The sequence below is a fragment of the Bradyrhizobium sp. genome (assembly GCF_030697065.1).
Lineage (GTDB): Bacteria > Pseudomonadota > Alphaproteobacteria > Rhizobiales > Xanthobacteraceae > Bradyrhizobium.
The window spans coordinates 1-49929 of sequence record NZ_JAUYQU010000325.1 but is presented as its reverse complement, the minus strand read 5'-3'; the positions used below and the strand labels follow the sequence as shown (position 1 = coordinate 49929).

52 protein-coding genes and 1 pseudogene are annotated in these 49929 nt (G+C 62.7%); 28 read left to right on the top strand and 25 right to left on the bottom strand.

All coding sequences use genetic code 11. The annotated features are described in order from the left end of the window. On the top strand, positions 1 to 323 hold a 323-nt coding region (locus tag Q8R73_RS25860), incomplete at its 5' end, for an ABC transporter permease (protein ID WP_305722380.1). Then, positions 323 to 1180, top strand: a complete 858-nt coding sequence (gene phnE, locus Q8R73_RS25855) for a phosphonate ABC transporter, permease protein PhnE (RefSeq protein ID WP_305722379.1) — start codon at positions 323 to 325, stop codon at positions 1178 to 1180. The genes Q8R73_RS25860 and phnE, both read left to right, overlap by 1 nt. A 6-nt stretch (positions 1181 to 1186) precedes the next feature. Here the strand turns inward: phnE and phnF are convergent, their stop codons facing one another. Beyond that, positions 1187 to 1915, bottom strand: a complete 729-nt coding sequence (gene phnF, locus Q8R73_RS25850) for a phosphonate metabolism transcriptional regulator PhnF (RefSeq protein ID WP_305722378.1) — start codon at positions 1913 to 1915, stop codon at positions 1187 to 1189. A gap of 118 nt (positions 1916 to 2033) precedes the next feature. Between phnF and phnG the strand changes: the two genes are divergently transcribed. The 9 genes from phnG (at position 2034) to Q8R73_RS25805 (ending at position 9577) form a co-directional block, all read left to right on the top strand. After that, the gene (gene phnG / locus Q8R73_RS25845) at positions 2034 to 2495 is read left to right on the top strand and encodes a phosphonate C-P lyase system protein PhnG (RefSeq protein WP_305722377.1); all 462 of its coding nucleotides are present in this window, start codon (positions 2034 to 2036) and stop codon (positions 2493 to 2495) included. Between the two features lie 3 nt (positions 2496 to 2498). Further along, positions 2499 to 3107 (top strand): phosphonate C-P lyase system protein PhnH, encoded by a 609-nt coding sequence (gene phnH, locus Q8R73_RS25840; protein ID WP_305722376.1) that lies wholly within the window; start codon positions 2499 to 2501, stop codon positions 3105 to 3107. Between the two features lie 3 nt (positions 3108 to 3110). After that, positions 3111 to 4220, top strand: coding sequence for a carbon-phosphorus lyase complex subunit PhnI (locus Q8R73_RS25835; RefSeq protein ID WP_305722375.1), 1110 nt, complete (start codon positions 3111 to 3113; stop codon positions 4218 to 4220). Then, positions 4217 to 5101, top strand: a complete 885-nt coding sequence (locus Q8R73_RS25830; RefSeq protein ID WP_305722374.1) for an alpha-D-ribose 1-methylphosphonate 5-phosphate C-P-lyase PhnJ — start codon at positions 4217 to 4219, stop codon at positions 5099 to 5101. The genes Q8R73_RS25835 and Q8R73_RS25830 overlap by 4 nt, the downstream gene beginning before the upstream one ends. After that, complete coding sequence (phnK, locus tag Q8R73_RS25825; RefSeq protein WP_305722373.1) at positions 5094 to 5897, top strand: phosphonate C-P lyase system protein PhnK; 804 nt, start codon at positions 5094 to 5096, stop codon at positions 5895 to 5897. The genes Q8R73_RS25830 and phnK overlap by 8 nt, the downstream gene beginning before the upstream one ends. A gap of 10 nt (positions 5898 to 5907) precedes the next feature. After that, entirely contained in the window at positions 5908 to 6606 is a 699-nt protein-coding gene (phnL, locus tag Q8R73_RS25820; protein WP_305722372.1) for a phosphonate C-P lyase system protein PhnL, read from the top strand. 13 nt (positions 6607 to 6619) lie between these two features. Further along, a complete protein-coding gene (locus Q8R73_RS25815; protein ID WP_305722371.1) occupies positions 6620 to 7777 on the top strand; it encodes an alpha-D-ribose 1-methylphosphonate 5-triphosphate diphosphatase in 1158 nt (385 codons plus the stop codon). Then, positions 7774 to 8403, top strand: coding sequence for a phosphonate metabolism protein/1,5-bisphosphokinase (PRPP-forming) PhnN (gene phnN / locus Q8R73_RS25810; protein ID WP_305722370.1), 630 nt, complete (start codon positions 7774 to 7776; stop codon positions 8401 to 8403). The genes Q8R73_RS25815 and phnN overlap by 4 nt, the downstream gene beginning before the upstream one ends. 259 nt (positions 8404 to 8662) lie before the next feature. After that, on the top strand, positions 8663 to 9577 hold the full coding sequence (locus tag Q8R73_RS25805) for a YbhN family protein (protein WP_305722369.1): 915 nt from the start codon (positions 8663 to 8665) through the stop codon (positions 9575 to 9577). Positions 9578 to 9592: 15 nt separating this feature from the next. Here the strand turns inward: Q8R73_RS25805 and Q8R73_RS25800 are convergent, their stop codons facing one another. After that, on the bottom strand, positions 9593 to 9916 hold the full coding sequence (locus Q8R73_RS25800; RefSeq protein ID WP_305722368.1) for a multidrug efflux SMR transporter: 324 nt from the start codon (positions 9914 to 9916) through the stop codon (positions 9593 to 9595). Beyond that, a complete protein-coding gene (locus tag Q8R73_RS25795) occupies positions 9913 to 10611 on the bottom strand; it encodes a class I SAM-dependent methyltransferase (RefSeq protein WP_305722367.1) in 699 nt (232 codons plus the stop codon). Before Q8R73_RS25795 ends, Q8R73_RS25800 begins: the two co-directional genes overlap by 4 nt. Positions 10612 to 10770: 159 nt before the next feature. Between Q8R73_RS25795 and Q8R73_RS25790 the strand changes: the two genes are divergently transcribed. Beyond that, complete coding sequence (locus tag Q8R73_RS25790; protein WP_305722366.1) at positions 10771 to 11976, top strand: DUF3419 family protein; 1206 nt, start codon at positions 10771 to 10773, stop codon at positions 11974 to 11976. A gap of 72 nt (positions 11977 to 12048) precedes the next feature. On the opposite strand, the gene Q8R73_RS25785 is transcribed toward Q8R73_RS25790, so the two are convergent. Continuing rightward, a complete protein-coding gene (locus tag Q8R73_RS25785; RefSeq protein WP_305722365.1) occupies positions 12049 to 12303 on the bottom strand; it encodes a hypothetical protein in 255 nt (84 codons plus the stop codon). 54 nt (positions 12304 to 12357) lie between these two features. After that, a complete protein-coding gene (locus tag Q8R73_RS25780) occupies positions 12358 to 13212 on the bottom strand; it encodes an SDR family oxidoreductase (RefSeq protein WP_305722364.1) in 855 nt (284 codons plus the stop codon). A 219-nt stretch (positions 13213 to 13431) separates the two neighbouring features. Between Q8R73_RS25780 and Q8R73_RS25775 the strand changes: the two genes are divergently transcribed. Further along, positions 13432 to 15198 carry an NAD(P)/FAD-dependent oxidoreductase gene (locus tag Q8R73_RS25775; RefSeq protein WP_305722363.1) on the top strand — a complete coding sequence of 589 codons (1767 nt, stop codon included), beginning with the start codon at positions 13432 to 13434 and terminating at the stop codon, positions 15196 to 15198. Between the two features lie 39 nt (positions 15199 to 15237). On the opposite strand, the gene Q8R73_RS25770 is transcribed toward Q8R73_RS25775, so the two are convergent. Both Q8R73_RS25770 and Q8R73_RS25765 read right to left on the bottom strand, forming a co-directional pair. Continuing rightward, positions 15238 to 15915, bottom strand: a complete 678-nt coding sequence (locus tag Q8R73_RS25770; RefSeq protein WP_305722362.1) for an NrsF family protein — start codon at positions 15913 to 15915, stop codon at positions 15238 to 15240. A 5-nt stretch (positions 15916 to 15920) separates the two neighbouring features. Continuing rightward, positions 15921 to 16445 (bottom strand): sigma-70 family RNA polymerase sigma factor, encoded by a 525-nt coding sequence (locus Q8R73_RS25765; RefSeq protein ID WP_305722361.1) that lies wholly within the window; start codon positions 16443 to 16445, stop codon positions 15921 to 15923. Between the two features lie 280 nt (positions 16446 to 16725). Between Q8R73_RS25765 and Q8R73_RS25760 the strand changes: the two genes are divergently transcribed. From Q8R73_RS25760 to Q8R73_RS25730, 7 genes are all read left to right on the top strand, one after another. Further along, on the top strand, positions 16726 to 17106 hold the full coding sequence (locus Q8R73_RS25760) for a thioredoxin family protein (protein ID WP_305722360.1): 381 nt from the start codon (positions 16726 to 16728) through the stop codon (positions 17104 to 17106). After that, complete coding sequence (locus Q8R73_RS25755) at positions 17103 to 17834, top strand: cytochrome c biogenesis CcdA family protein (RefSeq protein WP_305722359.1); 732 nt, start codon at positions 17103 to 17105, stop codon at positions 17832 to 17834. Before Q8R73_RS25760 ends, Q8R73_RS25755 begins: the two co-directional genes overlap by 4 nt. A 67-nt stretch (positions 17835 to 17901) precedes the next feature. Further along, positions 17902 to 18381 (top strand): DUF302 domain-containing protein, encoded by a 480-nt coding sequence (locus tag Q8R73_RS25750; protein ID WP_305722358.1) that lies wholly within the window; start codon positions 17902 to 17904, stop codon positions 18379 to 18381. 47 nt (positions 18382 to 18428) lie between these two features. Next, positions 18429 to 18896 carry a DoxX family protein gene (locus Q8R73_RS25745; protein WP_305722357.1) on the top strand — a complete coding sequence of 156 codons (468 nt, stop codon included), beginning with the start codon at positions 18429 to 18431 and terminating at the stop codon, positions 18894 to 18896. A 272-nt stretch (positions 18897 to 19168) separates the two neighbouring features. After that, positions 19169 to 19426 (top strand): hypothetical protein, encoded by a 258-nt coding sequence (locus Q8R73_RS25740; RefSeq protein WP_305722356.1) that lies wholly within the window; start codon positions 19169 to 19171, stop codon positions 19424 to 19426. Between the two features lie 132 nt (positions 19427 to 19558). Next, positions 19559 to 20464 (top strand): DUF692 domain-containing protein, encoded by a 906-nt coding sequence (locus Q8R73_RS25735; RefSeq protein ID WP_305722355.1) that lies wholly within the window; start codon positions 19559 to 19561, stop codon positions 20462 to 20464. Continuing rightward, the gene (locus Q8R73_RS25730) at positions 20461 to 21246 is read left to right on the top strand and encodes a DUF2063 domain-containing protein (protein ID WP_305722354.1); all 786 of its coding nucleotides are present in this window, start codon (positions 20461 to 20463) and stop codon (positions 21244 to 21246) included. The genes Q8R73_RS25735 and Q8R73_RS25730 overlap by 4 nt, the downstream gene beginning before the upstream one ends. A 51-nt stretch (positions 21247 to 21297) precedes the next feature. Here the strand turns inward: Q8R73_RS25730 and Q8R73_RS25725 are convergent, their stop codons facing one another. The 4 genes from Q8R73_RS25725 to Q8R73_RS25710 all read right to left on the bottom strand — a co-directional run bounded on the left by Q8R73_RS25725 (position 21298) and on the right by Q8R73_RS25710 (position 25592). Beyond that, on the bottom strand, positions 21298 to 22095 hold the full coding sequence (locus Q8R73_RS25725; protein ID WP_305722353.1) for an SDR family NAD(P)-dependent oxidoreductase: 798 nt from the start codon (positions 22093 to 22095) through the stop codon (positions 21298 to 21300). A gap of 84 nt (positions 22096 to 22179) precedes the next feature. Further along, a complete protein-coding gene (locus Q8R73_RS25720) occupies positions 22180 to 23268 on the bottom strand; it encodes an SbmA/BacA-like family transporter (protein WP_305722352.1) in 1089 nt (362 codons plus the stop codon). Next, on the bottom strand, positions 23261 to 24247 hold the full coding sequence (locus Q8R73_RS25715; RefSeq protein ID WP_305722351.1) for a 1-phosphofructokinase family hexose kinase: 987 nt from the start codon (positions 24245 to 24247) through the stop codon (positions 23261 to 23263). The genes Q8R73_RS25720 and Q8R73_RS25715 overlap by 8 nt, the downstream gene beginning before the upstream one ends. Next, complete coding sequence (locus tag Q8R73_RS25710; protein ID WP_305722382.1) at positions 24240 to 25592, bottom strand: GH1 family beta-glucosidase; 1353 nt, start codon at positions 25590 to 25592, stop codon at positions 24240 to 24242. Before Q8R73_RS25710 ends, Q8R73_RS25715 begins: the two co-directional genes overlap by 8 nt. 241 nt (positions 25593 to 25833) lie before the next feature. Between Q8R73_RS25710 and Q8R73_RS25705 the strand changes: the two genes are divergently transcribed. Then, the gene (locus Q8R73_RS25705) at positions 25834 to 27090 is read left to right on the top strand and encodes an agarase (protein ID WP_371126177.1); all 1257 of its coding nucleotides are present in this window, start codon (positions 25834 to 25836) and stop codon (positions 27088 to 27090) included. 42 nt (positions 27091 to 27132) lie between these two features. Here the strand turns inward: Q8R73_RS25705 and Q8R73_RS25700 are convergent, their stop codons facing one another. Beyond that, complete coding sequence (locus tag Q8R73_RS25700; RefSeq protein ID WP_305722349.1) at positions 27133 to 29220, bottom strand: ABC transporter permease; 2088 nt, start codon at positions 29218 to 29220, stop codon at positions 27133 to 27135. A gap of 62 nt (positions 29221 to 29282) precedes the next feature. Next, positions 29283 to 30677: an efflux RND transporter periplasmic adaptor subunit gene (locus Q8R73_RS25695; RefSeq protein WP_305722348.1), complete on the bottom strand. Its 1395-nt coding sequence runs from the start codon at positions 30675 to 30677 to the stop codon at positions 29283 to 29285. Between the two features lie 57 nt (positions 30678 to 30734). Here Q8R73_RS25695 and Q8R73_RS25690 point away from each other — a divergent pair. The 7 genes and pseudogenes from Q8R73_RS25690 (at position 30735) to Q8R73_RS26105 (ending at position 36455) form a co-directional block, all read left to right on the top strand. Next, positions 30735 to 31936, top strand: a pseudogene (locus Q8R73_RS25690) (CaiB/BaiF CoA transferase family protein). 70 nt (positions 31937 to 32006) lie between these two features. After that, a complete protein-coding gene (locus Q8R73_RS25685) occupies positions 32007 to 32468 on the top strand; it encodes a MaoC family dehydratase (RefSeq protein WP_305722347.1) in 462 nt (153 codons plus the stop codon). Between the two features lie 4 nt (positions 32469 to 32472). Next, entirely contained in the window at positions 32473 to 33336 is an 864-nt protein-coding gene (locus Q8R73_RS25680; protein ID WP_305722346.1) for a CoA ester lyase, read from the top strand. A gap of 425 nt (positions 33337 to 33761) precedes the next feature. Beyond that, positions 33762 to 34493 carry an outer membrane protein gene (locus Q8R73_RS25675; RefSeq protein WP_305722345.1) on the top strand — a complete coding sequence of 244 codons (732 nt, stop codon included), beginning with the start codon at positions 33762 to 33764 and terminating at the stop codon, positions 34491 to 34493. 52 nt (positions 34494 to 34545) lie between these two features. Continuing rightward, positions 34546 to 35073, top strand: a complete 528-nt coding sequence (locus tag Q8R73_RS25670; RefSeq protein WP_305722344.1) for a porin — start codon at positions 34546 to 34548, stop codon at positions 35071 to 35073. 57 nt (positions 35074 to 35130) lie between these two features. Continuing rightward, positions 35131 to 35886, top strand: coding sequence for an outer membrane protein (locus tag Q8R73_RS25665; RefSeq protein ID WP_305722343.1), 756 nt, complete (start codon positions 35131 to 35133; stop codon positions 35884 to 35886). A 35-nt stretch (positions 35887 to 35921) separates the two neighbouring features. Next, the gene (locus tag Q8R73_RS26105) at positions 35922 to 36455 is read left to right on the top strand and encodes a porin (protein WP_371126176.1); all 534 of its coding nucleotides are present in this window, start codon (positions 35922 to 35924) and stop codon (positions 36453 to 36455) included. Positions 36456 to 36643: 188 nt separating this feature from the next. On the opposite strand, the gene hemE is transcribed toward Q8R73_RS26105, so the two are convergent. From hemE to Q8R73_RS25600, 12 genes are all read right to left on the bottom strand, one after another. Further along, positions 36644 to 37720: a uroporphyrinogen decarboxylase gene (gene hemE, locus Q8R73_RS25655; RefSeq protein WP_305722342.1), complete on the bottom strand. Its 1077-nt coding sequence runs from the start codon at positions 37718 to 37720 to the stop codon at positions 36644 to 36646. A 58-nt stretch (positions 37721 to 37778) separates the two neighbouring features. Then, positions 37779 to 39596: an alpha/beta hydrolase gene (locus tag Q8R73_RS25650; RefSeq protein WP_305722341.1), complete on the bottom strand. Its 1818-nt coding sequence runs from the start codon at positions 39594 to 39596 to the stop codon at positions 37779 to 37781. A 69-nt stretch (positions 39597 to 39665) separates the two neighbouring features. Then, positions 39666 to 39848: a hypothetical protein gene (locus tag Q8R73_RS25645; RefSeq protein ID WP_305722340.1), complete on the bottom strand. Its 183-nt coding sequence runs from the start codon at positions 39846 to 39848 to the stop codon at positions 39666 to 39668. Between the two features lie 69 nt (positions 39849 to 39917). After that, positions 39918 to 40979 (bottom strand): ketopantoate reductase family protein, encoded by a 1062-nt coding sequence (locus tag Q8R73_RS25640; RefSeq protein ID WP_305722339.1) that lies wholly within the window; start codon positions 40977 to 40979, stop codon positions 39918 to 39920. An 87-nt stretch (positions 40980 to 41066) separates the two neighbouring features. Further along, positions 41067 to 41882, bottom strand: a complete 816-nt coding sequence (locus tag Q8R73_RS25635; RefSeq protein ID WP_305722381.1) for a formylglycine-generating enzyme family protein — start codon at positions 41880 to 41882, stop codon at positions 41067 to 41069. Between the two features lie 240 nt (positions 41883 to 42122). Further along, the gene (locus tag Q8R73_RS25630) at positions 42123 to 43766 is read right to left on the bottom strand and encodes an arylsulfatase (protein ID WP_305722338.1); all 1644 of its coding nucleotides are present in this window, start codon (positions 43764 to 43766) and stop codon (positions 42123 to 42125) included. 211 nt (positions 43767 to 43977) lie between these two features. After that, complete coding sequence (locus Q8R73_RS25625; protein WP_305722337.1) at positions 43978 to 44724, bottom strand: GntR family transcriptional regulator; 747 nt, start codon at positions 44722 to 44724, stop codon at positions 43978 to 43980. Positions 44725 to 44771: 47 nt separating this feature from the next. Beyond that, positions 44772 to 45824: an ABC transporter ATP-binding protein gene (locus tag Q8R73_RS25620; RefSeq protein ID WP_305722336.1), complete on the bottom strand. Its 1053-nt coding sequence runs from the start codon at positions 45822 to 45824 to the stop codon at positions 44772 to 44774. Continuing rightward, positions 45821 to 46660, bottom strand: coding sequence for a carbohydrate ABC transporter permease (locus tag Q8R73_RS25615; RefSeq protein WP_305722335.1), 840 nt, complete (start codon positions 46658 to 46660; stop codon positions 45821 to 45823). The genes Q8R73_RS25620 and Q8R73_RS25615 overlap by 4 nt, the downstream gene beginning before the upstream one ends. Beyond that, the gene (locus tag Q8R73_RS25610; protein WP_305722334.1) at positions 46657 to 47574 is read right to left on the bottom strand and encodes a carbohydrate ABC transporter permease; all 918 of its coding nucleotides are present in this window, start codon (positions 47572 to 47574) and stop codon (positions 46657 to 46659) included. The genes Q8R73_RS25615 and Q8R73_RS25610 overlap by 4 nt, the downstream gene beginning before the upstream one ends. A gap of 25 nt (positions 47575 to 47599) precedes the next feature. Further along, positions 47600 to 48994 (bottom strand): sugar ABC transporter substrate-binding protein, encoded by a 1395-nt coding sequence (locus Q8R73_RS25605; RefSeq protein ID WP_305722333.1) that lies wholly within the window; start codon positions 48992 to 48994, stop codon positions 47600 to 47602. Positions 48995 to 49166: 172 nt separating this feature from the next. Further along, positions 49167 to 49388, bottom strand: coding sequence for a hypothetical protein (locus Q8R73_RS25600; protein WP_305722332.1), 222 nt, complete (start codon positions 49386 to 49388; stop codon positions 49167 to 49169). Positions 49389 to 49929: the final 541 nt, after the last annotated feature.

Here is a 49929-nt window from a genome sequence, read left to right as displayed (position 1 = left end):
ATATCGACATGAATCCCGTTGAGGGCGTTCGCGCAACGGGTGGCAACTGGGTGGAGCAAATCCGGTTCGCGGTCGTACCACAAGTGCTCTCAAACGTCGTAAGCTACACGCTTCTGCGCTTCGAAATAAATGTGCGGGGTGCCTCAGTGATGGGTTTTGTCGGTGCAGGGGGAATCGGCAAGGAGTTGCTGGGTTCGATCCGGCAATTCTACTACTCGGACGTCAGTGCCATCCTCCTGATGATCATTGCGACCGTGGTCCTTATCGATTTGCTCACGGAACGCCTGCGCCATCGTCTTCTCGGCATTGAAGGACGCCGTTGATGTCGCAATCGTCACCCCTTGCCGGCGTTGACAGGGCCCGGCTCGAGCAGGCCTATCCCGGCATTTTCAGGCCGTCACCCCTGAGGCGAATGCAGGCAATTGCTATTGTTGCGGCCCTGTTCGGGGTGTTCCTTTTCGGCATGATTTGGCTGGGATTTTCGTTCGAAAAGCTGGCAACCGGAATAAGCCGTCTTGGCGTCATCATCGGCCTGATGTTTCCGCCGACCCCCGGACACCTGCTTCCGCTTTATCTGAAGGGCCTCGCCGAGACCCTGGCGATCGCTCTTCTCGGAACCATGCTGGCAGCCGTGATCGCATTTCCGCTGGCCTTCATTGCCGCCAAGAATGTTGTCGCGCAACGAGCCATTCATTTCCTGTCGCGCCGGTTTCTGGATACGATACGCGGCGTCGACACGTTGATCTGGGCGCTGATCTTCATCAATGTGGTCGGGCTTGGACCCTTCGCTGGAATTCTGGCGGTCGCGATGTCGGACATTGGTTCGTTCGGCAAGCTGTTCTCGGAAGCCATCGAGACGGCCGACACCAAGCCGATTGACGGCGTGACATCGACCGGAGGTTCGACGCTGCATCAGATACGGTTTGGCATCGTTCCTCAGGTGCTGCCGGTGATTCTCAGTCAGGTGCTCTATTATTTCGAATCGAACACGCGTTCCGCGACCGTCATTGGGATTGTCGGGGCAGGGGGAATTGGCCTCTACCTTTCGAACGAGATCAGTCAGCAGAATTGGGACCGCGTCGCGTTCCTGATCATCATGATACTGATCACGGTTGCGATCATCGACTGGTGTTCATCGAGATTGCGTTTTGCAATCATCGGGCGGCGCGCCACCGTCTAGGCGCGGCTAGCCGTTCTCGACCAGAAACTCGACCCGTTCGGCGGCAAAGCGTGCGCGGGTGGTCAGCAGCGGTGCTCCGTCGGCATCGACATCGGTGCTGTCGACCACCAGAACCGGGCGTCCGAGCGCAAGGTCGAGCCTGATCGCATCGGTGGCATCGACAATGGCGGCGGTGACGCGGGTCGAGGCCCGGCGGTAGTCGCGGACGCCGTAATGCGCCAGCAGCTTTGTCGTCGATCGGGCGCGCTCGTAGACCCGCCCCGCGTCGGGGAAGCGCTCCGCTGCGAGCCACGTGGTGCCGATGCAGATCGGCGTGCGGTCGGCCAGCCGCAGCGCTTCGATCCGCACCAGCGGCGTTCCGGCCTTGAGGCCGAGCTGCCGCGCCAGTTCACGGGTCGCCGGCTCTTCGGATGCGCCGATCAGCTGGCCGCGCGGCTCGCGGCCGCCGGCGCCGACGATCTCGGAAAACCGCGTGCGCGAACGCAGGGGATAGGCAAGTCGCGGTGCTTCCACATAGGTGCCGCTGCCGCGCTCGGCGCGCACCAGTCCGCGTTCGGCCAGCGTCGCCAGCGCGCGCCTTACGGTGTGGCGGTTGACCCGATAGGTCTCGGCGATTTCGGTCTCGCCTGGCAGGCGCTCGCCTGCGGCAAAACGGCCGTCCGCGATGCCGCGCTCGATGCCGTCGGCGACCTGCCGCCACAACGCCACGCCGGAGGCCGCGTCTTGCATGCTCATGGCGTGAGAACGCCGGGGAGGGGCATTGGAAAAATCATCCTGATGTCACGAAACATTCATGGCGCTTCGCTATCAAGTTGTCTATTAACATAGACAACTTGATTCCGGCAAGGCTGATATGAACGTCGCGAACGAAAACGGCAAGCAGGCGCAACGCAAGGCGGCCATGACGGTGCTAGCGCATTCCGAGGCGGCGGAGATTGCTCGTCGTCTCGACTCGATCGTGGTTCCGGCTTACGAGATTCTGCGGGAACCGGAGAACGGCCTGGTGATGCTGCGCGGCCGCATCGGCGGCGACGGTGCGCCATTCAATCTCGGCGAGGCCACGGTATCGCGCGCCGCGGTGCGGCTTGCTACCGGCGAGGTCGGCTTCGGCTATGTGCTCGGCCGCGACCGACGGAAGGCGCAGATGATCGCGCTGTGCGACGCATTGGTACAGTCGCATGAGTTCGCGGAGGCGGTTGAAGAGAACGTGCTGACGCCGCTCCGTGCCACAATGGTCTCCGAACAGGACCGCAGAGCTGCGGAGACCGCGGCGACCCGGGTCGATTTCTACACGATGGTGCGTGGTGAGGGCTGAACGATGACGACGGTTGCCGAGCTGCCTGCCGGGTTCGCGGACAAGGTTCTGTCCGCGCAGACGACCTTCCGTTCGGTCATGGACGCAATGGCGCGCCCGGGCAGCGTCCAGCGTGTTACGGCGGAATCCGGCGCACCCGCCGCCCTGATGCGCGGAACCGCCGCCATTGCCCTGACACTGTTCGACCATGACACGCCGGTCTGGCTCGATCCGCTGATGTCCGAAACGCCCGATGTGGGAAAGTGGCTCAAGTTCCACACCAGCGCGCCGGTCATCGCGGATTCATCGGTATGCAGTTTTGCGCTCATCGGCGACCCGCGCGCCCTCCCGGCGCTCGACCGATTTGCGTTCGGCACCAGCGAGTACCCCGATCGGTCGACGACGGTCATTCTGCAGGTGGAAAGTCTGGCGCAAGGTTCGGCTTTCGAACTGAGCGGCCCCGGAATCGACGGCACAGCCGTGTTGCGCGCCACGCTCCAGCCCGCCGACCTGTTCGAGCGGCTGGCCATTAACGCCACGTTGTTCCCCCGTGGCATCGACGTGGTGCTGGTGGCCGACGATGCCGTTGTCGCGATACCCAGAACCACGCGGCTCGCCGCGAAGGGAGACTGAAGCATGTATGTCGCCGTCAAGGGAGGCGAGCGCGCCATCGAGAACGCCCATCGCCTGCTGGCGCATGAGCGGCGCGGCGATCGCGACGTTCCCGAACTCTCGCTCGCCCAGATATCCGGACAGCTTAGCCTCGGCGTCGATCGCGTGATGACCGAGGGCTCGCTGTATGACCGGGAACTGGCGGCTCTCGCGCTGAAGCAGGCGCGCGGTGACATGATCGAGGCGATCTTCCTGGTCCGAGCTTTCCGCGCGACCTTGCCGCGTTTCGGCGCCACCGAGCCGGTCGATACCGGCCAGATGCAGGTGCGCCGCCGGATCTCCTCGACTTTCAAGGATGTTCCGGGCGGCCAAATTCTCGGGCCGACTTTCGATTACACCCACCGACTGCTGGATCCGCAATTGGCAGAGACGTCGTTGCCCGAACCGCCTGCGGCCGCGGAAGCATCAAACGCGACCATGCCGCGCGTTACCGACATTCTCGGCCGCGACGGACTGATCGAGCCTTCGCCTCGGGCAGACGCCGGTTCACCGGTGGGCGACCTCACGCGTGAGCCGCTCGGCTTTCCGGCCGACCGCGATCTGCGGCTGCAGAATCTGGCGCGCGCCGACGAAGGCTTCCTGCTGGCGCTCGGCTATTCGACGCAGCGCGGTTACGGCCGCAGCCATCCCTTTGCCGGCGAAATTCGGCTCGGCGAGGTCGAAGTGGAGTTCATGGCCGAAGACGTCGGTTTCGCCGTGCCGCTCGGCGCGGTGACGCTGACCGAGTGCCAGATGATCAACCAGTTCAAGGGCTCGGCGACGGAAGCTCCGTGCTTTACGCGAGGCTACGGTCTCGCCTTCGGGCACTCGGAGCGCAAGACCATGTCGATGGCGCTGGTGGACCGCAGCCTGCGCGCCCGCGAACTCGACGAGGAGATCGTCGCTCCGGCACAGGATGAGGAGTTCGTGATGTCGCATTCCGACAACGTGCAGGCGACCGGCTTCGTCGAGCATCTCAAACTGCCGCATTATGTCGACTTCCAGTCCGAACTCGGCCTGCTGCGGAAGCTGCGAAAGGAATTCCTGGACGCGGCGGCGGACACTTCAGAGCCGATGCAGGAGGCCGCGGAATGAACGCGCCGGTCTACAATTTTGCCTATCTGGATGAACAAACGAAGCGGATGATCCGGCGCGCCATCCTGAAGGCGATCGCGATCCCCGGCTATCAGGTGCCTTTCGCCAGCCGCGAAATGCCGATGCCCTATGGGTGGGGCACCGGCGGCGTGCAGGTCACTGCGGCGATCCTCGGGCCGTCCGATGTGCTGAAAGTGATCGATCAGGGCTCGGACGATACAACCAATGCGATCTCGATCCGAAAATTCTTCGCCCGGACCGCCGGCGTCGCGACCACCACCGCCACGGCGGATGCTACCGTGATCCAGACCCGGCACCGCATTCCGGAGGCGCCGCTGCATGGCGGGCAGGTGCTGGTCTACCAGGTACCGATTCCGGAGCCGCTGCGCTTCCTCGAGCCGCGCGAGACCGAGACCCGGCGCATGCATGCGCTCGCTGAGTATGGACTGATGCACGTCAAGCTCTACGAGGACATCGCCCGTTTCGGCCACATTGCCACCTCCTATGCCTATCCGGTCAAGGTCAACGCCCGCTACGTGATGGACCCATCACCGACACCGAAATTCGACAATCCGAAGATGGACAATTGCCCGGCGCTGCAGCTGTTCGGCGCCGGCCGCGAGAAGCGCATCTATGCAATCCCGCCCTACACCTCGGTGGTGTCGCTCGATTTCGAGGATCACCCGTTCACACGCTACCGCTTCGACGCGCCCTGCGCGCTGTGTGGCGCCGATGATTCCTATCTCGATGAAATTGTCACCGACGACCAGGGCAGCCGGATGTTCGTCTGCTCCGACACCGATTATTGCGAGAACCGGCAGGCGCAAGGTCATCGCGGCAGCGAAAGCGCGGCCCCGCACAAGGAGAGGTCGCATGGCTGACAGCAACACCGCCATGCAGGACTACGACCGGCCTCTGCTGATGGCCGGGGGCCTCGGCAAGACCTATGGCCGGCTCAATGCCTGCCAGGACGTGTCCTTTTCGCTTTACCCCGGCGAAGTGCTGGCGATCGTCGGCGAATCCGGATCGGGAAAATCCACCTTGCTGCAACTGTTGTCGGCGCAGTTGGCTCCGAGCTCCGGTAAAGTATCGTATCGGATGCGCGACGGGGTCATGCGCGACCTGGCTGCTCTCGGCGAAGCCGAGCGCCGGTTTCTGTTCCGCACCGACTGGGGCTATGTGCATCAGGACCCCGTGCTGGGACTGCGGATGGCGGTGTCGGCCGGCGCCAATGTCGGCGAGCGGCTGATGGCGGTCGGCTGGAATCACTATGGTCACATCCGCGACACTGCGACATCATGGCTGGAACGCGTCGAGATCGATATCGGGCGCATCGACGATGCGCCTCGGACCTATTCCGGCGGCATGCGACAGCGGTTGCAGATCGCGCGCAATCTGGTGACTGAACCGCGTTTGGTGTTCATGGATGAGCCGACCGGCGGGCTCGACGTGTCGGTGCAGGCGCGGCTGCTCGATCTGATGCGCAACCTCGTCAGCGAACTCGGCCTTGCCGCCATCGTCGTCACCCACGATCTCGCGGTGGCGCGGTTGTTGTCGCACCGGGTGATGGTGATGAAGGGCGGCCGGGTCATCGAGACCGGATTGACCGACCAGGTGCTGGACGATCCCCGCGAGCCCTACACCCAGTTGCTCGTTTCCTCGATTCTGCCAGCGTGAGCCCATGCCTATGACCGCGATGATCGATATCCGCCACGCGCAAAAAACCTTCACCATGCATCTGCAGGGCGGCATAGAGTTGCCGGTGGTAAGCGGCGTCACCTTTCAGGTCGAGCCCGGCGAGTGCGTGGTGCTGTCCGGTCCGTCGGGCGCCGGTAAATCCTCGATCCTGAAGATGATCTTCGGCAATTATCGCTGCGATGGCGGCCGCATCGGGATACGCCACCAGGGCACGCTGGTCGATCTCGCCAGCGCCGAACCGCGGCAGATCCTCAGCGTGCGCCGTGCCACCATTGGCTATGTCAGCCAGTTTCTGCGGGCGGTGCCGCGGGTGGCCACGCTCGACGTGGTGGCCGAACCGTTGATCGCCAACGGAATGGCGCGTCCGCAGGCGCAGGAGCGGGCAGGGCAGTTGCTGCGTCGCCTCAACATCCCGGAGCGGCTGTGGCCGCTGCCGCCCTCGACCTTCTCCGGCGGCGAGCAGCAGCGCGTCAACATCGCGCGCGGCTTCATCTCCGATCTGCCGATCCTGCTGCTGGACGAGCCGACCGCATCGCTCGATGCGGCGAACCGTGCTGTCGTGGTCGAATTGATCGAGCAAAAGAAACGTGCGGACGTTGCCATGGTCGCCATTGTCCATGACGACGAGATCCGCCATCTGATCGCCGACCGCATCGTCGACGTGACGTCGTTTGCATTAGCGGCTTAGAGAAAGAACCGACATGACTTCGACCGGCTCCGACACCGTCATTGGCAACGCCAGGATCGTTCTCGCCGACCGCGTGATCGAGCGCGGCTGGATTGCCTTTGCCAACGGCCGAATCGCGGAATGTGGCGAGGGGAGCGCCCCCGCCGGCAGCGTGGACGCGACCGGCGACATGATTATGCCCGGTCTGATCGAGCTGCACACCGATCATCTGGAAGCGCATTACGTGCCCCGCCCAAAGGTGTTCTGGGATCCGATCGCCGCCGTGGTCTCCTATGACGCGCAGCTGGCGACATCGGGCATCACCACGGTGCTGGATTCGCTGCGGGTCTGGCGCGAAGACGGCGCCGAGGACGTCGATGGCAGGGCCGGTGTGCTAGCCGAGGCGATCTCGGCGGCCCGCGACGCCGATCTGCTGCGATCGGATCATTTCCTGCATCTGCGCTGCGAAATCCCCATGCCAAGCGTGGTCGAGGAAGCCAGGGAACTGATCGGCCGGCCGGACGTCCGTCTGATGTCCTTAATGGACCACACACCGGGACAACGGCAGTTTCGCGACGAAGGCAAGCTGCGCGACTACTACCGCGGCAAGGGCGCCGGCATGACCGACGCCGAACTCGACGTGCTGTTTGAACGCCGCTTTGCCTATCAGAAGGCCTATGCCGCGACCAATATGCGCGAGATCGTGGCGCTGGCCCACCAGTACAACATTCCGCTCGCCAGCCACGACGACACCACGGACGAAAACGTGACCGATGCCATCAAGGACCGGATTTCGGTAGCGGAATTCCCGACCACGATGGAAGCCGCCCGTGGATTGCACGAGGCGGGCATCGGCATCCTGATGGGAGCGCCGAACGTGGTGCGCGGCGGTTCGCATTCCGGCAACATCGCCGCGATCGACCTCGCGTGCGAGGGACTGCTGGACATCCTGTCCTCCGATTATATTCCTTCCAGCCTGCTGATGGCCGCATTGCAGTTGCCGCAGCGCGTACCGGCCATTGACCTTGCGTCCGCCGTCCGCACCGTCACCAAGACGCCCGCCGAAGCGGTCGGGCTCGATGATCGCGGCGAGATTGCAGCAGGCAAGCGTGCCGATCTGATCCGCGTGCACGTGGCCCGCGATATTCCGGTGGTGCGCAGCGTCTGGCGTGAAGGGCATCGCGTAGCGTGACGGAGGCGACGACGATATGCGGCGATCCGGCCGCGACGGGGATCGGTCCGGGCCGGCTGGTTCTGGTGGTCGGTCCGAGCGGCGCCGGCAAGGACACGCTGATCGGTCTGGTCCGCGCCGTCTGCGCCGGCGGCGGCGACATCGTCTTTCCGCGCCGCGTCGTGACGCGTGAAGCGTCATCCTCGGAAGAAAATGAACATCTGAGACCTGCGGAATTTCGTCAGGCGCAAGTCCGTGGCGAGTTTTCCGTGCATTGGGAGGCTCATGGTCATTGCTATGGGCTGCGTCGTGCCATCGATGACGAAATCCGCGCCGGGCGGACGGTAGTTGCCAATGCGTCACGTACCGTCGTGGGTGAGTTACGCCGCGCCTATGCCGACGTCATGGTGGTCTCGATCACGGCGCCGGCTGAGATCCTCGCCGAGCGGCTTGCCGCGCGGGCGCGCGGCAGCGACGGCCGGGTCGCCGACCGGCTGAGCCGCGCTGTCGAGGCGGATGCCGCCCCGCCTGATGTCGTCATCATGAATGTCGGCAATGCCGAGGATCATGCTTTGGAATTGCTGCGGATCATCAGCGACGCTTGTTCGCCTTCGACGACAAAGCCCCGCGCGTCGCCATCGTCATGATGGTTAACCAGATCAATTTTCAGTGCGCAGGGGGCGGCGAGGTTTATGACGGAGGCATGGCCGGAGCAGGCGCGGCAGTCGCCGGGGAGCCCCGATACGGCGCGTAACGCTCTCGTCACATCGGCATGCCATTGGGGGAGATCGATCACCCGAATCAGCCGGCGCAGCCATCGGTACCGCGCCCGGACGGATGCACCCCCTGAAGGCCATTGTACTGCCAAAGACACCCCGTAGCCACGCCCGACTGAAGGGCCTGGGCGTGGTCGTCAGCCTTGCCATCGCGGGGGCAGCTATCTTCGCGTTGATGCATGCGCTCAAGAACGTCGACTACGGCGAGGTATTCTCGGTCGTTCGACACACGAGCCCAGGCGTGATTGTCATGGCCCTGGTGCTGGTGGCGGTCTCCTATGCCAGCCTGACCCTCTACGACTTGTTGGCACTGCGCACGATCACGCGGGCCGACATCCCGTACCGGATTGCAGCGCTGGCGAGTTTCACCAGCTACCCGATCGCGCATGGCGTCGGAGCGGTGGCGTTGATCGCGCCTGTGATCCGCTACCGGGTCTATTCGCGCCATGGCCTCGGGGTTTTCGACGTGGCGAATATCAGCTTCCTGACCGGGTTGACGTTCTGGCTTGGGAACCTGACGGCGCTGGCGCTCAGCCTGCTCTGCGCACCCGATGCTATCAGCCTGATCAATTATCTGCCGCCGGCTGCCAATCGCTGGCTCGCAGTGGCGCTGATTGTCGGCGTGCTCGCCTTCCTGCTCTGGACCTGGATCGCGCCCAGGAGTTTCGGAACCCGGCGCTGGCCGGTGCGGCTTCCGTCAGGGCCGATGGTCCTGCTGCAGATCGCGATCGGAATTTTCGATCTCGGCGCCGCGGCGCTGGCGATGTATGTGCTGTTGCCGGCCGGGCTGGATATCGGGGTGTTTCGCGTGGTCGCCGTGTTCATCGCCGCGACGTTGCTGGGTTTTGCCAGCCACACGCCCGCGGGAATTGGCGTGTTCGACGCGGCGATACTGATCGGCCTGGCCGGCGACGAGAAGGAGCCGGTCATTGCGGCGCTGCTCATGTTCCGGTTCCTGTACCATTTCCTTCCGTTCGTGCTGGCGCTGGCGCTGTTCGGTGGCCTCGAGGGCTGGAGGAGCTTGCGCGCTAGGAGAAGGCCGTGAAGCCATTTTGGCAGTTCATACCGGCGAGTTGAGCTTGAGCCCCACGATTCCCGCCACGATCAGCGTCAGGCACAGGACCCGGACCGGATCGGCCGGCTCGCTGTAGATCAGCATTCCCAGAATGATGGTGCCGGTGGCGCCGATGCCGGTCCACACGGCATAGGCCGTGCCAAACGGCAGCGACTTCAGCGCGATCGCCATCAGCCCGAAGCTGAGCGCGATTGCCACGAGGGTTGCAACGGTCGGCCAGAACCGGGTGAGGCCATCGGAATATTTCAACCCGAATGCCCAGGCGATCTCAAGCAGTCCCGCCGCCAACAATGCAAGCCAACCGGTCACGCGGCCTTCGGCGGAAGGGTCAGTACGGCATATTGCGCATAGCCGCGGAATGGTCGATCGAACTTCAGATCGGCGTTCGTCCTCTTGACCATCGCCAACAACTCGCGTTCGAGCTCGTCACGAGGGGTGACATCGAACAGCGCCAGCCACCCCTTGAGCAGCGTTCGGGCGAATCCCGGCAGGCGCTCCTGATTGCCAAAATCGACAATGTGCAGACGCCCGCCGGGCTTGAGGCCGCTTGCGGCTGCCTGCAGCACGCGGCGCCAGTCAGGGATCATCGACAGACTGTAAGAGACCATCACGTGGTCGAATTGTGCGATACCGAACAGGGCCTGCGGATTGAAGGAAGTCCCGTCGCCATGCGCGACGCGAATTCGCTTGGTCAGGCCGCGACGCGAAATGACCGAGATCGCCGACGTCAGCATCTCCGTGGAAATATCGATGCCGAAGAACCGCACGTCAGGATGCAGCCGGGCGGCGAGCACCAGGTTCCTGCCGGTTCCGCAGCCGATCTCCAGCACATCCGCGCCAGCGTTGGCGCCGAGATTGGCGATCATGCGGTCCCGGCCGAACAGGTAATATCGCCGGGTACCGTCGTAAATGTGGCGCTGTCGACGGTACATCCGGTTCATGCGGCGCGTGGCCTCGACTGGCCACGACGAATTTGTGCTGATCTCCTCGGAATAAATCGACATCCAAGCACCTCGTATCGCCTGTGATCGCCTGATCCTTGCGATGTTCGCGCGACAGGGATGTGACAGCGTGCCCCTTGTGTCTGGGTTTCGTCTTCGCCGCCGTCGCAAAACTGCAGCGTGTCCGCGATAGCCTCGTGAGATTGTTGATTCGGGGGATGGATGAATACGCAACTCATCGCAGACGCGGTCCGCAACAGCCGGGGGAAGGCCGAGGAAACCGTGTGGGACCGGCTTTTCGCGTTCTGGTTTCGCCGGCTGGTCTACACCCAGATCTGGGAGGATCCGGAAGCGGATCTCGCGGCCCTTCGATTGCCGGTCGGATCCACCATCGTCACGATCTCCTCCGGCGGATGCAACGCGCTGTCCTATCTCGCGGCGCGACCGGCGCAGGTCTATGCGGTCGACCTCAACGAGGCGCACCTGTCGCTGCTCCAGCTCAAACTCGCGGGGCTTCGTGCGTTCTCCAGCTACGCCGAATTCTGGCAGTTCTTCGGAGAAGGCGCCTCGGTCGACAATTCAGCGCTATATCGCGAGCGGCTGCGGCCGGTGCTGGATGCAGAGATCCGCGCCTACTGGGACCGGCTCAACTTCATAGGTCGTCCGCGGCACGCCTATTTCAACGACGGTTTCTACCGCCACGGCATGCTCGGTCGCTTCATCGGCCTCGCGCATGTGGCAGCGAAACTGGCGCGCGTCGACCTTCCGGCACTGCTGAACGGGGAGAAGAATTCTACCGAACGAATCCGGGCGCTGTATCGTCTTCATCGCCTGTTTCATTCACCGCTGGCGCGGCTGATCACCGGAACGCCCGCGCTGCTGTTCAGCCTCGGCATTCCGCCGCAGCAGCGGGCGCTGCTCGGCGCCGACGCGCCGCTCAACCAGGTGCTTCACGAGCGGTTGCTGCGGCTGATCAACGGTCATCCCAATGAGACCAACTATTTCGCATGGCAGGCGCTGCATCGCAGTTATCGCGGTCCCGGCGATGTCTGCCTGCCGCCCTATCTGCAGCGCAGCCAGTTCGAACGCATGCGCGACGGCGCCGGATTGATCATTCCGGTGCACGCCAATCTGCGGCAGTTTCTGGAAGGCCTTCCGGCGCGCGAGGTCGATGCCGTGGTGCTGCTGGACTCGCAGGACTGGATGGCCTCCGAAGAGATCCGCGCGCTCTGGACTGCAATTGACCGCACCGGCAGCGACGACGTCCGGGTGATTTTCCGCACTGCCGGCAGGGAGTCTCCGCTGGAAAATGAAGAACTGGCGCCGCTGCGGAAAATCTGGCGCCGCGACGAGGAGCGGAGCGCGGTCGGTTTTGAGCGGGACCGTTCGGGGATTTACGGCGGGTTCCACTGCTACGCGCGGCGTTGATTGGCGCAACCTTTCGACGGATGCTGGCCGTCAGGTGTCGGCCACACGTTCAAAGCCGTGCGGGCTCCTGAGCTACGGCTTCCACCGTTCGAGCTTCCGGATGAACTCGCGCAGGAAATGCGCGCCCCGCCCCTCGGCTTCCAGGACTTTCAAGCTCAATTTCAGCCGCGCCATAATTTGGTGTTTCCGGCGATCGGTTTTGAACTGGACGCGATATATTTCGAGCAGAGCGGCCTCCATCCCGGAAACCGCCTCCCTGTGCTCTTCCATGACGCGGAGCAGGCTCCGCGCCGTGTTCTCCAGCAGATGACGCTCCTCATCGGTCATCCCGCGATAACGTTGAAAATCGAATCTCGTTTCATCGGTGAGATCTGTGGCCGCTCACAGGAATGGCCTGCCGCCAGTGACCGCAATCGTCGCGCCGGACACATAGCTGGAGAGCGGGTCGGCCAGCATCACGTAGGCTGTCGCCAGTTCGACCGGCTGACCAGGCCGTTTCATGGGAACCTGCTCACCGAATTTCGTGACGGCGTCCCGAGGCAGGGTGGCCGGAATGAGTGGTGTCCAGATCGGCCCGGGTGCGACTGCGTTGGCGCGAATTTCCTTGGCCGCCAGCATCTGCGCCAGTCCGGCCGTGAAATTATGAATGGCGCCCTTGGTTGTGGCGTAGGCGAGCAGCGTCGGATTGGGAGAGTCGGAATTGACCGAGGCCGTATTGATGATGCAGCTTCCAGGCTTCATGTGGGGAACCGCGGCCTTGGTCAGATAGAACATCGCATGGATATTGACTTTGAAGGTCAAATCCCATTCCTCGTCCGGGATCTCCTCGATCGACTTGAATGATGCCTGGTGCGCGGCATTGTTGACGAGGATGTCGATACCGCCGAACTCGGATACCGCCTTGGCGATCACCGCGCGGCAATGGTCCGCAGCCTGCAGGTCGCCCGCAACGAGAACGGCCTTGCGGCCGGCCTTTTCGACGTAACGTGCGGTCTCTCGGGCGTCGCCGTCCTCGTCGAGATACGAGATCAGGACATCGGCGCCTTCCCGCGCGTAGGCAATCGCGACGGCCCGTCCAATGCCACTGTCGCCGCCGGTGATGACGGCCTTCTTGCCTGCGAGGCGGCCGCTGCCCTTGTAGGACGTCTCGCCATGATCTGGCACGGGGGTCATGGCGTCCGTCATGCCCGGCATCGGCTGTTGCTGATCTGGAAAAGGCGGCTTGGGATAATTCATGGTTCGCTCCGGGGCTCGAACTCCAAACCCGACAAAGCAGTGTTCGTTCCATGAGGGGAGAGGGTCCTGTCAGCAGCATTGCGCTGCGGGCTGGTCAGTCCAGCGTCCGGGGATTTTACCCGAGGCCCATCCTTCGATAGCTTGCCGTGCGAGCGGCGATAAGGCCGCTTTTGATCAAACGCAGGCGCAAGTCCGGCGGAGCGAGGGCAGGGAACGGGCATGCTGGAACGAATCAAGACTTCCGCCGAAGCCGAGGCAAGATCGTGGATCGCCGATTTCGGCTGTTCGCTGGCGAGCGGGGACGCGGCGGCGGTTGCTGCGCTCTTCGTGCCGGACTGCCACTGGCGAAACCTGTGCGGCATTTCCTGGGAGATCGCGACCTTCAGCGGCGCCGGCAAATTGGCGGATGAATTATGCCAACGTGCGCGCAAAGTGGGTGCCAGCGGTCTTGATGTCGATACCGAGTTGCTGGTGCCGCGTCGCGCTGTGCTCGCCGGCCAGGAGGTGATCGAGGCTATTTTCCGGTTCGAAACGGCGAACGGTCCAGCCATCGGCGTTGTCAGGCTATTGCCTTCGTCCGACGCGGCGCCGAAGGCGTGGACGCTTTCGACATTGCTTGACGTGGACAGGATCAGCGCCACGAAGTCCGGCAATATCGAGCCTGCCACGCACAATCGCGATTTTGCCAAACAGAACTGGCTCGAACAACGTCGGACCGAAACTGCCTTCGAAGGCCGCGAACCGGACGTTCTGGTGGTGGGCGGCGGACACGCCGGGATTTCCGCTGCGGTGGAGTTGAAGCGGCTCGGGCTCGATACGCTCGTGATCGACAGGCAGCAACGCGTCGGCGACAACTGGCGGCTGCGCTACCACGGTCTCAAGCTCCACAACAAGACGCCGGTCAATCACCTGCGCTACATGCCTTTCCCGCCGAACTGGCCGGATTACATCCCGAAGGACAAGATCGCGAACTGGCTCGAAGCCTATGTCGAGAGCATGGAAGTCAATTTCTGGACGGACACCGTTTTCGAGGGCGCCGAATACAACGGCTCGACGCAGACCTGGATGGCGCGAATCCAGCGTGGCAACGGCAGCGTTCGCCTGCTGTACCCGAAGCACATCGTGATGGCGACCAGCGTCAGCGGCACGCCCAATATTCCAACGATCCCAACCATCGAGAAGTTTGTCGGCAAGGTGCTGCATTCCAGCCAGTTTGCCGCCGGCGCACAGTGGCGCGGTAAGTCCGTCGTGGTGATGGGGACCGGCACCAGCGCGCATGACATTTGCCAGGAGCTGCAGGCCAACGGCGCCGATGTCACCATGGTTCAGCGCAGCCCGACCCTGGTGGTCAATGTCGACCCCAGCGCGCAACTTTACGACAAGACCTATCTCGGCAACGGACCGCCCGTCGAAGTCAGGGACCTGCTGAATGCGTCGGTGCCGCTCGAAGTGGTGAAGGCCTCGCACAGACTGATCACCAGGGAAGTCCGCGAACTCGACGCGCCGCTGTTGTCGCGGCTGGAGCGGGCGGGCTTTCGGCTCGAATTCGGCGAAGACGGCACCGGTTGGCCGCTCAAGTTTCGCACCCGCGGCGGCGGCTATTATTTCAATGTCGGTTGCTCCGAACTGATCGCGGATGGCAAAATCCGGCTGATCCAGGCCAGCGATATCAGGCAGTTCGTCGGCGATGGATTGTTGCTTGGCGACGGTTCGACATTGCAGGCGGACCTGGTCGTGCTGGCGACCGGTTACAAGGGGCAGGATCACATCGTGGGTTCGCTGTTCGGCGCGGAAGTCGCCGCCCGCGTCGGCTCGATCTGGGGATTCGATGCCGACACCCAGGAACTGCGCAACATGTGGAGCCGCACCAAACAGCCCGGGCTGTGGTTCACCGGCGGTTCGTTCTCGCAATGCAGGATCTATTCGCGTTTCCTCGCGCTGCAGGTCGATGCCATCGAGCACGGGCGTCTGGATAAGGCATCATAGGCTTTGGCGGCGGGCCTTGCAGAATGCGCTTGCGTGGACTCAGTGCGCTGCGAGATTGCGGCGCGCTCTCGCGATTGCGGGCCGCCAATCCAGGAACAATCGGCCGGCCTGTCCGCACAGGATCGTCAGCATGAAGACAGTGCCGACCTGCCAAACCAGCACCATCAAGCTTGCATCCTGACCGTGGAAGAAGCGAAGACCGAAATTGCCCAATCCGGCTGCCGCCAGGCCTCCCAGCGCCGCCGAGGTATACGGCCAAAGGGGTGCTCCCTTTCGAAGCATGAGCGTCATCGCCACTGCCGGCAGCGCTCCGACCAATGCAATAGCGGGAATGCAGAGGAAATCCGAGGTGAAGGTTTGAAGGGCACCTCCGCGCAACAACGCCTCGACACACCCTTCCCCGACGCTTGCGAGCCAAACCGATAGCGGCACCAGCGGAAGCAACAGAAGTCGGCGGCTGTACCCGGGAACGATCGATTGAAAGGCGGCGACGGCGGCACCGATCGCCGTGCAAAGCGCGGCAACTTGTTCGACGAGAAAACGAAAATCCGTAAACTTGACGGCAAGGTCGTCACGCGGAGTCATGATCATGACGATGGCGACGACATATGGAACAGCCATCGCAAACCATGATGCAGTCCGGACCCAGGGCGACGGAAGCCTTCGAACCGCATCGGCATGCTCGGTCAAACCCGCAATCAGCTTGTCGGTGTCCATGGCCATCACTCTTTGCTAAGAGCCTTCCGCAGGTTCAGGACCGCCCGATGAATCGAAATTTTGAGCGCTCCCATAGTGGTTCCGCTCGCCACCGCGGCCTCCTTGAGTGACATTTCGCGCAATTTGAGCATTTCGACCGCCTTCCTCTGACCTTCGGGCAGGCCCTTTATTGCGATCTTCAACTCTTCCGGGTCGCGATATCCCTCGTTCTCTATATTCGCCCAATCATCGGCAAAGGTTACGGGGAGTTCGTCCATTGGAATTTCGTTGGATTTACCTCGATAGAACCGTCGCGCGCTGTCGATCAGCCTGTTATGGGCGATAGTAGAAAGCCAGGGCATGAATGGACGGCTTGGATCGTAGGTTGCGCGTACCGTGTGGATTGACAGGAGTATCTCCTGAACCAGGTCCTCGACTTCCTCAGCGCTGAAAAATTGCCGTCGTCTTCGTACGATCTGGCGCAATTTGGGTGTGATTTCCTTCAAAAGACGTTCGTATGCGCGCATATCGCCGGCCTGTGCGGCCTGCATGAGCGATCCAAGGGCTGGCGAATTCGAATCCCGCTTCATTCCAGCCTAACAGCTCCGGGTCTGGCAAAATGATCAGGTTTATCCATGGCCGGAATCCGGTGTCAGGGGGCAGACTAGCAGAATTTTCCCTAGATGCGGCAAGAGCCGACCAAGATGCGCGAGGTGCACGGGATCCGGCGCATGAATATCGACCGATTAATTTTCCGCAACGCTGCGTAACTTCCGCCGGCTCCGTAGCGAAACTCTCTGGAACCGTACAGGCATCCCCGGAGATATCGACATGTCATTGAATTCCCTGAAGACACTCATCGCAGTCGCCATCCTTGCCGGGTCGTCGCTAATGGCCCAGGCCGGACAACCGTTTGATACGAAGGCGTTTCAACAAGCGCAAGCGGCCGGAAAACCGATCCTCGTCGATGTGACCGCGCCCTGGTGCCCTACATGCAAGGTGCAACGGCCAATCATCCAGGAAATCGAAAAATCGACGCCGAACCTGGTCGTCTATGAGGTGGATTTCGACAGCTCGAAGGACGTCCTGAAGCGCCTTCGGGTCCAAAGTCAGAGCACCCTCATCGTGTTCAAGGGCGCCAACGAGGTTGGCAGGTCGACTGGAGACACCAATCCCGCCAGCATCAAGGCTCTCGTCTCGAAAGGCCTGTGAGGGTGCCCGAACTGGGCAATCTGGCGCTCAGCTACGCCGCGGGCGGGTTATCGACCCTCTCCCCATGTGTGCTGCCATTGCTGCCGATCGTACTGTTCGGCGTGCTTGAAAAACATGCCTGGGGACCGGTCGCGCTGGCTGCAGGCCTCGCGACATCGTTCGCTCTGCTCGGCACCTTGATCGCATCGGTCGGATTCAATATCGGTCTCGATCCCGCGACGCTCAGATATGCCATTGCCGCGCTGATGCTCGCCATGGGCGTGGTGCTGCTGTTTCCCTCCTTGCAGGGCAGAGTGGCGGCTTTCGCCGCCCCGGTCGCCACCGGCGGCCAGACGCTACTCGACCGGATTCAGCCTTCCGGGCTGGGGGGACAGTTCGTCCTCGGCGGCTTGCTGGGAGCGATCTGGTCGCCGTGTTCCGGTCCAACGCTCGGAGCTGCGATCGGACTTGCGGCTCAGGGCGACACGGTTGTCAAGGCGGCCGCCGTTATGGCGGTGTTCGGGCTCGGCGCGGCGACGCCCATCCTTGCGCTCGCCTATGGTTCCAGGCAGGCGATCTTCGCGCGGCGGGACCTGTTGGCCAGGACGTCGCGGATCGCCAAACCCGTCATGGGCGCGGCGTTCGCCTTCGTCGGCGCCTTCGTGCTTACCGGCCTCGACAAGATCGTCGAAACCTCGCTGACGAATGCCATGCCGGACTGGCTGGCAGCGCTGACCACTCGCATCTGAAAATGCGCTGTCGCGGCAGGGGCCGAAAACCCGACCGATTACATTGCTCAAAGTGAAAGGACAGATCATGTTTCGACTGGCGCTTTCGATTGCGGTACTTTTCATCGCCCTTTCGGCAGCTTCCGCGGGCACCGTCAAGACACGGGCAGGGTGGATCGTCATCGACACACGGCAATCCTACCAGGCATTGGTCGAGCGGCTCGAAGCAACCGTGAAATCGGAAAAAATGGGGATCGTAACGTCGGCGAGCGCGTCCGACGGTGCGAAGGCGGCTGGCTTCACGATTCCGGGGAACAAGGTGTTCGGCGTGTTCCGGAACGACTTCGCGCGACGGATGCTGGGCTCCAGCCTGACCGCCGGCATAGAGGCTCCGATCCGAATCTACGTCACGGAAAATCCGGACGGCACTGCGACGCTTTCCTACAAGAAGCCCAGCACCGTGTTTGCGCCCTATGCGGACGAAGGTGGAGACGTCCTTAGATCCATCGGCGAAGAGCTTGACGGCATATTCTCCAGGATCGCCGAGCGAGCGACTGCCGACAAATAACGCAAGGAAAAACGGCTCGGATATGCCGGTCAGAGGAGGGGGATTTCATGAACTCGATCGTATTTCTGCTTGTCGTTCTGCCGGCACGAATTGCGTCGCATTTTCAGTGGTTGGGACCGCTGATCATGCGGCTGGTGGTCGGCTACGTATTCATGCTCACCGGCTGGACCAAGCTCAACAATCTTCCCCTGATGATCCAGAATTTCTCCGAATGGGGAATCCCGTTTCCGGAGATTCTCACCCCGTTCGTCTCCGCCGTGGAATGCGTCGGCGGCGCCATGCTGATCCTCGGACTTTTTACCCGGATTCCGGCATCGATGCTGACCGTAGTCATGATCGTCGCGATCAAGGCGGCTAAGTGGGAAAATGTGGACTCTCTCGAAACGCTGCTGGGCTTCGAGGAAGCCGCCTATATGGCCGCCTTCTTCTGGCTCGCGATCGCGGGGCCGGGCGCGGCTTCGCTCGACCGGCTGCTGTTGCGGATGACTGGCCAGGAAGACGAACGAAGATGGTAGGTCTGGTCGGTCTGTAAGCCGCACGGCAAGAAAAAATATGTGGACCAGGCGTAACTATCGGGATTGCGGAATCGAAACCCATAACAGGCAACCGATGAAGGATCGTGCCGACAGGGAAGGTCGGTCACCACGGCTTGTGGCTTGGAAGACTTGCTGTGGCCCGATCAGGGCGTCGTTTGCCGAAGATGCTGCTCGGGGGTTCCTGAAGGTCGGACCGTTCGCCCGGCTCCATGAGACCCTTTTCAACGACAACCCAAGTCTGGAGGAATATCATGAATCTTAGCTCGAAGTCCGGTGCCGTCATCGCTGCGGCCGCCGCCACCTTGTTCCTGGCCGGCGCCACCGTGTCGACTCCGACCTACGCCGCCGGCGAAGGCAAATGCGTCGGCGCCAACGCCTGCAAGGGAATGAGTGCGTGCAAAAGCGCCGCGAACGCCTGCAAGGGCCAGAATGCGTGCAAGGGTAAGGGGTTCTCGGAAATGACCAAGGAAAAGTGCGCCGCCGCAAAGGGCTCGTTCAAGGCGGGCTGACCTGCGATCCCGATCGAGGGCCCGGCCTCGGCCGGGCCCTGAAGCCGAAATGGAGCCATTGGTTGGGAGCGCGGGGCTCACGACAGCGATACAACCGGCGTCCAACGCCGGCCGGTTCCGGCAGGAGGCAGAATGAATATTGCAGCTGAATCATCGCGACCGCCTTCGCATTCGACGACGGATCATCGGATCGATGCGGGCAAGCCGGCATTTCTCGGCTTTGGCCTCGGGCTGCGCGCCCAGCACTATGACGAGATCATCACCGGAAACCCGCCGATCGACTGGTTCGAGGTCATCAGCGAAAACTACATGCTGCCCGGTGGCCGGCCGCGCCGGATGCTGGACAGAATTCGCGAACGCTATCCGTTGGTGATGCACGGTGTGTCGCTGTCGATCGCATCGACTGCGCCGCCCAATTTCGAGTACCTGCAGGGCCTGCGTGATCTCGCCCACCAGGTCGAACCGAAATGGATATCGGATCACCTGTGCTGGACCGGCGTCCATGGCAAGTACCTGCACGATCTGCTGCCGATACCCTATACCCGCGAGGCGCTGGATCACGTCGTCAGCCGTGTTCAGCTGGTTCAGGATTATCTAGGCCGTGCCATCGTGCTCGAGAATGTCTCGACCTACGTGCAATTCAGTAACTCCGAAATGACGGAATGGGAGTTCTTGAGCGAGCTTACCCGACGCTCCGGGTGCTGGCTGCTGTTCGACGTCAACAATGTCTATGTCAGCGCGTTCAATCATGGTTACGATCCGCACACCTTTCTCGAGGGCATCCCGGGGGACCGGGTGGTCCAGTTTCACATGGCCGGCCACAGCCATATGGGAACCCATATCATCGATACCCACGATCATCCGGTAAGCGATGATGTCTGGACTCTCTATACCGCGGCGTTGAAGCGCTTCGGTCGCGTTTCGACCATGATCGAGCGCGACGACAACATCCCGCCGCTCGACGAACTCATGGTCGAAGTCAACCGGACCCGCGAGATAGCCGAAAGAATTTTCCGGCCGAGCAGGAAGACGGGATGAGCGACTTCGCGCGGCAGCAGAGCGAATTTCAGCGTGGAATATTGACCGGCGAGGGCTCGGTTCTCGCGGAAATTCTCGACGGCTCGCGGGAAAAGCGCGAAATTCTGTTTGGCGTTTACAGGCATGCCTATGGCTCGCGCTTGGTCGAGGCACTGCGCAACGATCACGGACTGCTGCATACCTATCTCGGCGACGAGATGTTTGATGCGATGGGATATGCCTATGTTGCAGCAAACCCCTCGCAGCATCCGAACCTGCGGTGGTTCTCGCAAGCCCTTCCACGGTTTCTGAAAGCGACGGCGCCTTACAGCAAGTATCCCGTCTTGTCCGAGCTTGCCGCGCTCGAGAAAGCTCTCAACGATGCGTTCGACGCCAGGGACGCTCCGGTCCTTGCCATTGCCGAGATGGCCGGTTTTGCTCCGGAAGTCTGGCAGGATCTCAGATTCAAACCCCACCCCAGCGCCTTCAGGCTCGATCCGACGAGCAATGTGTCTGAGATCTGGCGGGCGCTCAGGAATGACGAAACTCCGCCAGATGCCGTTTTACTGAAAGAACCCTGCAAGCTCCTGATATGGCGCCAGGACTTGATGCCGTTATTCCGTGAGCTTTCCAGCGAAGAAGCCATGATGTGGGATGAGGCGGCGGGCGGAACTCCGTTCGGTGCGCTTTGCTCGATGCTGGCGGCGTATGACGATCCCGAGGGCGCGGCGGCAAGGGGCGCCGGCTATCTGCACGGTTGGGTAACGGCGGGACTTCTGACGGGAGTCTCCGGCGATCGGTGAGAGCCGAGCGCTTTGAGTGGAACTGTCCGTCGGGGACGACGGCCTGACTCCTCAAAACGGATTGGTGACGATGCCGCCGTCGGCCCGGAGCGCCGCGCCATTGGTTGCGCTGGAAGCCTTGGAGCAGACGTAGCAGATCAGGTTCGCCACTTCCTCCGGTGTGGCATAGCGCTGCAGTAGCGACGACGGCCGGCGTTCGGTGAAGGTTCTGGCGGCGAGTTCGTCGGCGGTGGTTCCGAGACCCTTGGCGCGGGCGGCAAGCCGGACCGGCGCCATTTCGACCCAGGTCGGTCCGGGAAGGACCGAATTGACCGTGATGTTGGTGGCCTTGGTTTGTTCGGCGGCGCCGCGTGCGATGGTGAGCTGGGCGGCTTTCGAGAAGCCGTAATGCACCATCTCCTTCGGAATGAAGATCGCGGATTCACTGGAGACGAACACGACGCGGCCCCAGTCCTTGGTATCGAGCATGCGCTTCAGATAGTGCCTTGTCAGTCGCACCCCGCTCATGACGTTGACTTCGAACATTCTGGTCCAGTCGTCGTCCTCGACATCGAAGAAGGGCTTGGGCTCGTAGATGCCGAGATTGTTGACGAGAATGTCGACCTCGGGAAATTGCGCAACCAGCCCGGCGCAACCCTCGGCGCGACCTAGGTCGAACACCGCCGCATGCGCCTTGGCGGCCGGTACGGCCTGTTCGATTCTGGCGATCGCCTCTACGACGGAAGCGGTTTCACGGCCGTTGACGATGACTTCCGCGCCCATTTGCGCCAGTCCGGTGGCGGTGGCGAGCCCGATACCGCGCGTCGAGCCGGTGACCAGCGCGCGTTTTCCGGTGAGGTCGATGTTCATTCTATCACTCCCTTGAGGCGATCCAGCTGCCGCAGTTTGGAGACTGCGATCTATCGACAGGGGTACTGACGCCCGCGGGATCACTTATGCTGGGTTTGCGCCCGGCTGGTCAATCCGGTCCAACGCCAGCAGCAGGGATGCGACGCGGTTGGCGGAGGCGGCCCAATCGGCCAGCCGTACGTAGTTGTCGGTGAACCAGTTGCAGGCGCCCTGCACCACGACAAACGCAGCGGCCGCCTGGACTACCTCGCCGAGCAGCATCGTGCCGGCGACGTATTTCGGCATGCAGAGCAGCAGGCCGACGACCGGCGCCAGCAGTGTATTGCTGTGCGTGACCACGGTCAGGCGCATCAATTGCCAGCAATAATCCAGCCAAGCGGCAATCACCGCCCGCAGCGCCACGCCGACGGTATCGAGCCGGTCCTTGACGTTGTCAGGCAATACCTTGCCTTCTCCACTCTCGCGGATATGGGTGCCGATCGCCCGCAATTCGGCTTCCGTTCGCTTGTTGTCCTCCACGACGCGGGTCAGGCGGCTGCCGATCAGCATCATCGCAACCGCAACGATGATGGAGTAGGCGATCACCGCCAGCACGAGGTAGCCGGGGATGGTCAGGCCGAACATGTCGACGGTCAGGCTGCCTCCCACCGACCAGAGAATGCCGATAAAGGTGATCCCGGTAATCAGCGAGGAGAACAGCCCGAGCACGAGGTCGACCGGCAGGTCGGTGGCAAGCCTGGCGTCCTCGGCGATGCGATATTCCGGGGCCTGATGCTCCCCCGGCATGAATCTGAGGCGGACATAATGGTCGTGCTCCAGCCAGTATCTGTAGAGTTGGCTGCTCAACCAGGCGCGCCATTTCCGTTGCAGGGTCATGCGACCCCATACCGAGAACACGGCGAGCGCGAGGCTGGCCGCGGCCAGCGGCAGGAATTGCCAGGCCTGTGCCAGCAGTTCCGCGCCATCCTTGCGTTCGACGGCATTGAAGAAATCACGGTTCCAGAAATTCAGCGAGTACTGGGTCAACAGCTGCAGCAGCACGGTGGCGATCAGCAGCACGGTCAGCAGCCAGGCCCACGGTGCAGTCGCGCCACGCCAGAAACCACGCGCACTTTGCCAGAAGCGGGCGAGCAGGCGCTGCTCGCTGGGGGCGATGTAGCTGCCGTTATTCATCAGTTGGATTGGACCGGGCGGTCTGCGAGATGATCGGCCTGACCGTCACTTCGGCGACCAGGCGGTGCATGTCCTGCGGCCGGCAAAGATCCGTCCCCGGACTGAGTAGTGCGGCGGAACCGCCCGCCACCCCGTAGCGCAGTGCGGTTTCGAGATCGCCGTTGCTGCCAAGGCTCCAGACCATCGCCGCCAGAAAGCTGTCGCCGGCGCCGGATACGCTGACCGGCTCGATCGGGAGGCCGTTGGCGCGCAAGGCCAGATCGCGCGTGATCAGCAGGGCGCCGTCCGGCCCCATCGAGAGCGCTATCACCTCGACCTGGCCGCGACCGATCAGGCGCCGTCCCGCCTCGATCAGTGCGTTATCGTCCGAGGCCGTCATTGCGGCCAATTCCTGAAACTCGCGAAGGTTGGGCTTGATGAGATAGACGCCTTGTTCGAGCGCCGCCCGCAGGAACCGGCCGGACGCATCCACGATCACCTTGCTGTGGGCCCTGCAAGCCTGCGTCAGTTTACCATAGAAATCTTCCGGTACACCGGCCGGCAAGCTGCCGCTGGCGATCACAAATGCCGGCCGCGGCTCGATACGTTTGAGCTCTTCCAGGCATTGCTGCCATTCGCCGTCGCCGAGCGGCGCGCCCGGAAAGACAAAACGAAATTGCTCGCGAGTGGTCTCGACGAACACCGTCAGATCCTCTCGCGTCGCATTCTGCACGGGGACCGGGATACACCGCACGCCTTCGGTCGCAAGAAGAGCGCCGAGCATTTCTCCAGTTGCGCCGCCGGCCGGGTAGATGGCTGACGCGTCGATGCCCAGCCGCTTGAGAACACGGGCCACATTGATGCCGCCTCCGCCGGGATCGCGGTGGGCAGGCGCGCAACGCATCTTGGTGAATGGCGCCATTTTCTTCACCGACGTCGATGCGTCGACGGCGGGGTTGATGGTGAGGGTAACGATCCCTGTCCGCAGAATTTCAACCAATGCCTTCGACCTCCGCCCGCGCCGCCTTGATCAAATCCGCGTACCAGTGGAACGACGACTTTGGAAGACGTTGCAGCGAGGCATAGTCCACATAGGTCAAGCCGAACCGTTCGCTGTAGCCCGAAGCCCATTCGAAATTGTCAAGCAGCGACCAGACAAAATAACCTCTCACATCGACGCCGGCGGCCGCGGCGGAATTCATCGCGCCGACATAGCCGCGCAGGAAATCGATCCTCCCGCGATCGACCACAGCGCCGGTTTCGTCCGGTGCGTCGAAGCTGCCATATCCGTTTTCGAGCACGTGGATGGGCAGGCCGTAACGTTCATGGACGAGCCGCAGCGTTTCTCCGAAGGCTTCCGGATCGATCGGCCATCCGATCGGGGTCAAGGGCATGCTGGCGGGTTTCTCGCCGAAGTCGTAGCCCAGCATCGCATCGGTCTGCGCCGTTACATAGACCGGGCTGTAGTGGTTCAATCCGAACCAGTCGAGGGGCCGGCAAATGCGCGCGAGGTCGTCCGGCTGCAAGTGCGGCTCGATGACGGTCCGCATCGAGGGTGGATATTCGCCGCGGCATTGTGGATCGGGGAAGGCGCCATTCCAGTAAACGCCGAGGCGTGCGGCCGCGGCCGCGTCGGCTTCGCTCGAACTGGAAGGCAAGCAAGGTTGAAGGTTGTGAATGCAACCGATTGAGGCGTCCTGGACCTTGGCTCGTAACACGTCCACGGCCGCGCCATGGGCGAGATTGACGTGGTGGGTTGCCCGGTAAAGACAGGCTTCGGCGCTGCGGTCCCTCTTGCCGAGCGAGCGGCTGAACAAATTGAAGATCGACGGTTCGTTGAAGGTCGCAAAGCGCTTGATCCGATCACCGAAACGGGCGGCTATCAGCGTTGTGTAGTCGGCGAACCATGTAACCGACTCACGCTTCTGCCATCCGCCGAGATCCTCCAGTGCCTGCGGCAAATCCCAGTGATACAGACAGAGCCAAGGTTCGATGCCGGCGGACAGCAGTTCGTCGATCAGCCGGTCGTAGAAGGCGAGGCCGGGCTCGTTGACCAATCCTCGGCCCTGCGGCAGCACCCGCGGCCACGCAACCGAGAACCGGTAGGCCTGAACGCCGAGCCGCTGCATCAGTGCGACATCCTCGCGGTAGCGGTGATAGTGGTCGCATGCGATATCGCCGGTGTCGCGGTTTCTGATTTCTCCGTTTTGGCAGTAGACGTCCCAGATACTGGGTCCGCGACCGTCTTCCTTGGTCGCGCCTTCGATCTGGAAGCTGGAGGTCGAGACGCCCCAGATGAAATCCGGACGCAGGCCGGCGGTGGAAGGCAGCTGCGATGCCGTTATGGGATGGTTCGAATTCACAATTAATCCTTCCGCCCCGGCCGAAAGCCGACGGCGGTAGCATTAGTCCGGCCGGTGACCGGGCCAGCTTGAGATACATCAACTGCCGCTGGTCAGCCGATGCGACAAATAAGCCACCATTATCTTGCCTTGGGGTGTCCGATTGCAAAAAACCAAATGGGGTGGAATCGTCGATGACCGCTTCCGCGGAAGCGGCTTCTTTCGCGTCGGCCAGCATGACGGCGTGTTCTGGCTGGTCGATCCCGAAGGCGGTCGCTTTATTTCAAAAGGCGTGAATAACGTCAGATTTGATCCGGATCACGTCGGGAATACGGCTCGCGTGCCCTATGCCGACGCGTGTCGGAAAAAGCATGGCACCCAACACCTCTGGCGCGTCGCGGCGGCGGATCGGCTGGCTGGCTGGAACTTCAATACACTGGGTTGTTGGTCGGATGAAGCTGTTGCCACCGCAGGTGCGTCGCCGCTGGCGATAGCGCCCACCAATGCACTCGGGGCCTCCTTCAAGCTGCACCGCCGCGACCAGGTCTTTCCCGATGTATTCGACCCCGCCTTTGCCGCTCATATCCGGGAAGGGGCGAACAAACACTGCGCAAACCGATGTCACCGCGTCGAACTGCTCGGAACCTTCATCGACAATGAACTGTACTGGTCGCCCGACTGGCGGGGTGCTGACGAACTTCTCACATTGTTTCTGAACCTGCCGTCGCACCGACCGGGCCGCGTAGCGGCCATCGCACGGCTGCAGGAGCACTATCGGGAGTTTTCCCAGTTCAACGCGGTCTGGCAGACCCCCGCGCGATCCTGGCAGGAATTGGCTACGATGGGGCGTGTCGAAGCGCCGTTCTTCCGGATGCCTCCCGGAGGCCTGAATGACGCGCTTGAGGTCAAGGCCGACCTCGCCAATCCCGCCCGCGCGGCATTTTCCGCTGATTGCGACGCCTTTCTGGCGATCGTTGCCGATCGATATTTCGAGCTGTGCGTCTCGGCCATCAAGGCCGCCGACCCCAATCACCTCGTCATTGGCTCCCGCTTCGGCTACCAGGCAAAATCGAGCGTGATCGCCGCTGCGGCCCGCTATCTCGACGTGATCTCGTTCAATTGCTACGAACTCGATGCGACCTCGCAGATCGAGACCTATGCCGCCAGTGGCAAGCCGTGCCTGATCTCCGAATTTGCATTCCGCGGCGATGATGTCGGCCTGCCCAACAGCCACGGGGCCGGGCCCAGGGTCGCCAGTCAGACCGAGCGGGCGCGGTGCTTCGAGCGCTACGTCACCGCCGCCCTGCGCCACCCCTCGGTGGTCGGCTATCACTGGTTCGAGCATGCCGACCAGCCGGCGGAAGGGCGGTTTGACGGCGAGAATTCGAATTACGGCACGGTGACGATCGAAGACGATCCCTATGTCGAGTTGACGGAGACGATGACCAGGGTCAATGCCCTGGCGGAGCGGATTCACGCCGGAACCTTGCCTGGCGACTAGTGAATTAGCCCGAACCCGGCCGACATTGAGCAAGGTCGGCCCTCATTCATAGCGTAGCGCTTCGATCGGATCGAGCCGGGCTGCCTTGCGGGCTGGATAATAGCCAAAAAAGATGCCGACGGCCGCCGAGAACAGGAACCCGCCGGCGATGGCTGCCAGCGATATCGGCGCCGGCCAGCCGGTGACGGCAGCGATCGCCAGCGAAAGGGCCGCGCCGATCACAATTCCGACGATGCCGCCGCTGACGCTGATGAAGATCGCCTCGGCCAGAAACTGCAGCAGCACGTGCAACCGGCGGGCGCCGATCGCCATCCGCAGCCCGATCTCGCGCGTCCGCTCCGTCACCGAGACCAGCAGGATGTTCATGATGCCGATGCCGCCGACCAGAAGCGATATCGATGCCACCGAGGCGAGCAGGAGCGCCATGATGCGGCTGCTGCCCTCCGCGGTCTCGGCGATCTGGCTGAGATTGCGAACCGAAAAGTCATTGCTGGCGCCCGGACGGATGCGGTGACGGCGGGCCAGAATATCGGTGGCCTGGCTGATCGCGGTATGGATGCTGTTCTGGTCCACCGCCTGCACGTAGATCTGATTCACGAAGCCGGTCAGGCGCGGCTGCAGCCCATAGGGATTTGGCGGCGCCGGATAGATCCAGTTGATGGCGGTTTGCGCTTGGCTTGGCGCCGCCACCCCGAGAATCTTGCGCTCGGCCGTCGTAAAGGGAACCATGATGAGATCGTCCTGGTCCTGGCCGAACGACGTCTGGCCCTTGCTGCCGAGCACCCCGATCACCCGCAACGAGACGCCTTTGGCCTGCACCAGCGCGCCGATCGGATTCTGCGATGCGCCGAACAACTGCCGACGCACGGTCTCGCCGAGCACGACGACCAGCCCGGCGCTCCGCTCGTCCTCCGATGTGATCGCTCGCCCGGCGGCGATCTGCCAGTTTGTCATCGGCGGGTAGTTGAAACTGACGCCCTGTATGCCGGTGGTCCAGTTCTGGCTGGCGAACCGGATCTGCCCGGACTGGCGGATGAGATAGCTCACTTCGCCTGCGGCCGCCGCTTCCCTGCGAATTGCCTGAACGTCGGCCACGGTCAGTGTCGATGCGCTGCCGGATCCGCCGCGTGCGCCGCCGCTGGTGGCGGCGCCCGGCACGATCACCACCAGGTTGGTGCCGAGCCTCGCGATTTCCTTGCGGACCGCCTCGTTGGCCCCTTGGCCGAGCGACACCATGACAATCAGGGCGGCGACGCCGATGAATACCCCGAGCATGGTCAGTCCCGAACGCATCTTGTTGCGCCAGATTGCCTCCGCGGCCGCCGTCATTACCATCCACGCGAACGGCCATGACGCGCCCGACGATGCCGCGAAGCGTGGCGGCATCGCCCGCGAGGGAAGGGGCTGTTCGCGTGGCGGGCCGGCCGCAGCCGATCCCGGCGGGGCGGTCGCTTCCAGCCTTGGCTTGCGCACATCCGAAATGATCTGGCCATCGCGCATGGTCAGCACGCGGTCGGCAAAGGCGGCGACGTCGGACTCGTGGGTCACCACGATGATGGTGACGCCCTGTTCGCGGTTAAGCGCGGTCAGGGTTTGCATGATCTCGTGAGAGTTGCGGGTATCGAGATTGCCGGTCGGCTCGTCCGCCAGTAGCAGGCTCGGCTGATTGATCAGGGCGCGTGCGATCGCGACGCGCTGCTGCTGCCCGCCGGAGAGCTGGCCGGGGGTGTTGCGTTCGCGGTCGCGCAGCCCGAGCTTGTCCAGAACCGCGCGCGCCCGCTCGAAGCGCACCCGCGCCTGGCCCTGGCCGGACCTGGCGTACAAAAGTGGCAGGGCGACGTTGTCGATGGCGCTGGTGCGCGGCAGCAGATTGAAGCTCTGGAACACAAAGCCGAGCCGCTCGCTGCGCAGGCCCGCGAGATCGGGCTCGGAAAGCTGCGCCACGTCGATGCCGTCGAACCGGTAGTGGCCGGAACTCGGCCGGTCGAGGCAACCCAGGATCGACATCAGCGTCGACTTGCCCGATCCGGACGCACCCATGATGGCGATGAATTCGCCATGCTCGACCGTCAGGTTGACGTCGCGAAGCGCATGCACGTCGACATCACCGACGCGATATGTCCGCGACACGTCTTCAATCCTGATGACCGGCTGCGCCATTTCAGTGCATCGTCGCTCTATCGGCTGTTCAATCAAAGACGCGGTCGCGGCACGCTCGCGCGCGTCTTTGCCGCACTGCGCGCCTCACCGAGGATCACACTGTCGCCGGGCCTGAGATCGCCCTGAGCAATCTCGGTAAATTCGTCGTCGTCGAGGCCGGTCGAAACCTGAATTGGCGTGGGCTTGCCGTCGCGAAGGACCCAGATCCGCGGCTGGGCCGTTTCGCGAACGGCGTTTCCGGTCGGGACATAGCGCAACGCCTGGTTCGGAACCCGCAGCACGTCGGTACGCTGAGCGATCAGGATACGGGTCGCGGCCGTGAGGCCCGGCTTGAGCGCGAGATCGGAATTCTCGACGCCGACGACGACATCGTAGGTGACGATGTTCTGCACCGTTTGCGGGGACTGCCGAACCTGGCTTACCGTACCCTCGAAGATTCGTTTGGGATAGGCGTCGACGGTGAAGGTCGCCTTGTTGCCCTGCTTGACGCCGCCGATGTCGCTTTCGCTGACATTGGCGTCGACCTGCATTTTCGTGAGGTCGGTCGCAATCAGGAACAACGTGGGAGTCTGAAAACTGGCGGCCACGGTCTGCCCGATGGTGACGTTGCGCGAAACCACGGTGCCATCCACCGGCGAGATGATCCTGGTGTAATCGAGATTGACCTGTGCCGCGTCGAGCACAGCCTGGCGCTGCAGGATGGTCGCTTCGTCGAATGTAATCTGGGCCAGCGCCTGCAGGTACTCGCTGTGGGCGCTGTCATAGGCGTCTTTCGATACAGCCTTGGTTTCGACCAGCGTCGACAGACGTTCATATGCAACCTTGGCATAGGCCAGCGACGCCTTGTCCTTCTCCAGCTGTGCTCTTGCGACGGCGAGATTGGCCTTCGCCTGATCGACGATGCTCTGGTAGGGGCGTCCGTCGATCCTGGCGCAAATCTGTCCGCGCTTCACCTGCGTATTGTAATCGCAGGTTAACTCCTGGATCACGCCGGAGACATAGGTCCCGACGATGATGGTCAATTCCGGATTGACAGTGCCGGTGGCGTTAATACTGCGGGCAATTTCGCCGGTGGTAACCGGCGCGGTTTCATATCGAACAACGGGGTCGCCGCCGACCGACCACCAGATGCCGCCGGCTGCCGCAAGCAGCAATGCCAGGACGGCCAAGATGATCCAGCGCCGGGTCGCCAATCCCGATCGCGCCGGCGCTTCCCCGACCCGACTCATCGCTGATGCAGGCGGCGCGTGTGGCAATGCTTCCCCGCTTTCGCCGGTACCCAACTGCTTGTTCATGTCGCTTGGGCTCCGGGTGGATTTGCCAGCAAACGCGAAGCCTAGTGTGCGACTTGATCTGGATTGTTGATTGGGATCAAGGTTGGTCCCGCAATGCGGAATTTGCCGTATCCTTGACTCGCCGGCAGCCATCCTCTTCTGTTCGCGAACCGCGTCGCGCGGTCACTCTCCGCCGGGAAAAACAAGAAAATGATAGTCGAACGGAAGATGTCGCCGACGCATGAAGCACCGTATCTCGGGTTGCGGGTGCTGGATTTCGGGCAGGGCATCGCGTCGCCCTATTGCGCGATGTTGCTGGGTGTCTACGGCGCCGAAGTGATCAAGGTCGAACCGCCCGAGGGCGACTGGTCGCGCTATCTCGGAACCACCTATGGCAGCCATACCGCGCTTTCGGCGGTCTATAACAGGGGCAAGCGCAGCCTGTGCATCGACCTGAAGCATGCCGAGGGGATCGCGATCGCCAGGCGCCTCGCCGCCGCAAGCGACGTGCTGGTCGAAGGCTTTCGCCCCGGCGTCGCGGCGCGCTTGGGCATTGGTTATGAGGAACTGTCGCGCGACAATCCGGGTCTGATCTATCTGTCGGTCTCTGGCTTCGGGCAGGACGGTCCCTATTCGAAGCGCCCGGGCTCGGATTCGGTGGCACAGGCCTTTTCCGGCCTGGTCTCGGTCCCGGCAACGACAGGATTCCGCACCGGGTCGGCCACACCATCTCCGATGTCGCGACCGGCGTCTATGCGTTCCAGGCCATTGCCACCGCGTTGTTCGCCCGTGCTGCCGTCGGTACCGGCCGCTGGATCGACGTCAATCTCGCGCAGTCCACCGCAGCCCTGCTTGGCCACAAGGCCGCCGAATATGTGCTTGAGGGCGGAACCCCGCGCGCGCTCAACGTGCCGGCTGGCTCGTATCAGACCAGCGATGGCTGGATCATGGTCACCTTGGTCAACGAGGCGCAGTACAAGCGGCTCTGCACCGCAATCGAGCGCGAGGATCTCGCCAGCGATCCGCGCTATCAGGATTTTGCCAGACGCGCGGACTCGGCCGATCTACTGATGGCACAATTGCGCGGAGTGTTCCTGACCGGGACCAGCGAAACCTGGCTCGGTCGGCTTCATGCGGCGGATGTCATCGCCGAGCGCATCCTCACTCCCGTCGACTGGCTGCACAATGTACACGTCGAGGCGACCAGGGCCGCAGTCTGCCAGGACACACCCGGCATCGGCAAGGTTTACGCCGCGCGAACGCCGGGCATCGCGGGCCCATCCGAGGATGGCTTGCGGCCGGCGCCGGATATCGGCGCCGACAGCTGCGAAGTGCTGCTCGAAGCCGGATTCGATTCCGGTGCGATCGACGGCTTGATCAGCGCCGGCATTGTCCGCACCTCCGGCCGATAGGCCGCCCAAGCATACCCGGCGCTGGCGAGCGTTACCGTTACTGAAGTAAACACCTGAAAAGGGGGACAGCATGGCAGGACTTTATTTCGAAGAATTCGAGGTCGGCCGGGAATATCATCATGAGTTCAGCCGGACCGTTACCGAGATGGACAACACCATGTTCAGCCTGATGACGATGAATCCGCAGCCGCTGCATCTCGACGCCCATTTCTCTGAAAATACCGAATTCGGCCAGCGGCTGTTCAACAGTCTCTATACGCTCGGCATCATGATCGGCATGAGCGTCTACGACACCACGCTCGGCACCACTATCGGCAATCTCGGCATGACCGACGTCAAGTTTCCAAAACCGGTGTTTCACGGCGATACGCTGAAGGCGCATACCAAAATCATCTCCAAGCGCCTCAGCCAGTCGCGACCGACCCAGGGCATCGTGGAATTCGAGCACACCGCGACCAACCAGCGCGGCGAGGTGGTGGCCAGTTGCCGCCGTACCGGCCTGATGCATTGCAAACCTCAACCGAAGGCCTGAATCGATGCGCTCATTTCTGTTCGTTCCCGGCGACAGCGTCCGGAAATTCGACAGCGCGAAGAAGACCGCGGCCGACGCGCTGATCCTCGATCTCGAGGATTCAATCGCGCCGGATCAGAAGGTCACTGCTCGCGGCATCACCCGCGAGATGCTGGACGCGCGTAATCCCGCCCAGAAGATCTACATCCGCGTCAACGCGCTCGATACCGGGATGACGCTCGGCGACCTCGCCGCTGTGATGCCGGGCCGTCCCGACGGCATCGTACTGCCAAAATGCGCCGGGGCCGCCGACGTCAATCACCTGGCGCTGTATCTCGACGCCTTCGAGGCAGCGTCCGGAACCGAGCAGGGCACCACGCGGATCGTCGTGGTCGCGACCGAGACCGCGCGGGCGGTGACGAAACTGCTCGACTTCGAAGGCGCCAGTCTGCGGCTGTGGGGCATGATGTGGGGTGCCGAGGATCTTGCGGCCTCGCTCGGCGCCTCGCGCAACCGCACCAATGGCCGCTTTCACGGCCCGTTCCTCTTGGCGCGTGACCTCTGCCTGATCAGCGCCGCCGCGATCGGGGTGGTGGCGATCGACACCATCGCCACCGACATCGACGATCTCGCTGGCCTGAAGGAAGAGGCGATCGCCGCCCGTCAGGACGGGTTCCTGTCGAAGGCGGTGATCCATCCCAAGCATGTCGATGTCGTCAATGCCGCTTTCATGCCGACGGAAGAGGAAATCGCCTGGTCGCAGAAAATCGTCAAGGCCTTCGATGACAATCCCAATTCGGGCGTGGTGAAGATCGACGGCAAGATGATCGACAAGCCGCATCTGCGCGCGGCGGTGAAAATCCTGGCGCTGGTGGAAACAAAGCGCTGAGGCTCGCGACAACGCCAGGCAGCGCACTCAATCCCGTAACCGCCGCAACGAAGCGACGGGGTGTGTGCCGCGAGCGGAATATACCCGCGCGCCGACTCCACTACGAGCTGAGGAAACAGCCGGCAAATAAAGGTTACGTTGTGTCTTTCGCGCAACTGGCATTTGCCAAGGACTTGCCTAAGATTGGCCACGATTCAAAAAAAGGGGCCAATTTCATGAAAATCAAGAACAATTTTCTCACTGCTCCCCTGCGGACCATTCATTCCTAGCCCGTAAGTCCGCTAGCCCCGGAGAGCCGCGCCTCAGGCAGCCCTTCGGCTTTTCTGCTTCAAGGAATTAATTCCTGTCGATCCGCGACCCGCGCGATCGCTGGATTCGTGCGTCCAAAATCAACCGAAACCTCAACCAAAAGGATGGAATCTGACATGCATACGCCTACCAGAATATCCGTACTTGTCCGTTCATGCGCAGCTTTCGTTGCTGCGGCAAGCGTGGTTTTCACTGCCACTGCTCATGCCGGCGATGCGCCGGTCGTACGCTCACTTCCGTCCTGGACCGGGTTTTACGCCGGGGTCCACGGCGGCTGGGGCTGGGGCAAAACACAGGTTGAGGATCCCATCTTCAGCCCGCCATTCAATCCGACTGAGTCGACATACAGCGGGCCTCTCGCCGGAGGTCAGTTCGGCGCGAACTGGCAACTGGGAAATTTCGTCGTTGGCGCGGAGATCGACGGCTCCTGGGCCTTCGTGCGGGGCAATACCAATCGAAACCAGACCATCATTACGTCCAGCACCAACAACGGCATCGGCTATCGGGCGCTTGCCACCGGAACCGGACGCCTGGGTTACGCCATGGGGCAATGGCTGGCCTATGCAAAGGGCGGCGTGGCGTGGGCCGACATGGAGATCACGACCCAATTCACGCCGCTCCCCACCACGTATGAGCGAAGGCTGTTCGGCGCAGTCGGCGGCGTCGGCCTGGAAGTGGCGTTCCTGCGAAACGTCTCGGCCAAGGTCGAATACAACCTGATCTACATCCCGACCGATCACCTCGTCTATGCGAACCTCAACACGACCTCCAGCCTCGATCACCTTGTCCAGGTGGTGAAGGCCGGCATCAACGTGCGCTTTGGCGACGGCTCAGTTCCAGCGCGCTAACTCGCCCATTCATCAAAAATCCAGGAAAGAGAGAACAACCATGTCTGCTTCCATGAACCGCCGCACCATTATGCGCCGTCCAGCCCGGTCGATCGTTGCCGCCATCGCGGCAGGTTTCGCCGCAATGATCGCGACACCTGGCCACGCCGCTCCGGTCGAATATGTCAGGATCTGCTCATTGTACGGCGCCGGTTTCTTCTACATTCCGGGGACCGACACCTGTGTGGACGCGCGCCAGATCGTGCAAAGTCAATATGACGTTGCTCGTGCGCAAACCCGGAGCGCGACCGGCACCGCGATGGCCGCTTCCCTTGTCGCACCGTGGCTTCCAACCGGCACCAACTACGCCATCTCGAATCATTGGGCGGCCTTCGACGGGCAACACGCGATGGGGGCATCGGGGCTCATCCGGGTTTCGGGCAACCTGGTGTTTTCCGCCGGATTCGCTTTGGGCCTCGACCGCGGACGCCTGCTGTCCACGACCAATCGGACGCAGACCGAATTCGGCACGTCGGTGCCCGCGCAGTCCTGGAGTGACGTCCGCAGCATCGGCCGCGCCGGCTTCATGTACGCGTGGTGACGCACCCGGCCTGAGTTGAACCCTCCCAAACCATTCTCGCATTCGAAAGATCATTCCATGACAATCTCAATCCTGCGTTTGATGCGCCACCCGATCACTTGTGCCGCCGCCGCCCTGTCGTTTCTGATAACCGCACCGGTATCCGCCTCGTCCGCCGATGCGGCCGACCTCGCGTTGAAGGGCCCGTCGACGGCCTCGGCGCCGCTGTGGACCGGCTTCTACATCGGCCTTCATGGCGGAGCGGGCAACGGCAAAAGCCAACTCGAAGATCCGGACTTCCAGATCGCGTTCGACCGCGTCACCATGAACTCACGCGGCACGCTCGCAGGTGCCCAAGTGGGCGCCGACTGGCAGTTTGGCGACATCGTGGTCGGCGGAGAAATCGATGCGTCATGGTCATCGATCAAGGGCAGCGTCGCGCCCGATCCGGCTTTCTTCCTGTCCGGCCTTTCGGTGCAGTATCAGGCGCTGGCGACGGGTACCGGCCGTGTCGGTTACGCAGCGGGTAACCTGCTGGGTTACGTCAAAGGCGGCGTAGCCTGGGCCAACGTCGACTACAAGAGCGCACTCGGTACCGCGTTCCCGATCGACGTTAATCACCAACGCACCGGTTTGACGGGCGGGGCAGGTCTCGAATTTGCGCTATTGGGCAGCCTCTCGGCCCGGGTCGAATACGACTACGTCTATTTCGGCGCCGGCGCGATTGCCCTCGGTACCCGGCGCAATCCCAGCAATGTCGATCATGAACTCCACCTCGTGAAGGTCGGTCTGAACTGGCGCTTCACCGGCGACTATTTGCTTGCGCGCTATTGAGCACAGCCATCCGTCACCATTCATCGGAGACCATCATGTGGAAGCACATCAACGCAGCGCGCTGCGTCCTCGGGCCCGGCTTGCGAGCGGTTCTCGCGATCGCCGCGTTTGCCATGTTCAATGCCGCGCCAAGCCACGCCTCGGTCGAATACCAGAGAGTCTGCTCGCTCTACGGCGCCGGGTTCTTTTACATCCCTGGCACCGACACGTGTTCCAACGCGCGCCAGATCGTGGAGAACCAGTTTGCCATCGCTCGCGAACTGACGCGCGCCGCTACCGGAACAGCCATGGCCGCGGCTCTGGTAAATCCATTCCTGCCCGACGGTACCGATTATGCGATCTCGATCCACTGGGCCGTTTTCGACGGGCAGCATGCTGCCGGGTTTGCAGGACTGATCCGGTTGTATGGAAATTTGGCGTTATCGGCGGGAGTCGCCGTCGGCCTTGATAACGGTCGCCTGCCTTCCCTGGTCAATCGTACCCAGACCGAGTTCGGCACTTCGGTGCCGGCCCAGTCATGGAGCGACATTCGCGTGCTCGGACGCGTGGGCCTTCAGTATTCGTGGTAAGGGCAACGCGCAGCCGGCCGGTGTGATTGATCGACGCCGCCGGTCGGGAACAACTGTCATCATCCGCGAAGGCGGATGATCCAGTATTTCAGAGACGTTTTTGTTCAACCCGAGAAGCTGCGTCATCCCCGCGCTGCGCGGGGATGACGGGTAGGGGAGGCGAGAGCCGCTACTACGGATCGGGGGTCTCACCCCCGATACGCCCGCACCCGCTGTACCATCTGCTCGACATGCGCAATCGGGGTTTCCGGCTGGATGCCGTGGCCGAGGTTGAAGATGAAGCGACCGCCGGCAAAGTTCGCCAGCACGTCGTCGATCGCACGGTCCAGCGCCTCGCCGCCGGCGATCAGCACCAGCGGATCGAGATTGCCCTGCACCGCGACTTTGGTCTGCACGCGCTCGCGGATCAGCGACGGCTCGGCCGCCCAGTCGATGCTGACGCCATCGACGCCGGTGGCCTCGACATAGTCGGGCAACTGCGCGCCGGCGCCACGGGGAAAGCCGATGATCTTCGCGTCCGGCACCTGGCGGCGGACGCCTTCGACGATGCGCCGGGTCGGGTCGACCGACCAGCGCTGGAATTCGCGGGGCGGCAGCACGCCGGTCCAGGTGTCGAAGATCTGCAGCACATCGGCGCCGGCCTTGAGCTGTCCGAGCAGATACTGGATCGAGTTTTCCACCAGCACGTCGATGATCTTCGCAAACGCCTCGGGGTGGCGATACGCCATCATCCGCGCCGGCGCCTGGTCGGGCGTGCCCCTTCCGGCCACCATGTAGGTCGCAACCGTCCACGGCGCGCCGCAGAAGCCGACCAGCGCGATCTTTGGACCGAGTTCGCGGCGCACGCGGCGCAGCGCCTCGTAGACCGGTTCGAGTTTCGCAAAGTCGCCCGTTGACGCCAGCGTGCCGACCTTGTCCGGCGTATCCAGAGGATCGAGCCGCGGGCCTTCGCCGGCTTCGAACCGTACCGAACGGCCGAGCGCGTAGGGAATGACGAGAATATCCGAGAAGATGATGGCGGCGTCGAAGTTGAAGCGCCGGATCGGCTGCAGTGTTACCTCGGCGGCATATTCAGGCGTGAAGCACAGATCGAGAAAGCCGCCGGCCCTGGCGCGCAGTTCGCGGTATTCCGGCAGATAACGGCCGGCCTGCCGCATCATCCATAGCGGCGGAACCGGCTGCCTGCGGCCGCAGAGTACTTCGACGAAGGGTTTTGTGGTCGGGTTCTGGGTCAAGCCGCTTTCCGTGGTGGTTCGACAGGGCATCTGCCGTTCCTGATACACTGCCGTCGCGGTCTTGGCCACGGTCACCGGGCGGACGATGTCACCGCTGGAAAACGTATGTGCCCGGAGCATCCCCGGCCGGTGCATATCCCTTTTCGGGAGCACCCATGGCAGGCGGCGACACGCGCTCCGGCGCGGAATGGCCGGCGAGCCAGTCGGCCCAGTCTAGCCACCATGATCCTTCCTTCGCCTCAGCCGCCGCGGCCCATTCGTCCGGGTCGAGACAGGTGTCGGCGTTGCGCTTGAAAGCGATACGAAAATGGCGGTGCGGGCGGCCGGGCTCGCTGACGATGCCGGCGTTGTGGCCGCCGCTCGTGAGCACGAAGGTGACGTCGGTATCGGTGTGATAGTGGATCTTGTAGACCGACCGCCATGGCGCGACATGATCGCGCTCGGTTCCGACGACGAACATCGGCGCGCGGATGTTCTGCAGTGCGGCCGTCCGTCCGTCGACCATGAAGCGACCAGTCGCGAGCTCGTTGTCGAGATAGAGCCGCTGCAGGTACTCCGCATGCATCTTGTAGGGCATGCGGGTGGAGTCCGCGTTCCACGCCATCAGATCGGTCATCGGCGTCCGCTCGCCCATCATATAATCGTGGACCAGCCGCGACCAGACCAGGTCGTTGCTGCGCAGGAGCTGGAAAGAGCCCGCCATCTGGTCGGCGGAGAGATAGCCCTTGTTCCACATCATGCTCTCCAGGAAGTGCATCTGGCTGTGGTCGATGAAGAGGGCGAGCTCGCCGGGTTCGGTGAAGTCGGTCTGGGCTGCCAGCAGCGAAACCGTCGCCAGGCGGTCGTCGCCAGCGCGCGCCATGGCGGCGGCGGCGATCGATAGCAGCGTTCCTCCAAGGCAATACCCTGTCGCATGGATCTTGCACCCGGCAACGATGGCGCTGATGGCCTCGAGTGCGGCCATGACGCCGGAACGCCGGTAATCGTCCAGGGTAAGCTCGCGATCCTCGGCGGCTGGATTGCGCCAGGAGATGCAGAAGACGGTATGGCCCTGTCCGACCAGATAGCGGATGAGCGAATTCTGCGGCGACAGATCGAGGATGTAGTACTTCATGATCCAGGCCGGCACGATCAGCACCGGCTCGGCCATGACCGTCTCGGTCGATGGCGCATATTGAATCAGTTCGATCAGGTGGTTCCGATAGACGATCTTTCCCGGCGTGACGGCGACGTCCCTGCCTGCCTTGAAATCCTCGGAGCCCAACGGGGGCTGCCGGGTGATCTGCCGGCCGATGTCCTCCAGCCAGTTCTGGAACCCGCGGATGAGGTTGGCCCCGCCGGTCGCGGCGGTCTTCTCGATCACTTCGGGGTTGGTGAACGGGAAGTTCGACGGCGAGAACATGTCGAGAAACTGGCGCGCGGCGAAGGACACCACCTCTTCATGATGCGGCGAGACGCCGGGCACTTCGCGGGTGACGTTATGCCACCATTGCTGATTGAGCAGGAAAGCCTGAGCCAGGAAGTTATAAGGTGGTTTGCGCCATCCCTCCGCGCTGAACCGGTAGTCGCCCGGCAACGGGGCGATGCAGGGTGGCGCATCGGGACTGCGCGCTGCAGCTGTGCAATGAGCGATCAGACGCGTCGCTTTCCGTGACGCCTTATCGATCAGCTCGAGGCGTTTTCCGGGAGCCGACGCAAGATGAATGGACCAATCGAAGAAGGCGAGGGCCAGCGACGCCGGAGAAAGCCCACCCGTCGACTGGGCGGTGAGGGCTTCGCGCATCCGGTCGATCGCGCGGAAGGCTTCGCTGCCGACGCTTTCCTCGGCCGGCGGCAATGATATTGACCGATTTTGTACGGACCGAGTCTGCACAGACAAGGCGTGTTCCGGCTTGGTCGAAGGCATTACTACTACTTCCTTACTGGACATGACCTTTTCCCTCGACATCGGCCGCGATCCCGAAAGCCGGGTTCGTCACGAGAATGTCACGAAAACCGCGCGCCGGGCATCGGTCTCTCCGTGGAATTTGCTGATGAACAATGTGTATCCGGAGCCGGCCGACGACAGTTGACGTGGATCAAGACGTGGCTGTGCAATCGTTTCGATCTGCTGCGCGACAAGGTTCGGCTCGGCGCCATCAACCAGGACATCATCCATCAATGCCGCCGATTTACCTGACAGCGCTGCGCTGGGCCGCGAGCGCAATCAGGGTGGCCACAACTCCGCTCAGTTCAACCGCAGTTCGGTGATATGCCGCGGGTCCGGCTTCAACTCGCCGCGTTCGACGCGCTTGACGATATCCGTCAGCGCCGCATTGGCGATGCAGGAGAGGCCGACCTTCTCGCCCTCGCGCACCACAAGGCCGTTGAGGAATTCGATCTCGGTGCGCCGGCCTTTCTCCATGTCCTGGCCCATCGACGGACGCTGCCCGGCGGCGGTGCGCTTGCCGTCCTCGAATCGCTGCGCGTCACAGGCGCGCGTCGCTTCCTCGTCGCCTTCGCCGGCCCGCGCGATGGTTTCGGGCGGCAGATGCAGGATCTCTTCCAGCTGATAGCCATGCGCCTGCCCGACGCGGATTGCTTCGCTGCCCAGCCGTGTGGAGAAGCGGCGGATTGGCTCGCTTTGCAGGATCTCGCCACCGGGCAGCCCGGTGCAGGCGGAGAGCCCGTTGCCCATGGCGTTGGCGACCAGCTTCGACCAGCGTTCGCCCCACAGATTGGAGGTCACCATGGCGCTGTCGGCGGTGCCGACCAGCCGGCAGATTTCCTCCGCCCGTGGCGTGATACGGCCGTGAACCTCACCGGCGCGAAATACGGTGTGCGTGGCCCCGTGCTTGCCGGCACCGCGATGGATGTGGCCGGGCCCGGGCAAATTCACCGTGATGCTGCTGGCGATGCAGCCGAGCGTCTTGCCCCAGCCGACGATGCCGGCGATGGTCTCTTCGTTCATGCAGTTCTGCAGCGACACCACGTAGCCGTTCGGCGCCAGATATTGCCGGATCAGCATGGTGGCCCAGGCGGTGTCGTAGGACTTCATGCAGATGAAGGCGATGTCGACCGGCGCTTCCCTGGCGAGTTGCTGTGCGTCGGTGACGTGCAGCGCGCGCACGGGCACGGTGAATTCCGCGACGTCCCTGGCGTGGGTGACGCGCAGGCCGTGCTTGCGCATCTGCTCGACATGGGCGGGCCAGGGATCGATGAAGGTGACATCCTCGCCGGCCTGCACCATATGGGCGCCGGCATACCCGCCGACCGCCCCGGCTCCGACGATCGCAATCTTTTGGCCCATGCTGTCCTCCCGGCGTCTCTTTGACAGAGGCTAGCGCGCCAGTGGGGTTCGCCACAAGCGGTGGCCGCGCCGCGACCTGCACAGCCGTTATGCGCTGCGCACCACGCGAAATCCGATGTTGCTGGAAGCGCTGTCCTGGCTGTTCGAACTGCGCGCCGCGACGCGGTAGCGGTTGCAGTAGGATTCGTGGCAGAGGAACGATCCGCCACGAAGCGAGCGGTTGACGGCAGGCACGGTCTGCAGCGGATCCACCGCGGCGGTGATGCGGTGATAGTCCGGCGCGAAATAGTCCTCGCACCATTCCCAGACATTGCCCGCCATGTTGTGCAGGCCATATCCGTTCGGTTGAAAGGCGTGCACCGGCGCAGTGCCGATATGACCGTCGTCCGCGGTGTTGCAATCGGGAAAATCGCCCTGCCAGATGTTGCAGCGGTGTTCGTCCGATGGTGTCAGCTCATCGCCCCACGGATAGCTGGCCCGTTCGAGCCCGCCGCGCGCGGCGATCTCCCATTCCGCCTCGCTCGGCAGTCGCGTGCCGGACCACCTGCAATAGGCCTTCGCGTCATTCCAGGACACGTGCACCACGGGATGATCGAGCCGGTGGAGGACGGTGCTGGGCGGACCCTCGGGCTGCGCCCAATAGGCATGCGGCACCGGCAGCCACCAAGGCGTCTCGGCGACACGCTTGTCGATCGCTCGCCTGGTCTCGTCAGGCAGCAACCCCTGGAACACGAAACTCCAGCCGTATCGTTCTGCATCGGTGGTGTAGCCGGTGGCGCGAACGAAATCGCCGAACTGGATGTTGCTGACGGCGTGGCAGGCGATGGCAAACCCACTGACTGTCACCAAGCGCGGGGGGCCTTCGCCATCAGCGGGAAAGCGTCGGTCATCCGATCCCATGATGAAGGCGCCCCCGATCGGGATGCTCCAGCGGCGCGCGATGGGAGTTGGGCTCGGTTCGAGGCTGACGGACGCAGAGACAGAATCGTTTTCAGTCAGCTGACCGTTGTCAGACTTGCGAATTGTGCCGCAACAGGAGGAAACTGCACTGTTGGCCAATGGTATCGCGCTCCATTCCACGGTCTTCGCTGTTCTTCTTCCCTCCCCGCCACGCGCAAGGGCGCGTGGGGGGAGGGGAGCAGATCACGTCGGCTGTCGTTCCTCTTCCCAGAACGCCGTGCCGCCCTCCGCCTTCATCAGCTCCAGGATCTTTTCGCGCGGGATTACACCGCATCGCTTGGCCCAGGCGGCGTATTGCTCGCTCATGGCGCGGACGCGTTCCGGATGCTGCCCGGCAATGTCGTGCATCTCGGTGCGGTCGGCCTCCATGTCGTAGAGTTCCCATGGGCCGGGATATTTTCGCACCAGTTTCCATTTGCCGGTGCGAACCGCCGCGTTGCCTTCATGCTCCCAGAACAACGGTCCGCGGCCGCCATAGGCCGCCGCGAAGGACGGTACCAGGCTTTCGCCTTCGCAGGGCAGGATCGGGTTGCCGTTGTATTCCTTCGGATAGGCCGCGCCCGTCACGTCGACGATGGTCGCCATGATGTCCGTCAACTGGCTCGGATTGTGCCGCAACCCGCCTTTCTCCTGAATGCCGTGCGGCCAGTGCACGATGAAGGGCGTCGCGATGCCGCCCTCGTGGATCCAGTGCTTGTAGAGCCGGAACGGCGAATTCGACAAATTGGCCCAGGCGGTGCCGTAGCTTTGATAGGTGTCTTCGCCGCCGGGCATCAGCTTGGGATCGTTGCCGAAGCGCACCGGCTTGCCGGCCCGGGTCTTGGCCTTGGCGATCATCAGTTGATCGACCAGTTCGCGCGCGGTGACGCCGTCGGGAATATCCTCGGCGCAGGCGCCGTTGTCCGACAGAAAAATGATCAGCGTGTTGTCCAGCTGGCCGGTGGCTTCAAGGGCAGCAAGGATACGGCCGATGCCCTGGTCCATGCGGTCGATCTGGGCGGCATAGACTTCCATGCAGCGCAGTGTCCATTCGCGATTTTCAGCTTCGGTCCACGGCGGCTGGGTCGAGTCGCGGTCGGTCAGCTTCCAGTTCGGGTGGATGATGCCGTCATCGACCAGCTTTTGCAGCCGCCGCTCGCGCAAAGTGTCCCATCCCGCATCGAACTTTCCCTTGTATTTCGCGATGTCTTCGTCATGGGCGTGCAGCGGCCAATGCGGCGCGGTATAAGCGACGTATTGGAAGAACGGCGTCTCGGGATTGTCCCGCTTGTGCTGGTGAACATAGGCGACCGCCTGGTCGCTGATCGCATCGGTATAGAAGAAGGCAGGATCGTTCTCCGCTTCATGCTCGATATTGTCGTTGCCGCGTGTCAGCGTGTTCGGATGGTAGAAGCTGCCGGCGCCGATGATGGTACCGAAGAAATAATCGAAGCCGCGTTGCAGCGGCCAGGAATCGGTGGGCTCGGTCAGGTTGGAGGACACATGCCACTTGCCGCTCAGATAGGTTTTGTAGTTCTTCGCCTTGAGCACTTCGGCGACAGTAACGCAGCTCTTGTTCAGATTTCCGGCATAACCCTCGGGCCCGTTGTTGTAGGTGAGGATGCCGACTCCTGTCTGGTGCGGATGCAGCCCTGTCAGCAGCGAGGCGCGCGACGGGCTGCAGCGGGCGGTGTTGTAGAATTGCGAATAGCGCAGCCCGTTGGCGGCCAGCCGATCCAGATTGGGCGTTTCGATTTCGCCGCCGTAACAGCCGATGTCGGAAAATCCCATGTCATCGTTGAGGATGATCATGATGTTGGGGCTGTTCGCTTTGCCGCCATTTGCCATGGTTTGGTCCTTCTTGATCCTAGGGCCTGGAATCACAAATCGGTATTGCTGCCCATCCTTCGAGACGGCCACTTCATGGCCTCCTCAGGATGAGATTAAACCTGTCGAAACATCGCGACCTCATGCCGAGGAGCGAGCGACGCGAGCGTCTCGAAGCATGGGCAGCAAGCGACTCATCTTTCTCACATAGTTGGTGCTGGTATTTGCGGTGTCAGGGGTGACGCCGCGTCAGGTTGATGCTGAGCTGGAAATAACCGGGCAGATAGACCGAGCGCAGCAACTCCAGTGGCCGGCCGTCGGTGTTGACGGTAAGTCGCTCGATCGACAGCAGCGGGCTGCCGGCCTTGATTCCGAGCAGCTCGGCGCTGGTGGCGTCGGCGAGCGAGGCGCTGATGGTCTGGGTCGCTTCCTTGATCTCGAATCCGAGTTCGCTCTCAAAGACCCGATACATCACGATCGAGGTGAGGTCGCGCTTGTCGAGTTCCAGCCCGATGTCGGGCGGATAGAACGCGTGCTCGATGGCGATCGGAATGTCGTCGGCGAAGCGGACGCGTTTGAGCTGCCACACCGCGCGTTCGCGCAGCTGCTTGCGGACATTGGCATCGTGCCGGTTGGTCATGCCCTGCAGCAGCACCTTGGCGCCGGGCTGGTAGCCGGCGTCCTTGATGGTTTCCGAAAACCCCATCAGCCGACCGACCCAGTTTTCCGGCTGGTTGGTCCGCAGGAAGGTGCCGCGGCCGCGCTCGCGTTCGAACATGCCCTCGTCAACCAGCGGCTTGATGGCGTTGCGGATGGTGATCCGGCTGACGCCAAAATGCTTGCCGAGTTCGGCTTCCGTCATCAGCCGGCCGGTCTTGTCGATCAACTCGCCGACCTTGACCTGGCGGCGGATGGTTTCGCGGACCTGAATGTGCAGCGGCATGGAACTGGCTTCTTCCGGCTCCCCAGGATTGCTCATGCTGTCAGCGATGCCTTTTCGGTAGCGCAAACGTGCAGCTGCGGTCATTACAGCCGCCTGCGGGTGGTTGCGTCGAACACGTGGATATCGGCCGCTCGGGCGGTGATCGACAACGCGGCGCCCTCGCGCGGCACGTTGCCGTCGCTGACGCGCGCCCGAATCGAGATGCCGGAGCAATCGAGATCGAGGATGGCGGTGTCGCCGAGGTCCTCGACCAGGTCGACCACGGCCGGAATGCCGTCGGTGACGATCCGGACCGCGCCGGGACGGATGCCGACGACGACATCGCGCTCGCCGGCTTCCTTCAGGCTGGTCTCGAGGCGGTGGCCCGCGATCTCGACGTAGCCGCCCCTGTAACGCGCCGGGATCAGGTTCATCGGGGGGCTGCCGATGAAGGCGGCGACATCGATCGAGTTCGGCCTGGCGAACACGTCGGCAGGCCGGCCGATCTGCTGGATTTCGCCGGCCATGAACACCGCCATGCGATCGGCCAGCGTCATCGCCTCTTCCTGGTCGTGGGTGACGTAGACCGCCGTGACGCCGAGCGAGCGCTGCAGCTTCTTCAACTCGGTGCGGGTTTCCAGCCGCAGCTTGGCGTCGAGATTGGACAGCGGTTCGTCGAGCAGGAACAGCCGTGCCTTGCGGACGATGGCGCGGGCCAGCGCGCAGCGCTGCTGCTGGCCGCCAGACAACTGGCCGGGCTTGCGTTGCAGCAGATGCTCGATCGCGACCTTTCGCGCGGCCTCCTGCACCGCCGGGACGATCTCGGCTTTCGGCATTTTGGCCATTTCCAGCGGAAAAGCGATGTTCTCATACACCGTCATGTGCGGATAGAGCGCGTAGCTCTGGAATACCATGGCGATGTCGCGGTCGCGTGCATCCGCTGCGGTGATGTCCTGGCCGTCGATGAAAACCCGGCCGGCGCTCGGCGCATCGAGGCCTGCGAGGATCCGCAAGGTGGTGCTCTTGCCGGAGCCGGATGGCCCCAACAGCGCGAAGAATTCACCGGGCTCGATATCGAAGGTCACGCCCTTCAGGGCTGCGAACTCGCCATGCATCTTGACGATATCTTCGAAACGCACCTGACCGCGACCGCTCATCGGCGCCCTCCGCCCTTGACCGCGCCGACGGTGAGGCCCTTGACGATATTCTTCTGGGCGACGATGCCGAGGATGACGACCGGCAGCATCGCCAGCACCGAGACGGCCGCAAGCTTGGCCCACAGCGTCTGTTCGACCGAGATGAAATTGAACATCGCGACCGTCACCGGCCGCACCGTATTGCCGCTGAGCACGACCGCGAACAGGAATTCGTTCCAGGCGTTGAGGAACACGAACACGACCGTTACCGCGATGCCGCCGCGCACCTGCGGGATGATGATGCGCCACAGCGTCTTCATCCGGCTGGCGCCGTCGAGATAGGCGGCTTCCTCCATCTCGAACGGAATATCCTCGAAATAGGACACCAGCAGCCAGATCGCGAACGGCAGCGAGAACGACAGGTAGATCAGGATGATGCCCTGGTAAGTGTCGATCCAGCCGATGTTCCGCAGGATCAGGAAATAGGGGATGATGATGCCGACCGGCGGCAGCATTTGCGTCGCCAACACATAGAAACCCGCGAATTTCTTGCCGCGAAACCGTAGCCGCGCTAGCGCATAGGCCGCGGGCACCGCCATCAGCATGGTGATGACGGTCGTGCCGATCGCAATGACAAAACTGGAGACGAGGTTCGGCAGGATCGACGCCGAGCCGAACAGCACGTCGCGATAGGGCTCCAGCGTCGGCGTGAAGAACAGTTTCGGCGGGTAGGCCAGCACGTCGGAGTCGGTTTTCAGCGAATTCAGCACGCTCCAGACAATCGGGAAAACCCACGCCAGCAGGAACAGCAGCGTGATCGCGAGCACCGCGACGAGGCGAATACGCCGGACGATCATTTCGCTCTCCGCAGCGCGAACAACACGCCCGAGATCAGAATGGTCACCACCAGCAGCGCCACCGCCAGCGCCGAGCCGTAGCCGATCGACAGTTCGGTGAAGGACTTGCGGTAGGCGTAGAGATTGAGGATCTCGGTCGCGGTCCCCGGACCGCCGCCGGTGACGGTGAAGATCGCGGCGAATGCCGTCAGCGCCACCATGGTGCGCATGATCACCACCATCACGATCGCGGGCCGCAGCAAGGGCAGGGTGATACGGCGGAAACGCTGCCAGGCGCTGGCGCGGTCGAGCCGAGCGGCTTCGTAGATATCCTCCGGCAGCGAGGCGAGGCTCGCCAGCAGCACCATGAAGGCGAAAGGAGTCCATTGCCATGTATGGATGATGATGACCGACACCATTGCAAGCGTGGGATCGCCTAGCCAGTTCTTGCTGCCGAGCCCGGCATTGATGGCGAGGTAATCGACAATGCCGAATTCCGGAGCCAGCATGAAGGTGCGCCAGATCATGCCGACCACGGCAGGCGACAGCACCACCGGCAGGATCGCAATGACGCGGAACCAGCCCTGGCCGCGCTTCATGTCCATCACCAGCAGGGCCAGCGCCAGACCGAGCGCGACCTGCAGCACAACGGTGGAGGCAGTGTAGACCAGACTAATCAGCAGCGAGGACCAGAACCGGTCGTCGGCCAGCAGCGTTCGGTAGTTTTCCAGTCCGACAAAGCCATCCGCAAACGGCATCGCCAGATCCATCCGGAACGTGCTGGTGCCGATCAGGAACAGGAGCGGGAACGTTGTGGTTGCCAGCAACGCCACGAACGCCGGCGCCAGCAGCGCTGCCGCGAACCGGCGTTCGCGCCGCGCCAGCACGCGGCCGAGATCGCCCGAGTGGGAAATCGCGGCCGCGTGGTCCTGCATCGCTATCGTCGCCGGCTTCGCCAACTCAGCCGCGCATCATCGGTTCGACGCGGCGCTGGGCGTCGTCGAGGGCTGCCTTGATGGTGGCCTGGCCCGACAGCGCGGACTGGATCGCGGTCGCCATGGTATCGCCGATCGCGGGCCATTGCGGTACCCGCGGACGCCAGTCGACGTCGGTGTCGCCCTGCAGCGTCGCCATCGTGGCCTCGACGAAATTGTCACCAAAGCCGTTCATCAGCTTCACGTATTCCGGATCCTTCCAGATCGAACTGCGGTTGACGCCGGAGCGCTTCGCCGGGCCGGCAAAACGATGCGCGGTGCGGGCCTGGGTTTCCGCGCTGGCGGCCCACTGGATGAACAGCCAGGTCGCCTTCTTTTTCTTCTCGCTCTGCGCGGCGTTGATCGGGAAGCCCCAGTTCCAGATCGAGCTTACACGTTTGCCTGTGGGTCCCTTCGGCCAGCGCGCATAGCCCACCTTGCCGATGATCTTGGATTTTTCGGGATTGTTGATGACCGACGCCGACGAATGCGCGTCGATATAGGAGGCGACGGTGCCTTGCGAGAAGGCGTCGGCGATATCGGGCCAATTCCAGTTGGCCGCCGCCGTCGGCGCGTATTTTTTCATCACGTCGACATACCAGGCCAGCGCCGCCTCGGCCTCCGGGCCGTTGACGGTGAGCTTGCCGCCCTTGAACCATTCGCCGCCGAATTCGCGGAAGATCGAGGGATAGATGTACATGTTCTGGCCGGCGCCGGCGACGCCGCGCAGCGCGGTGCCCCAGATGCGGTCGTTCGGCGAATTCAGCGCCGCGGCGTTCTTGACGAAGGTTTCGAGATCGTCGGCCGGCTTCAGGCCCTTGGCGTCGAACAGGTCCTTGCGGTAAACCTGAATGGTGACTTCGCCGTCATAGGGCACGCCATACAGTTTTCCGTCGACGCTGTCGGCGGCGCGCCATGCCGGAATGATGTCGTCGAACTTGAACCAGTCGGCGTCGGTCAGCGATTTGTCGGCGAGGTAACTGTCGAGCGGCTCGACCCATTTGTTCGCGGCGTAAAGCGAATAATACATCGGATCGGCGGCGTGGGTGGCGTAGGTGCCGGTCTTCGAGGTGAGATCGATCACGCTCTTCTGCCGGATCTGAGCCGGCGGAATTTTCTCGAAGCGGACATCGATGCCCGTCAGCGCCTTGAACTGCGGCGCCAGCGAAATCAGGTTTTCGAAATAGCTCGCCGGAATGACGGCGACCGTGATGGTTTCGCCCGAGGTCTGCTGCCAGTCGATCTTGGCGGATTTGTACGGTGCGAGATCGGCGTCCTGGGCGGCGGCCTGCCGCAGCACCGCCGGCCCGATACCGATCAGGGCCGCAGCGGCCGTGCCGGTTTTCAGGAATGTACGTCGCGTCGGGGTAAATGCCTTCATTTCCTCGTCCTCCCTGGCCCGGCTTTTTGCCGGTTAAGTTAGGACATTATCCAAATGTTATAACATGTCAAATTGGGGGAAGGGGCGGGTCGGCCGGCGATGGCTGAGGGGTTTCCATGCAACCCGTTACTGAACCTGATGGCAGCGGGTTCTCCACAACTGTTCTGTCGGGTCAGGCTGCGAGATCCCATAGCTGCGGCGAACCGCGCAGCAGCACGCTGCGTCCTTTCGCCGTAATGGCGGGACCGTCGCCGGTCACGGCAGCCAGTTGAAGCGCGATCAGGCTCTCGACAACCAGGCGATCCCTGATCCGACGTTCAGCGGCGGGCAGCCGAAGCGCCTTCAGTGCCTCCCATTGATCCCGTGTCAGGTCGCAGTCGAATTCGGTGTTCATGGCTGCCTCGATGCGTTGCGTGCGCGCGTGTCTTACGGAGCCAGCATGAACGGGGTGCGACCACAATGAGTCGGGATTTCGATTGAAACGGTTTTTATGATGACTGGATTGGAATCGGTCGAAACGGCTTGTCACGACAATGTGTAACGAGTCCGGCCCCACGCGAATCAATATCTGTAATTTGTCTGTCACGGCCGCACCGCCGGTGCCTCGATCGGCAGATCAATGTCGTCCGGCGAACGCAGGGACATAATATCCTGGGCGTCGTTGTTGCCCAAGGTGTCTGCCTCCGTGCCGGAAGACGGGTCGCGGCGTACAGGTCCGGGGTTCGCAGGGACGACAAGCGGGATCAAGCTCGCAGACACACTTTTGCAATCTCGCGGCGCGTTTCGCCCGAGGTTTGCGTTTGAATTCCCGCCCTCTTCAAATCAAGGGCGCAGGGAATGCCGGGCGCCCGATGCGCCCGATAGCCACGTGTGCTATGGGTAGTGGTAGATGCACACGTGTTGTCAGGTCACACCGGAATCACCCGGCATTCCCC

Coding starts and splice junctions, on each gene's coding strand:
- phnK (WP_305722373.1), top strand. CDS start 5,094: ATGGCTGACAGCAACACCGCCATGCAGGACTACGACCGGCCTCTGCTG.
- Q8R73_RS25730 (WP_305722354.1), top strand. CDS start 20,461: ATGAGCGACTTCGCGCGGCAGCAGAGCGAATTTCAGCGTGGAATATTG.
- Q8R73_RS25600 (WP_305722332.1), bottom strand. CDS start 49,388: ATGAACACCGAATTCGACTGCGACCTGACACGGGATCAATGGGAGGCA.
- phnF (WP_305722378.1), bottom strand. CDS start 1,915: ATGAGCATGCAAGACGCGGCCTCCGGCGTGGCGTTGTGGCGGCAGGTC.
- Q8R73_RS25790 (WP_305722366.1), top strand. CDS start 10,771: ATGAATACGCAACTCATCGCAGACGCGGTCCGCAACAGCCGGGGGAAG.
- phnH (WP_305722376.1), top strand. CDS start 2,499: ATGACGACGGTTGCCGAGCTGCCTGCCGGGTTCGCGGACAAGGTTCTG.
- Q8R73_RS25750 (WP_305722358.1), top strand. CDS start 17,902: ATGTTTCGACTGGCGCTTTCGATTGCGGTACTTTTCATCGCCCTTTCG.
- phnL (WP_305722372.1), top strand. CDS start 5,908: ATGACCGCGATGATCGATATCCGCCACGCGCAAAAAACCTTCACCATG.
- Q8R73_RS25670 (WP_305722344.1), top strand. CDS start 34,546: ATGAACCGCCGCACCATTATGCGCCGTCCAGCCCGGTCGATCGTTGCC.
- Q8R73_RS26105 (WP_371126176.1), top strand. CDS start 35,922: ATGTGGAAGCACATCAACGCAGCGCGCTGCGTCCTCGGGCCCGGCTTG.
- Q8R73_RS25625 (WP_305722337.1), bottom strand. CDS start 44,724: ATGAGCAATCCTGGGGAGCCGGAAGAAGCCAGTTCCATGCCGCTGCAC.
- Q8R73_RS25615 (WP_305722335.1), bottom strand. CDS start 46,660: ATGATCGTCCGGCGTATTCGCCTCGTCGCGGTGCTCGCGATCACGCTG.
- Q8R73_RS25620 (WP_305722336.1), bottom strand. CDS start 45,824: ATGAGCGGTCGCGGTCAGGTGCGTTTCGAAGATATCGTCAAGATGCAT.
- Q8R73_RS25695 (WP_305722348.1), bottom strand. CDS start 30,677: ATGGCTGCCGGCGAGTCAAGGATACGGCAAATTCCGCATTGCGGGACC.
- Q8R73_RS25740 (WP_305722356.1), top strand. CDS start 19,169: ATGAATCTTAGCTCGAAGTCCGGTGCCGTCATCGCTGCGGCCGCCGCC.
- Q8R73_RS25775 (WP_305722363.1), top strand. CDS start 13,432: ATGCTGGAACGAATCAAGACTTCCGCCGAAGCCGAGGCAAGATCGTGG.
- Q8R73_RS25725 (WP_305722353.1), bottom strand. CDS start 22,095: ATGAACATCGACCTCACCGGAAAACGCGCGCTGGTCACCGGCTCGACG.
- Q8R73_RS25720 (WP_305722352.1), bottom strand. CDS start 23,268: ATGAATAACGGCAGCTACATCGCCCCCAGCGAGCAGCGCCTGCTCGCC.
- Q8R73_RS25680 (WP_305722346.1), top strand. CDS start 32,473: ATGCGCTCATTTCTGTTCGTTCCCGGCGACAGCGTCCGGAAATTCGAC.
- Q8R73_RS25645 (WP_305722340.1), bottom strand. CDS start 39,848: ATGGATGATGTCCTGGTTGATGGCGCCGAGCCGAACCTTGTCGCGCAG.
- Q8R73_RS25665 (WP_305722343.1), top strand. CDS start 35,131: ATGACAATCTCAATCCTGCGTTTGATGCGCCACCCGATCACTTGTGCC.
- Q8R73_RS25815 (WP_305722371.1), top strand. CDS start 6,620: ATGACTTCGACCGGCTCCGACACCGTCATTGGCAACGCCAGGATCGTT.
- Q8R73_RS25780 (WP_305722364.1), bottom strand. CDS start 13,212: ATGAATTATCCCAAGCCGCCTTTTCCAGATCAGCAACAGCCGATGCCG.
- Q8R73_RS25630 (WP_305722338.1), bottom strand. CDS start 43,766: ATGGCAAATGGCGGCAAAGCGAACAGCCCCAACATCATGATCATCCTC.
- Q8R73_RS25650 (WP_305722341.1), bottom strand. CDS start 39,596: ATGCCTTCGACCAAGCCGGAACACGCCTTGTCTGTGCAGACTCGGTCC.
- Q8R73_RS25675 (WP_305722345.1), top strand. CDS start 33,762: ATGCATACGCCTACCAGAATATCCGTACTTGTCCGTTCATGCGCAGCT.
- phnG (WP_305722377.1), top strand. CDS start 2,034: ATGAACGTCGCGAACGAAAACGGCAAGCAGGCGCAACGCAAGGCGGCC.
- hemE (WP_305722342.1), bottom strand. CDS start 37,720: ATGCCCTGTCGAACCACCACGGAAAGCGGCTTGACCCAGAACCCGACC.
- Q8R73_RS25785 (WP_305722365.1), bottom strand. CDS start 12,303: ATGACCGATGAGGAGCGTCATCTGCTGGAGAACACGGCGCGGAGCCTG.
- Q8R73_RS25765 (WP_305722361.1), bottom strand. CDS start 16,445: ATGCAGGCCGCACAGGCCGGCGATATGCGCGCATACGAACGTCTTTTG.
- Q8R73_RS25835 (WP_305722375.1), top strand. CDS start 3,111: ATGTATGTCGCCGTCAAGGGAGGCGAGCGCGCCATCGAGAACGCCCAT.
- Q8R73_RS25830 (WP_305722374.1), top strand. CDS start 4,217: ATGAACGCGCCGGTCTACAATTTTGCCTATCTGGATGAACAAACGAAG.
- Q8R73_RS25605 (WP_305722333.1), bottom strand. CDS start 48,994: ATGAAGGCATTTACCCCGACGCGACGTACATTCCTGAAAACCGGCACG.
- Q8R73_RS25770 (WP_305722362.1), bottom strand. CDS start 15,915: ATGGACACCGACAAGCTGATTGCGGGTTTGACCGAGCATGCCGATGCG.
- Q8R73_RS25745 (WP_305722357.1), top strand. CDS start 18,429: ATGAACTCGATCGTATTTCTGCTTGTCGTTCTGCCGGCACGAATTGCG.
- Q8R73_RS25760 (WP_305722360.1), top strand. CDS start 16,726: ATGTCATTGAATTCCCTGAAGACACTCATCGCAGTCGCCATCCTTGCC.
- Q8R73_RS25640 (WP_305722339.1), bottom strand. CDS start 40,979: ATGGGCCAAAAGATTGCGATCGTCGGAGCCGGGGCGGTCGGCGGGTAT.
- Q8R73_RS25610 (WP_305722334.1), bottom strand. CDS start 47,574: ATGCAGGACCACGCGGCCGCGATTTCCCACTCGGGCGATCTCGGCCGC.
- Q8R73_RS25795 (WP_305722367.1), bottom strand. CDS start 10,611: ATGTCGATTTATTCCGAGGAGATCAGCACAAATTCGTCGTGGCCAGTC.
- phnE (WP_305722379.1), top strand. CDS start 323: ATGTCGCAATCGTCACCCCTTGCCGGCGTTGACAGGGCCCGGCTCGAG.
- Q8R73_RS25685 (WP_305722347.1), top strand. CDS start 32,007: ATGGCAGGACTTTATTTCGAAGAATTCGAGGTCGGCCGGGAATATCAT.
- Q8R73_RS25735 (WP_305722355.1), top strand. CDS start 19,559: ATGAATATTGCAGCTGAATCATCGCGACCGCCTTCGCATTCGACGACG.